Annotated in this window: 64 protein-coding genes and 1 rRNA gene (1 of these 65 running past the window's edge); 42 read left to right on the top strand and 23 right to left on the bottom strand. The window is 40.3% G+C overall.

Translation table 11 applies throughout. The features are described from left to right. The first annotated feature begins 150 nt into the window (after positions 1–150). Positions 151–266, top strand: a 5S ribosomal RNA gene (gene rrf, locus KP78_RS08975). A 452-nt stretch (positions 267–718) separates the two neighbouring features. Here rrf and KP78_RS08980 read toward each other — a convergent pair. Then, positions 719–1,123: a hypothetical protein gene (locus KP78_RS08980; protein WP_041088233.1), complete on the bottom strand. Its 405-nt coding sequence runs from the start codon at positions 1,121–1,123 to the stop codon at positions 719–721. A 413-nt stretch (positions 1,124–1,536) separates the two neighbouring features. Here KP78_RS08980 and KP78_RS08985 point away from each other — a divergent pair, with 413 nt between their 5' ends. Continuing rightward, positions 1,537–2,634 carry a metallophosphoesterase gene (locus tag KP78_RS08985; protein ID WP_041088234.1) on the top strand — a complete coding sequence of 366 codons (1,098 nt, stop codon included), beginning with the start codon at positions 1,537–1,539 and terminating at the stop codon, positions 2,632–2,634. Positions 2,635–3,291: 657 nt separating this feature from the next. Here KP78_RS08985 and KP78_RS08990 read toward each other — a convergent pair. Further along, positions 3,292–3,906: an NAD(P)-dependent oxidoreductase gene (locus KP78_RS08990; protein ID WP_041088236.1), complete on the bottom strand. Its 615-nt coding sequence runs from the start codon at positions 3,904–3,906 to the stop codon at positions 3,292–3,294. 153 nt (positions 3,907–4,059) lie between these two features. Here KP78_RS08990 and fumC point away from each other — a divergent pair, with 153 nt between their 5' ends. After that, positions 4,060–5,448: a class II fumarate hydratase gene (gene fumC / locus KP78_RS08995; protein ID WP_041088238.1), complete on the top strand. Its 1,389-nt coding sequence runs from the start codon at positions 4,060–4,062 to the stop codon at positions 5,446–5,448. 70 nt (positions 5,449–5,518) lie between these two features. Here fumC and KP78_RS09000 read toward each other — a convergent pair whose 3' ends face one another. From KP78_RS09000 to KP78_RS09015, 4 genes are all read right to left on the bottom strand, one after another. After that, positions 5,519–6,616: an ABC transporter ATP-binding protein gene (locus KP78_RS09000; protein ID WP_041088239.1), complete on the bottom strand. Its 1,098-nt coding sequence runs from the start codon at positions 6,614–6,616 to the stop codon at positions 5,519–5,521. A 268-nt stretch (positions 6,617–6,884) separates the two neighbouring features. Next, positions 6,885–7,802 carry a PucR family transcriptional regulator gene (locus KP78_RS09005; protein WP_041088241.1) on the bottom strand — a complete coding sequence of 306 codons (918 nt, stop codon included), beginning with the start codon at positions 7,800–7,802 and terminating at the stop codon, positions 6,885–6,887. Positions 7,803–7,926: 124 nt separating this feature from the next. After that, entirely contained in the window at positions 7,927–8,106 is a 180-nt protein-coding gene (locus tag KP78_RS09010; protein WP_041088243.1) for a hypothetical protein, read from the bottom strand. Between the two features lie 50 nt (positions 8,107–8,156). Next, positions 8,157–8,378: a YheE family protein gene (locus KP78_RS09015; protein WP_041088245.1), complete on the bottom strand. Its 222-nt coding sequence runs from the start codon at positions 8,376–8,378 to the stop codon at positions 8,157–8,159. Positions 8,379–8,484: 106 nt separating this feature from the next. Here KP78_RS09015 and KP78_RS09020 point away from each other — a divergent pair, with 106 nt between their 5' ends. The 3 genes from KP78_RS09020 (at position 8,485) to KP78_RS09030 (ending at position 10,570) form a co-directional block, all read left to right on the top strand. Then, positions 8,485–8,880 (top strand): ferritin-like domain-containing protein, encoded by a 396-nt coding sequence (locus KP78_RS09020; protein WP_041088247.1) that lies wholly within the window; start codon positions 8,485–8,487, stop codon positions 8,878–8,880. A 103-nt stretch (positions 8,881–8,983) separates the two neighbouring features. Then, a complete protein-coding gene (locus KP78_RS09025) occupies positions 8,984–10,120 on the top strand; it encodes a DUF445 domain-containing protein (RefSeq protein ID WP_041088683.1) in 1,137 nt (378 codons plus the stop codon). An 81-nt stretch (positions 10,121–10,201) separates the two neighbouring features. After that, on the top strand, positions 10,202–10,570 hold the full coding sequence (locus tag KP78_RS09030) for a YlbF/YmcA family competence regulator (protein ID WP_041088249.1): 369 nt from the start codon (positions 10,202–10,204) through the stop codon (positions 10,568–10,570). A 657-nt stretch (positions 10,571–11,227) separates the two neighbouring features. Here the strand turns inward: KP78_RS09030 and KP78_RS20300 are convergent. After that, positions 11,228–12,529 carry a globin-coupled sensor protein gene (locus KP78_RS20300; RefSeq protein WP_052474729.1) on the bottom strand — a complete coding sequence of 434 codons (1,302 nt, stop codon included), beginning with the start codon at positions 12,527–12,529 and terminating at the stop codon, positions 11,228–11,230. Positions 12,530–12,736: 207 nt separating this feature from the next. On the opposite strand from KP78_RS20300, the gene KP78_RS09040 reads away from it, so the two are divergent. Beyond that, positions 12,737–14,260: a coproporphyrinogen III oxidase gene (locus KP78_RS09040; protein WP_422723701.1), complete on the top strand. Its 1,524-nt coding sequence runs from the start codon at positions 12,737–12,739 to the stop codon at positions 14,258–14,260. A gap of 115 nt (positions 14,261–14,375) precedes the next feature. Then, positions 14,376–15,170 carry an enoyl-CoA hydratase gene (locus KP78_RS09045; protein WP_041088253.1) on the top strand — a complete coding sequence of 265 codons (795 nt, stop codon included), beginning with the start codon at positions 14,376–14,378 and terminating at the stop codon, positions 15,168–15,170. 45 nt (positions 15,171–15,215) lie between these two features. On the opposite strand, the gene KP78_RS09050 is transcribed toward KP78_RS09045, so the two are convergent. Then, entirely contained in the window at positions 15,216–15,401 is a 186-nt protein-coding gene (locus KP78_RS09050; RefSeq protein ID WP_041088255.1) for a YhzD family protein, read from the bottom strand. 157 nt (positions 15,402–15,558) lie between these two features. Here KP78_RS09050 and KP78_RS09055 point away from each other — a divergent pair, with 157 nt between their 5' ends. From KP78_RS09055 to KP78_RS09075, 5 genes are all read left to right on the top strand, one after another. Continuing rightward, positions 15,559–16,458, top strand: a complete 900-nt coding sequence (locus KP78_RS09055) for an ABC transporter ATP-binding protein (RefSeq protein ID WP_041088258.1) — start codon at positions 15,559–15,561, stop codon at positions 16,456–16,458. Continuing rightward, entirely contained in the window at positions 16,442–17,713 is a 1,272-nt protein-coding gene (locus KP78_RS09060) for an ABC transporter permease (RefSeq protein WP_235420886.1), read from the top strand. Before KP78_RS09055 ends, KP78_RS09060 begins: the two co-directional genes overlap by 17 nt. A gap of 205 nt (positions 17,714–17,918) precedes the next feature. Further along, positions 17,919–19,115: a tetracycline resistance MFS efflux pump gene (locus KP78_RS09065; RefSeq protein ID WP_041088262.1), complete on the top strand. Its 1,197-nt coding sequence runs from the start codon at positions 17,919–17,921 to the stop codon at positions 19,113–19,115. A gap of 66 nt (positions 19,116–19,181) precedes the next feature. After that, positions 19,182–20,138 carry a 3'-5' exoribonuclease YhaM gene (yhaM, locus tag KP78_RS09070; protein ID WP_041088264.1) on the top strand — a complete coding sequence of 319 codons (957 nt, stop codon included), beginning with the start codon at positions 19,182–19,184 and terminating at the stop codon, positions 20,136–20,138. Positions 20,139–20,246: 108 nt separating this feature from the next. Further along, the gene (locus KP78_RS09075; protein ID WP_041088265.1) at positions 20,247–20,429 is read left to right on the top strand and encodes a sporulation YhaL family protein; all 183 of its coding nucleotides are present in this window, start codon (positions 20,247–20,249) and stop codon (positions 20,427–20,429) included. A gap of 184 nt (positions 20,430–20,613) precedes the next feature. Here the strand turns inward: KP78_RS09075 and KP78_RS09080 are convergent, their stop codons facing one another. Continuing rightward, positions 20,614–21,549 (bottom strand): peptidylprolyl isomerase, encoded by a 936-nt coding sequence (locus tag KP78_RS09080; protein ID WP_041088267.1) that lies wholly within the window; start codon positions 21,547–21,549, stop codon positions 20,614–20,616. A 231-nt stretch (positions 21,550–21,780) separates the two neighbouring features. Here KP78_RS09080 and KP78_RS09085 point away from each other — a divergent pair, with 231 nt between their 5' ends. Next, positions 21,781–21,864 carry a YjcZ family sporulation protein gene (locus tag KP78_RS09085; RefSeq protein WP_041088269.1) on the top strand — a complete coding sequence of 28 codons (84 nt, stop codon included), beginning with the start codon at positions 21,781–21,783 and terminating at the stop codon, positions 21,862–21,864. Between the two features lie 30 nt (positions 21,865–21,894). Next, complete coding sequence (locus KP78_RS19135) at positions 21,895–21,984, top strand: YjcZ family sporulation protein (RefSeq protein WP_084219920.1); 90 nt, start codon at positions 21,895–21,897, stop codon at positions 21,982–21,984. Positions 21,985–22,110: 126 nt separating this feature from the next. Here KP78_RS19135 and KP78_RS09090 read toward each other — a convergent pair whose 3' ends face one another. The 4 genes from KP78_RS09090 to KP78_RS09105 form a co-directional block, all read right to left on the bottom strand. Further along, positions 22,111–22,290 carry a hypothetical protein gene (locus tag KP78_RS09090; protein ID WP_041088685.1) on the bottom strand — a complete coding sequence of 60 codons (180 nt, stop codon included), beginning with the start codon at positions 22,288–22,290 and terminating at the stop codon, positions 22,111–22,113. A gap of 155 nt (positions 22,291–22,445) precedes the next feature. Then, the gene (locus KP78_RS20650; RefSeq protein WP_041088271.1) at positions 22,446–23,006 is read right to left on the bottom strand and encodes a DUF3267 domain-containing protein; all 561 of its coding nucleotides are present in this window, start codon (positions 23,004–23,006) and stop codon (positions 22,446–22,448) included. Between the two features lie 182 nt (positions 23,007–23,188). Further along, positions 23,189–23,776 carry an HTH-type transcriptional regulator Hpr gene (locus tag KP78_RS09100; protein WP_041088272.1) on the bottom strand — a complete coding sequence of 196 codons (588 nt, stop codon included), beginning with the start codon at positions 23,774–23,776 and terminating at the stop codon, positions 23,189–23,191. A 202-nt stretch (positions 23,777–23,978) separates the two neighbouring features. Then, positions 23,979–24,368 carry a YtxH domain-containing protein gene (locus KP78_RS09105; RefSeq protein WP_052474730.1) on the bottom strand — a complete coding sequence of 130 codons (390 nt, stop codon included), beginning with the start codon at positions 24,366–24,368 and terminating at the stop codon, positions 23,979–23,981. A 92-nt stretch (positions 24,369–24,460) separates the two neighbouring features. Between KP78_RS09105 and yhzF the strand changes: the two genes are divergently transcribed. Then, on the top strand, positions 24,461–24,643 hold the full coding sequence (yhzF, locus tag KP78_RS21280; protein ID WP_041088276.1) for a membrane protein YhzF: 183 nt from the start codon (positions 24,461–24,463) through the stop codon (positions 24,641–24,643). Positions 24,644–24,692: 49 nt separating this feature from the next. On the opposite strand, the gene KP78_RS09115 is transcribed toward yhzF, so the two are convergent. Together KP78_RS09115 and KP78_RS09120 are read right to left on the bottom strand one after the other, a co-directional pair. Continuing rightward, positions 24,693–25,211: a tryptophan transporter gene (locus KP78_RS09115; protein ID WP_041088278.1), complete on the bottom strand. Its 519-nt coding sequence runs from the start codon at positions 25,209–25,211 to the stop codon at positions 24,693–24,695. Positions 25,212–25,337: 126 nt separating this feature from the next. Next, entirely contained in the window at positions 25,338–25,760 is a 423-nt protein-coding gene (locus KP78_RS09120; protein ID WP_041088280.1) for an HIT family protein, read from the bottom strand. Positions 25,761–25,907: 147 nt separating this feature from the next. Between KP78_RS09120 and KP78_RS09125 the strand changes: the two genes are divergently transcribed. Together KP78_RS09125 and KP78_RS09130 are read left to right on the top strand one after the other, a co-directional pair. After that, positions 25,908–26,654, top strand: coding sequence for an ABC transporter ATP-binding protein (locus KP78_RS09125; protein ID WP_041088282.1), 747 nt, complete (start codon positions 25,908–25,910; stop codon positions 26,652–26,654). Then, positions 26,641–27,855, top strand: coding sequence for an ABC transporter permease (locus KP78_RS09130; protein WP_041088284.1), 1,215 nt, complete (start codon positions 26,641–26,643; stop codon positions 27,853–27,855). The genes KP78_RS09125 and KP78_RS09130 overlap by 14 nt, the downstream gene beginning before the upstream one ends. Positions 27,856–27,938: 83 nt before the next feature. On the opposite strand, the gene KP78_RS09135 is transcribed toward KP78_RS09130, so the two are convergent. Next, positions 27,939–29,111, bottom strand: a complete 1,173-nt coding sequence (locus KP78_RS09135; RefSeq protein WP_041088286.1) for a M20 family metallopeptidase — start codon at positions 29,109–29,111, stop codon at positions 27,939–27,941. 154 nt (positions 29,112–29,265) lie between these two features. On the opposite strand from KP78_RS09135, the gene KP78_RS09140 reads away from it, so the two are divergent. From KP78_RS09140 to KP78_RS09155, 4 genes are all read left to right on the top strand, one after another. Continuing rightward, positions 29,266–29,892 carry a phosphatase PAP2 family protein gene (locus KP78_RS09140; RefSeq protein WP_052474731.1) on the top strand — a complete coding sequence of 209 codons (627 nt, stop codon included), beginning with the start codon at positions 29,266–29,268 and terminating at the stop codon, positions 29,890–29,892. 123 nt (positions 29,893–30,015) lie between these two features. After that, positions 30,016–30,819 (top strand): cell wall-active antibiotics response protein LiaF, encoded by an 804-nt coding sequence (gene liaF, locus KP78_RS09145; RefSeq protein ID WP_041088287.1) that lies wholly within the window; start codon positions 30,016–30,018, stop codon positions 30,817–30,819. A gap of 10 nt (positions 30,820–30,829) precedes the next feature. Then, the gene (locus KP78_RS09150; protein WP_041088290.1) at positions 30,830–31,867 is read left to right on the top strand and encodes a HAMP domain-containing sensor histidine kinase; all 1,038 of its coding nucleotides are present in this window, start codon (positions 30,830–30,832) and stop codon (positions 31,865–31,867) included. An 11-nt stretch (positions 31,868–31,878) separates the two neighbouring features. Continuing rightward, a complete protein-coding gene (locus tag KP78_RS09155) occupies positions 31,879–32,526 on the top strand; it encodes a response regulator (protein WP_041088291.1) in 648 nt (215 codons plus the stop codon). 135 nt (positions 32,527–32,661) lie between these two features. Here KP78_RS09155 and KP78_RS09160 read toward each other — a convergent pair whose 3' ends face one another. Next, on the bottom strand, positions 32,662–33,171 hold the full coding sequence (locus KP78_RS09160; protein WP_041088293.1) for an antibiotic biosynthesis monooxygenase family protein: 510 nt from the start codon (positions 33,169–33,171) through the stop codon (positions 32,662–32,664). A gap of 1,074 nt (positions 33,172–34,245) precedes the next feature. Between KP78_RS09160 and hemE the strand changes: the two genes are divergently transcribed. The 5 genes from hemE to KP78_RS19750 all read left to right on the top strand — a co-directional run bounded on the left by hemE (position 34,246) and on the right by KP78_RS19750 (position 38,620). Continuing rightward, positions 34,246–35,277, top strand: coding sequence for a uroporphyrinogen decarboxylase (gene hemE / locus KP78_RS09165; protein ID WP_041088295.1), 1,032 nt, complete (start codon positions 34,246–34,248; stop codon positions 35,275–35,277). A gap of 92 nt (positions 35,278–35,369) precedes the next feature. Beyond that, positions 35,370–36,302 carry a ferrochelatase gene (gene hemH, locus KP78_RS09170; protein ID WP_041088299.1) on the top strand — a complete coding sequence of 311 codons (933 nt, stop codon included), beginning with the start codon at positions 35,370–35,372 and terminating at the stop codon, positions 36,300–36,302. A 27-nt stretch (positions 36,303–36,329) separates the two neighbouring features. Further along, positions 36,330–37,757, top strand: a complete 1,428-nt coding sequence (gene hemY / locus KP78_RS09175; RefSeq protein WP_041088300.1) for a protoporphyrinogen oxidase — start codon at positions 36,330–36,332, stop codon at positions 37,755–37,757. A gap of 87 nt (positions 37,758–37,844) precedes the next feature. Continuing rightward, the gene (locus tag KP78_RS09180) at positions 37,845–38,336 is read left to right on the top strand and encodes a FixH family protein (RefSeq protein ID WP_052474732.1); all 492 of its coding nucleotides are present in this window, start codon (positions 37,845–37,847) and stop codon (positions 38,334–38,336) included. A 62-nt stretch (positions 38,337–38,398) separates the two neighbouring features. Continuing rightward, a complete protein-coding gene (locus tag KP78_RS19750) occupies positions 38,399–38,620 on the top strand; it encodes a hypothetical protein (protein ID WP_235420888.1) in 222 nt (73 codons plus the stop codon). Positions 38,621–38,723: 103 nt separating this feature from the next. On the opposite strand, the gene yhfH (KP78_RS19140) is transcribed toward KP78_RS19750, so the two are convergent. Beyond that, entirely contained in the window at positions 38,724–38,861 is a 138-nt protein-coding gene (gene yhfH, locus KP78_RS19140) for a protein YhfH (RefSeq protein WP_422723702.1), read from the bottom strand. 61 nt (positions 38,862–38,922) lie between these two features. Continuing rightward, positions 38,923–39,060 (bottom strand): protein YhfH, encoded by a 138-nt coding sequence (gene yhfH / locus KP78_RS19145; protein WP_422723703.1) that lies wholly within the window; start codon positions 39,058–39,060, stop codon positions 38,923–38,925. 173 nt (positions 39,061–39,233) lie between these two features. Here yhfH (KP78_RS19145) and KP78_RS09185 point away from each other — a divergent pair, with 173 nt between their 5' ends. From KP78_RS09185 to KP78_RS09200, 5 genes are all read left to right on the top strand, one after another. Then, positions 39,234–39,971, top strand: coding sequence for an MBL fold metallo-hydrolase (locus KP78_RS09185; RefSeq protein ID WP_041088302.1), 738 nt, complete (start codon positions 39,234–39,236; stop codon positions 39,969–39,971). A 14-nt stretch (positions 39,972–39,985) separates the two neighbouring features. Further along, positions 39,986–40,975, top strand: a complete 990-nt coding sequence (locus tag KP78_RS09190; RefSeq protein WP_041088304.1) for a lipoate--protein ligase — start codon at positions 39,986–39,988, stop codon at positions 40,973–40,975. A 65-nt stretch (positions 40,976–41,040) separates the two neighbouring features. Beyond that, a complete protein-coding gene (locus KP78_RS20055; protein ID WP_157841480.1) occupies positions 41,041–41,190 on the top strand; it encodes a hypothetical protein in 150 nt (49 codons plus the stop codon). 118 nt (positions 41,191–41,308) lie between these two features. Continuing rightward, the gene (locus tag KP78_RS09195) at positions 41,309–42,865 is read left to right on the top strand and encodes a fatty acid--CoA ligase family protein (protein WP_041088306.1); all 1,557 of its coding nucleotides are present in this window, start codon (positions 41,309–41,311) and stop codon (positions 42,863–42,865) included. A 251-nt stretch (positions 42,866–43,116) separates the two neighbouring features. Further along, on the top strand, positions 43,117–43,893 hold the full coding sequence (locus KP78_RS09200; protein WP_041088308.1) for an enoyl-CoA hydratase-related protein: 777 nt from the start codon (positions 43,117–43,119) through the stop codon (positions 43,891–43,893). 82 nt (positions 43,894–43,975) lie between these two features. Here KP78_RS09200 and KP78_RS09205 read toward each other — a convergent pair whose 3' ends face one another. Then, positions 43,976–44,533, bottom strand: coding sequence for a helix-turn-helix domain-containing protein (locus tag KP78_RS09205; protein WP_041088310.1), 558 nt, complete (start codon positions 44,531–44,533; stop codon positions 43,976–43,978). Positions 44,534–44,656: 123 nt separating this feature from the next. Between KP78_RS09205 and KP78_RS09210 the strand changes: the two genes are divergently transcribed. The 4 genes from KP78_RS09210 (at position 44,657) to KP78_RS09225 (ending at position 46,991) form a co-directional block, all read left to right on the top strand. Further along, positions 44,657–45,376 (top strand): AzlC family ABC transporter permease, encoded by a 720-nt coding sequence (locus tag KP78_RS09210; protein WP_041088312.1) that lies wholly within the window; start codon positions 44,657–44,659, stop codon positions 45,374–45,376. A 2-nt stretch (positions 45,377–45,378) separates the two neighbouring features. Continuing rightward, on the top strand, positions 45,379–45,681 hold the full coding sequence (locus KP78_RS09215; protein ID WP_041088314.1) for an AzlD domain-containing protein: 303 nt from the start codon (positions 45,379–45,381) through the stop codon (positions 45,679–45,681). Between the two features lie 81 nt (positions 45,682–45,762). After that, positions 45,763–46,557: a YihY/virulence factor BrkB family protein gene (locus KP78_RS09220; RefSeq protein ID WP_052474733.1), complete on the top strand. Its 795-nt coding sequence runs from the start codon at positions 45,763–45,765 to the stop codon at positions 46,555–46,557. Between the two features lie 41 nt (positions 46,558–46,598). Beyond that, entirely contained in the window at positions 46,599–46,991 is a 393-nt protein-coding gene (locus tag KP78_RS09225) for a thiol-disulfide oxidoreductase DCC family protein (protein ID WP_041088316.1), read from the top strand. Positions 46,992–47,119: 128 nt separating this feature from the next. Here KP78_RS09225 and KP78_RS09230 read toward each other — a convergent pair whose 3' ends face one another. Together KP78_RS09230 and KP78_RS09235 are read right to left on the bottom strand one after the other, a co-directional pair. Next, on the bottom strand, positions 47,120–47,380 hold the full coding sequence (locus KP78_RS09230) for a hypothetical protein (RefSeq protein WP_041088317.1): 261 nt from the start codon (positions 47,378–47,380) through the stop codon (positions 47,120–47,122). A gap of 156 nt (positions 47,381–47,536) precedes the next feature. Beyond that, on the bottom strand, positions 47,537–47,776 hold the full coding sequence (locus KP78_RS09235) for an IDEAL domain-containing protein (protein ID WP_041088319.1): 240 nt from the start codon (positions 47,774–47,776) through the stop codon (positions 47,537–47,539). Between the two features lie 209 nt (positions 47,777–47,985). Between KP78_RS09235 and KP78_RS09240 the strand changes: the two genes are divergently transcribed. Then, the gene (locus KP78_RS09240; protein WP_041088321.1) at positions 47,986–48,591 is read left to right on the top strand and encodes a competence protein ComK; all 606 of its coding nucleotides are present in this window, start codon (positions 47,986–47,988) and stop codon (positions 48,589–48,591) included. Here the strand turns inward: KP78_RS09240 and KP78_RS09245 are convergent. Continuing rightward, a complete protein-coding gene (locus KP78_RS09245) occupies positions 48,578–48,985 on the bottom strand; it encodes a YhjD family protein (RefSeq protein ID WP_041088323.1) in 408 nt (135 codons plus the stop codon). The two genes, KP78_RS09240 and KP78_RS09245, sit on opposite strands and share 14 nt — an antisense overlap. A 196-nt stretch (positions 48,986–49,181) precedes the next feature. On the opposite strand from KP78_RS09245, the gene KP78_RS09250 reads away from it, so the two are divergent. From KP78_RS09250 to addB, 5 genes are all read left to right on the top strand, one after another. After that, positions 49,182–51,170 (top strand): S9 family peptidase, encoded by a 1,989-nt coding sequence (locus KP78_RS09250; protein WP_041088325.1) that lies wholly within the window; start codon positions 49,182–49,184, stop codon positions 51,168–51,170. 167 nt (positions 51,171–51,337) lie between these two features. Next, positions 51,338–52,054, top strand: a complete 717-nt coding sequence (locus KP78_RS09255) for a TVP38/TMEM64 family protein (protein ID WP_084219932.1) — start codon at positions 51,338–51,340, stop codon at positions 52,052–52,054. Further along, positions 52,009–52,566, top strand: coding sequence for a signal peptidase I (lepB, locus tag KP78_RS09260; protein ID WP_041088327.1), 558 nt, complete (start codon positions 52,009–52,011; stop codon positions 52,564–52,566). The genes KP78_RS09255 and lepB overlap by 46 nt, the downstream gene beginning before the upstream one ends. Positions 52,567–52,658: 92 nt before the next feature. Then, entirely contained in the window at positions 52,659–53,204 is a 546-nt protein-coding gene (locus tag KP78_RS09265; RefSeq protein WP_235420889.1) for a GNAT family N-acetyltransferase, read from the top strand. A 79-nt stretch (positions 53,205–53,283) separates the two neighbouring features. Next, positions 53,284–56,564 carry the 5' portion of a helicase-exonuclease AddAB subunit AddB gene (addB, locus tag KP78_RS09270; RefSeq protein WP_041088329.1) on the top strand. The gene runs 208 nt beyond the window's last position, so 3,281 of the gene's 3,489 nt are visible here — the first part of the coding sequence; it begins with the start codon at positions 53,284–53,286; the stop codon falls past the right edge of the window.

Below are 56,564 nucleotides of genomic sequence, written 5' to 3' on the forward strand. Positions count from 1 at the left end.
ATAGGTTCGAGGTGGAAGCATGGCGACATGTGCAGCTGACGAATACTAATCGATCGAGGACTTAACCAAATTTTATACGCGACCTTCGGTTCGCTTTCTTGTGAAATGTCTTATCCAGTTTTGAAGGTGCGAATCTTCAAGTAAATAGCGTCTAGTGATGATCGCGAAGAGGTCACACCCGTTCCCATGCCGAACACGGAAGTTAAGCTCTTCAGCGCCAATGGTAGTTGGGGGTTTCCCCCTGTGAGAGTAGGACGTCGCTAGGCACTGAGAAAGGACCGTTACCAAAAAAGGTAGCGGTCCTTTTGTGTTTGAATTTAAAACGATTTATTTACAATAAAAGCACTGCGAGGGAAGGGAGGAACAAGGAGATCAAGGAAGCGAGGGAGAGAGACCCGGAACGTGTGATACGCGTGAGGACCGAACGTGTGAAGCTGACGCTAAAGATCCGCCGTTCATCCTTTTCCGCAGCGCCGAACATGGAAGTTAAGCTCGTGCGCCGATGGTAGTTAGGGGGTTTCCCCTGTGAGAGTAGGACGTCGCTAGGCACTGAGAAAGGACCGTTACTAAAAAAGGTAGCAGTTTTTTTGTACAAAAAAATTATTTAAAAATAGGCTTTCTTAAATGTCAATGTGGTTATTTTAAAAAGAAAAAGGATGGCTGATGGTTTCTTATTCGTGACTATTATAACTACTCATTTCGTTAGTTAAGTAAAAAATCAATTGATGTTTAAAGAAAATGCATAACTTGATGTTCCTTGTTCCCAGTTTGAAATAACCTTAAAAATTACTTTCCCTTCGTGTTCAGAAAGGTCGATTTCGTCATAAGTACCTGTTATGTTATTTTCTATATCCCATATTCTGACCACATAATTTATTGGAGATTCTTTGAAGTTTAATCGAACATTTGCATTCGAAAATACATTTATTCCATTTTCAATGTTTACTAGGGCTGGTGGTGGTCCAGAATCTGCCACAATGCTAGTCATGGCATCTTCGGTTTCATTGTACCAAGACCAAGAGTAGCTGCCTCGTGTCGTTCTAACATTATGCTCACTGATTAACAAAGTTAAATCAGGTGGTGTTTCAGAAGTTAATTTTTCTTCTGTTAACTCTTCTTTCATCGGATTTTCATTAAAAGTATTTTACCTTGTACATCCTATTAGTAATAAGATAGAAAAGAGTATAACAAAACAAGAAAACAAATTGATTTTCATCCATTTTCACCTCTTTTTTTGACGTTTACTAAAACAAAATGTTCCAACTTTCTTTTTAATAAACTGATAATTTTACCATTAAATATGTTCTGTCCGTAGAGATCAAGCAACTATCGACTATCATGTTGCATGATAATTTGAATAGATCATCATTGTTCTTACTGGATTTTACTAGATGAAAAATTAACAATATTAAATGTGTCGTGACTACGAACTAATCATTAATAGAGTGCAATGTTTAAAAATGTGTTACTATCTATCTGCTTTACAATTTAAAATAAATTAACCATTTTGAATTAGAGAGAGGATATTTATTAAAAATGACATTCTTAAATGTACTTGCTGTGCTGGTCACCATATCCATTTATGGACTTTTATCTTATTACGTTGGTTACACTGGCTGGAATTGGCTCAAGTCAAGCAAATTACCACAACATAAAAAAGGATATGTAACGGTGATGGTATTGTTATCAACAGCTTATTTTCTTGGAAGTTTACTTTCTTTTTTACCGCTTGAAATAATTGGAGCGTATTGGTTTGTTGTGATAGGTTATAGTCTAATTTTATTCCCAGCTGCGAATATCGTAGTATATATATTAAAAAAGAAGAACATAAAGAACGGTACTTTTTGGACGGGGATTGGTGTTATCGGGTTTTTCTTTTTCATCTTAGTATATGGTTCTATTAATGCCTGGAATCCAATTGTAAGAACATATGATATAACAGTGGAAAAATCGGCGGAAGTTAAAGAGTTACAGATTTTGATGGTATCTGATCTCCATTTGGGTCCTATAGTAGGAGAAAAACATATTCAACGTATGGTAGAGATAGCGGATGATGTAAAACCAGACATTATTTTAATAGCAGGAGACATCATCGATGATAATGTAGACCCTTTCATAGAAAAAGAGATGGGAAAACATCTTGAAAAAATGAATGCACCGCTTGGCGTATACGCCATTCCAGGGAATCATGATTATTACGGGGATGACCTGTTAGAAATAGAAAGCGAAATGGAGCAGACTGGCTTAACATTTTTACTGGATGAGACAGAGAGCATTAACAATGATTTTTATATCGTGGGGAGAAAAGATCTCACTGATACAAATAGAGAAACGGCTGAAGAACTTGTAGAAGAATTGGATAAAACAAAACCAATCATCATGCTTGACCATCAGCCAGTTGAATTAGATGAAGCTAGCGCAAGTGGAGTAGATGTAATCTTGTCTGGTCATACTCATCGAGGACAGTTAGCACCAGCAAACATCATTACTAGTATGATCTATGAAAATGATTGGGGATATCTAAAAAAAGAAAATCTGCATTCATTTGTTTCGTCTGGTTTTGGCACATGGGGTCCACCGCTAAGAATCGGAAGTCGTTCTGAGGTTATGGTCATAAATGTTACTTTTAAATAATGGTGTGGGAGTATGCGGAAGAGTCATTGAAATAAATTATGATTATTCTAAGAAATAATGCCAGCGATCAATATCGATACACTTCCGATGATTGCTGGGATTTAGACTATAAAAAAGGACGTAATATAGATTTTTTATAAAACGTCTTATAACTGCGACCGTCTTTGTAAAAGACGTTGAAACAGATCAGCTTTCTCGCTTTCTCCGGATGCTTATTTTGGTAATTTTTTTTATTTGTTCTGCTTGTAGAGATTCTTCCGCAACCACCCATTCTAGGAATGTCTCTAATCGGCTGAAGGATTTAACAGGGGAGAAGTAGAGCGGCCGCCCAACTTATGATCGATATATTCAATGAGGTAAAAAGGTATTGATTTGACGGTCTGCTCTAATTTTTCTCATGTGCTTAGTGTTCACTTGGATTGAACATATACAAAACTCGAATATCCTCGTAGTAAAACCATGCACTTCCTCAAAGCCGTAAAACCCGCAATCGCCGAGATTACGGCAATGGAGGAGGCAGAAAGCCAAGACGACAAATCAATCAGTATACGCCAAGCTGTTCGGTCACGGTACGGGCAAAAAGAATCCTTCAGTGGCTATTTGGTATTTCAAAGAGTGTAATGGTGCCAAAAGATTTAAAGCGAGCAGCTTCTTAGCCTAATAAGTGATTCCCACTCTACAACGCTCATACTCCGTATTTTTCAGCAATGAATAAGCAAAATCCGCCGTATCGTAGATTGATATGCTGGAAGGGTTGTCGGGTAATGTATTTTTTTCCAGTCGGTAGTTTCCAATACGTTCACCATCAGGAAGATAGGTTGGACAGACAATCGTCCATCTCATTTTGGACTGTTTTAACATCAAATACCCTTTACAGTGATCTTCAGCAGCAGTAGTAAGTCGGCGACTGGATTCAGAAGAGTGAAAGCGGAATTTGCCTGGCTCTATTTTTGAATCTACTATCCCAGCGGTTCCAATTGTAATGATCTTTGATACATTTTCCAATCGCATGGCGTTCAGTATATGAACTAGGCTTTTGGAAATGACTTCGTTTTTATCCGTCCCGAGTGCGCTCACAACGGCGTCACATTCCTTAATGGTGTGAAAAACATCCTCTTGCTTCGTGGCATCTCCAATTATTGTATATATACGGCTCTGTGCAGCAGACAGCGGCTTACGAGAGATCACGCTTACTTCATGACCATCGTTAAGCATGGTTTCTAGTAAAATGGAACCGACTCGTCCGCTTCCGCCGAAAAGTGCGATTTTCATAAAAACCCCTCCTATCAAAAGTTAAATCTATCTTTTTCTATTGTATACGTTCGATACAATGATCGAAAGCTTGAATGGGTGTGAAAGGTGAGCTAATAAAGCGATAATGGTACAATAAATATGTGAAAACGTTTGTAAGGAGGAGGAGAACGAGTGGATTTTCGAATCGAAAAGGATACACTAGGTGAAATTCAGGTTCCTGCAAGCAGTTATTGGGGTGCTCAAACACAACGAAGCAAAGAGAACTTTCCAATTGGGATTGAACAAATGCCGTTAGAAATTGTTTATGCATTTGCTGAGTTAAAGAAAGCAGCTGCCATTGTTAATCATGATCTTGAAAAACTCTCTCTTCAAAAGCGTGATGCCATTGTCAGAGCATGCGACGAGATCATTGACAGAGAACTTGATACGCATTTCCCGCTTGTCGTTTGGCAAACTGGAAGCGGCACTCAGTCAAATATGAACGTAAACGAGGTTGTGGCTTACCGTGCAAATCTTTTTCTGAAGGAGCAAGGGAGCGAAGAAAAAGTTCACCCAAATGATGACGTAAATATGTCACAAAGCTCGAATGATACTTTTCCAACAGCTATGCATATTGCAGCCTATCGAAGCGTTTGTCAGTCGCTTTTTCCAAGTCTGAAGCAATTAAAAAATACATTTTATGAGAAAGAACAAGCCTTTAAAGAAATTATTAAAATAGGGAGAACGCATTTGCAAGACGCGACTCCTTTAACGCTTGGCCAGGAAATCAGCGGCTGGCGTGTGATGCTTGAGAGATCCTATACGATGATCCAGGAAGCGAGCAAGCATATACTTTGTCTTGCCATTGGAGGAACAGCAGTTGGTACAGGGATCAATGCTCATCCTCAGTTTGGTAACCGAGTGGCCAAGCAGCTAGTACTCCAGACAGGCTTTCCATTCCATTCATCTGATAATAAATTCCATGCGTTAACAAGCCATGATGATATGGTTCATCTGCATGGAGCATTAAAGGCCCTTGCAGCCGATTTGATGAAAATTGCAAATGATGTGCGCTGGCTTGCAAGCGGACCGAGAAGCGGTATTGGAGAAATCACGATTCCTGTTAATGAACCGGGAAGTTCGATCATGCCAGGCAAAGTAAACCCGACTCAAAGTGAAGCGCTAACGATGATTAGTGTACAGGTCATGGGAAATGATACAACGGTTGGTTTTGCAGCAAGTCAAGGGAATTTTGAACTCAATGTCTTCAAACCAGTTATTATTTACAATGTGCTGCAATCTCTAAGACTGCTGTCTGATGGAATGAAGAGCTTTGATGAAAAATGTGCGATTGGCATTGAGCCAAATCTTTCTGTAATTGAAGAGCATGTGAGCCGATCACTAATGCTTGTGACGGCGCTTAACCCGCATATTGGCTATGAAAAAGCAGCGAAGATCGCAAAGCTGGCTTTTGAAGAGGATACCACCCTGAAGGAAGCGGCCATTAAAACAGGATTCGTTACAGAGGAGCAGTACGATGAATGGATCCAACCAATAAATATGGTGAATTTGAAGGAGTAATAGAAACGAGGCGAACTCATGAAGAGTCCGCCTCGTTTTTTATGGTTATAGGGGGGAACCAACAAAGGAATTAACGAATACGTAATTCACTTTCAGCATCAAAGAAATGACATTTATTCATGTCAAAAGCAAGCTCAACTTTTTGACCAGCTTTTATGTCTGAACGTGAATCTACTCGAGCAACAAAATCCTGTCCGCCAATCTGAGAATAAAGCATGAGCTCTGCTCCTGTTAATTCAGATACTTCGATGTTTGCCAAGAATCTCGATCCAACAGCAGCTTCGAGGAATAAAGGCTCATCATGAATATCTTCAGGACGTACACCTAAGATAATATCTTTTCCAACGTATCCTTGAGCACGCAATGTCTTCATTTTTCCTTCTGGAACAGAAAGTGTTTGATCCTCAACGACAAATCCTTGCTCAGATAGTTTACCGGAGAAGAAGTTCATGGCAGGAGATCCGATAAATCCGCCAACAAACACATTTTCAGGATTGTCATATACTTCTTTTGGTGACCCAACTTGTTGAATGAGACCATCTTTCATAACAACGATCCGTGTTGCCATTGTCATTGCTTCAGTTTGGTCATGTGTTACATAAATCGTTGTTGTCTGTAGACGCTGATGAAGCTTAGCGATTTCTGCACGCATTTGTACACGAAGCTTTGCATCCAAGTTAGACAACGGCTCATCCATTAAGAATACCTTCGCATCACGCACGATGGCACGTCCAAGAGCAACACGCTGACGCTGACCACCAGAAAGTGCTTTAGGTTTACGATCAAGCAGCGCTTCTAGTCCTAAGATTTTTGCAGCATTTTTAACACGCTTCTCAATTTCTTGTTTATCAAATTTACGTAATTTCAAACCAAACGCCATATTATCATATACGCTCATATGAGGATAGAGGGCATAGTTTTGGAATACCATCGCAATATCACGATCTTTAGGGGCCATATCATTTACACGTGCATCATCAATGAAGAAGTCTCCTTTTGAAATTTCCTCAAGACCAGCGATCATACGAAGAGTAGTAGACTTACCGCAACCGGAAGGACCTACAAAGACAATGAATTCTTTGTCTTTAATATGTAAGTTGAAATCAGATACAGCGGTTACATCCTTTTCATATATCTTATAAATATTATTTAACTTTAACTCTGCCATTTGTCATTCCTCCATCAACAATAGTCTTTCTTATCTGATATTTATCTTACAAAAGAATGAAAGCCTTTCCAATGGACAACCTGCACAAAAAAAGAAACGGCAATTCGTCACTTTGACGAGTCGTTTCTTTTACTCAGGTTTATTTGATAAGATCGATTGAGAAATCATTGGAAAATTCAATAAAGGTGGATACGAATGGATAATTTTGTTCAAGAACAGAAGCTAATACACTAGTTTAGATGGAAAGGCCGGTTATGGTTGTCGAATTTTAACGAACATTTTCCGCTTTTTTTATCTCCCATTCCAAACAGGCCAGATAAGCATACATGCTTCCATGAACGGATTTTAAATCGATATTTGTTCGCTCTGAAAATTTATCTAATCGATATTGGAGACTATTGCGGTGCAAGTATAGAATTTTTGCAGTGCTGCTTGCATTTGATAAATTCTCTACATAGGTTCTAATTACATGAGACAATTCGGGATCTGCTTGAAAAGCCTCGAATATTTTTGAAAATAAAAAGCTTTTTTCAATGCTCGATAAATGATTCAGCACGACAATCGGGAAGATCTCTTCGGCTGTGATGACGGTTTGTCGGTTTGTCCAATTTCTGGATTCATTAAACCATTTCAATTCTTGAAGAAGTTCGGCTTTTGTTTGCTGACCAAATGAACGGAAAGCGCCTATAAAGAACTGTATTTTCACATCGATATCTGTCTCAAGCGCCTGAGCAGCAGAAGCTAGCTCTTCCTTAGTCAAAGAGTTTTCCGATTTAAGTTCTATGACATATCCGTTAGTAGCATCTCTAAATACAATGACGGCATCATCAGAAAAAACAAAATGTAAAGGCTCTACAATTTCCTGATAATGATTAGATTGTGACAGCTGGAAGGAAATAAACCGAAATATTGATTGATCAGGTAAAGGCATTTCATTAGAATCACCAAATAAATACTGATCCCATTTCATTGCAGCGTGTGTAGAAGAAGCAACCGGTATTATTTTATTTAGAAATAGTCCAATAAGATTTGCCTCATTCGTTGTTATTTCTGACTTAGGTAATCCAATCATTTCATTGGAAGAAGATTCTTGATACCAAAGGAAGTGTTGAAGCTGGTCTTCTGTTGGCTTTTGAGTGACTATAGCGTTTGGGTATTGTTGAACAAGTTTTTCTAACATGGTCATTTCTCATCATCCTTTTCAATCCTTCTTACATTGTATCGAAGGCATGATGATATGCAAAGTGATTAGAAAGAGTCTTAGATGTAAAAAAGGCGATTGCATTTGCAATCGCCTTTTTTGTTGTGGGTTATGACCCAGCAGGTGGTGCTTCTTGCTCCAGATCCATTGCTTCTTCAATGTTTGCTTTGTGATGACGGCGATGTACACTGCCGCCTGACATCCCTTCATTGATAAAGCGGTCAACGTCAAAGCAGGCTTTATCTCGCCCTTCATGACATGTATCGGGCAAAAACGATGGATTTGTCATCATGACACCCCCCTTGAGAATTACTATATGTAAGGGAGTACGTTTTTATACTATTGCTCGTCGTAGACGTGGTACAGCAAAAGCTCGTGAATTTGTTTTTTTACTGCTTGTTCAGCCTCTTCTGAATGGAAGTGAGGCTCGCTTGTCCACTCAATAGACCCGGTTTTGTGATAAATCCCTGAAATTCGCTGCCCTTCGTATGTAAATGAAATGGTCCATCCCGGTAGTTGTTTATTTTCAAACATCGGCTGAAAATGAAAATGCTGTATCATGAGAATCCTCCTGTGAAAAAATCACTTTTTAACAGTATAGCATGAAGTGATGCATACGTTTTCGGGTTGTGCATAAAGTGATAACAATGTGATGGGAGGGAGAATAATGCCTTTTATAGAAGAGTTGGGAAAAGCGATTGAAGATGAATATAAAGCCTATTATTACTACAAGGATTTACGATCACGAACCAATAACCCTCAGTTTAGAAAATGGATTGAGCATGTGATGAACGACGAAAAAAATCATTATAGCTCTTTTCAAGCATTGTTTTTTTCATTAACCGGCACATATGTTCAAGATCCTGAAAAAGAACCAAGAGCTTCATCTTTTCGTGAAGGCGTATTAAAATCTTTAAATGATGAATGGGAAGCATCAGAGAAGTATCGGGATTTACTTTTTCAAATTCCGGTTCAGCAAGCCTATCAGCCATTATTTGTTGCAATGATGGATGAATCTGAGCACGCGATGAGGTTTTCTACTATATTAACCAGCTTACAGTGAGATAAAACGAGAAATTCCCTTATTGACGAACTCATGTGTGATTTCTGCTATACTTAAAAAGATGCTGCGAAAGCAGTAAAGTTTAGTGGAAGGTGAAGGTCAAATGGGAACAATCGGTACGATAGTAATAATGGTGATAGTTGGAGCTGTGATTGGCGGTTTTACGAATTCACTGGCAATTAAAATGCTTTTTCGACCCTATAATGCGGTCTATATTGGTAAATGGAGATTGCCTTTCACCCCAGGATTAATTCCAAAGAGAAGAGAAGAGCTGGCGCGTCAGCTTGGACTTACTGTTGTTAATTATCTGTTGACACCAGAGAGCTTAAAAGCCCGTTTTTTACATGAGAGGCAAGAAAAAGCGATATCTGCTTGGCTGCAAAAAGAAAGCGATTATATTTTCAACTCTCAAGAATCAGTCAAAACATGGATGGCACGATTTGAAATTGATTCTCCTGTACCTTATGTTGAAAAAACAATGGACTCGTGGATCGAGGAGCAGTATGAAAATATGAAAGAGCGTTATCGATCGCAAACGATTCGTGAAACTCTACCAGAACGATGGTTGATTCGTTTAGATGGAAAGGTTGAAAATGTATCATCCTACATTTTAGAAAAAGGTGTAGAGTATTTTTCTTCACCAGAAGGAAAAGAACGCATACAAATCATGATTGATGATTTCCTGAAAACACGAGGAACACTTGGCAGCATGATTAAAATGTTTATGGGAAATACATCTTTGGCTGACAAGGTGCAGCCAGAAATCATTAAATTTTTGAATCATGAAGGAACAAATGGTATACTCAAACAGGTTTTACACACAGAATGGGAAAAAGTAAAGGATTGGGAATGGGATCGTGCTTTTTCAATCGTGACAGATCGAGATTTAGTCATACGACTGCAAGGTCTTGTCAAAGAAAGAATCAATCTGGATGAATGGCTTGATCGTCCGCTGGGACAAGCGTCAACACCACTAAAAGAAGGCGTACAGCAGCGATTAATACCAAAGGTTGTTGAGACTGTCAGGATTATGCTAAGTGAAAGGCTGGAACAGCTGCTGTTAAAAATGAATCTGCAGGATCTCGTTCGTGAACAGGTGGATTCATTTGAGGTAGCTCGTATTGAAGATCTGATGCTTGGGATTTCTCGGCGTGAATTTAAAATGATTACTTACCTAGGTGCCCTTTTAGGCGGAATAATTGGCTTTTTCCAAGGGATTCTTGTTTTATTCATAGGTTGAAACAAATATCCACAATTTAGTTTGACTCCCCAGGTAGTAGGGAAGAGGCGAAGAGTGGGTTAAAAAAAGGAGGTTTTACGATTGTCAGTTAATCTGTACGATCATGCAAACGAATTAGAGCGTGCCATTCGAAAGAGCGATGAATTTACTCATTTGAAGCAAATGTACGATGCGGTGACCAATGATGAATCAGCACGCCGTATGTTTGAGAATTTCCGTGATATTCAGCTTGTGCTTCAGCAAAAACAACTGACTGGGGAAGAAATTACCCAGGACGAAATTGAACATGCTCAAAAAACGGCTGCACTTGTTCAGCAGCATGCTTTAATTTCGAAACTAATGGATTCAGAGCAACGAATGAGTATGCTTATCCAAGATCTTAATAAGGTCATTATGAAGCCTTTAGAAGAATTATACGGTCCAATGGGTCAAGGTGGTCCAAGCCAATAATCGCTACAGTCAGGTGAGGCGAATCATCGTAATTTTTCTAATAAGGTTATCAACAAAAGAAATCCTCCTTAGCATAAGGAGGATTTCTTTTGTTGAGTATGCTCATAATCGTGGCGTAAGTAAAAACGTTTTGTCTTATGTTTTTCGGGGCTAAGCAAGCCGCCTGCGCTTTTCGTAGTCTATTCGGTAACGGCCTGTAAATTGGGGAGCACGGCCTGTAAATTTATCTAACGGCTTGTAAATGGTCCCTGTATATATAATATAGGGAGATTCCAATTTTCCACTTGCCTAGCTCCGGCTGCTAGCTGCTCGAGGTCATAAGCCACACTGCCCCAGTTGGCAAAGAGCGCCAACTAGTGCAGTGCGTCTTATGCTTGTCGGAACTAAACGGGGCGTTTCCGCTTTTCATGAGATCCAGCTGCAACGCCCAGTCCCTCGAGGTCATAAGCCACACTGCCCCAGTTGGCAAAGAGCGCCAACTAGTGCAGTGCGTCTTATGCTTGTCGGAACTAAACGGGGCGTTTCCGCTTTTCATGAGATCCAGCTGCAACGCCCAGTCCCTCGAGGTCATAAGCCACACTGCCCCAGTTGGCAAAGAGCGCCAACTAGTGCAGTGCGTCTTATGCTTGTCGGGACTAAACGGGGCGTTTCCGCTTTTCATTGTTGGTCTAGTGATGCGGCTGCTTGTGCTACTTCTGATGCTTCTTGTGAGATGGTTCCGAGAGATAGTACTAGGTTTTTGATGTCAATGTCCATTTTTTCGTTTTGAATTTTTAATTCTGTCATTGAATGTAAGATTTCGGTGAAGGAAGCACTTGTGGATAAGATGCTTTCTCTTTCTGCTTCGAACAAAGCTTTTAGCTCAACGATGGATTGTTCAATGCTAGAAGTTGTTCCGTTTGTATCCTTCAACAGTTCATATACTTGGCTAACGGATAGCTTTGTATTTTCGGCAAGCTTTCGGACTTCATCTGCTACGACTGCGAAGCCTTTTCCATGCTCACCGGCTCTTGCGGCTTCAATGGAGGCATTAAGGGCAAGAAGATTGGTTTGATCAGCGATGGATGTGACCATATTGGCAACTTCAGAGATTTGACTATTTAAGTCATTCAGTTCATGAATATTTTTTTCTGTTGTATACATTTTAGATGAAATTTGTTCGCTTTCCGCTTTTGTGTTTTCTAGCTTTATTTGTTCTGAATTTGTTTGAGATTGCAGCTTTTCAGCAATGCTAGAACCACTGTGTGATAAATCAGACAGTTGATCAAGAGACAGCTTCATACTCTCCACACTTTCACTTGTGGATTGACTGCTCGCAGATAATGTCCTTGCACTGTCTTTTAACGTTTGAAGTAAATTGTGAAGATGGTTTTGTTCAGTACGCAATTGGTTTTCATGCTGTTGTTCATAGGCTTCCAAAACAATTTGCATTTCTAAATTCAATACACGTGATACGGATCTGATTAATTGAAATTTGTCTCCTTCTTCATATGGAAGCTCTTCGATCAGTGTAATAAATGAATTTAATAAATCCTGGAATGAAGCGATATACCATTTTGGATCCAGCCCTATATGCAGGTGAACCGCTGCAATGCGCTGACGCTGTGCGAGATAGTTCTCGTCAATTTTGCCATTAAACATTTCTTGAATATGTATGGATAATGTTTGTCTTAACCGCTCGATTGTACTATGATCCTTGATTATCCGCATAAGTGCTGGCTCCTGTTCAAGATTTACATAGAATTGAGCCACAATGTTATCGATATGGTTACTGACAACGGGTTTGAATTGGAGAAGTCTTCTTAGATCATCTTCCTTAAGAGAAATCATATTCATTTGTTTTACTGTTGTGGCTTTGTTGGAAAGATTAATACTTACAGCATTCGAATTCTGTTGTGCAATTTGTTCATTCAAAGATTCTTTCGTTTGTTTGCCATTAGATAATAGAGACCATTTCATAAGCAAAATCCTCCTTCAATGATTACCTTTTTTTGATATCGACTAAATCGATGAAATCTTGAATAATTACCTCTTAAAATCGATGTATATACTAGGTTTATTTCACCAATGGTTAAAGGGATAAGACAGCTGGAGATTTTGAAAAAAAATTCCTTATTGACCCTGCAACTAAAGGTTTGTACACTTAAACAAGCTTAATCGTGAAAGGTGATTACATTGAATATTATAATAAATGGTTTGGAAGATAAACGATATGAACGCCCGTTGCAATTGATCGCAAATTTGTTTTATGAGGAGACAAAGCTGACTGTAACGGAAGAGCCAGTAGCTTCAGGGCAATCACTTGTGCTGAATATAAACATCACTAGACAAGTGAATAAGCTGCATGCCTCTGCTGAGTTGCTTGACCCTCGGCTCATTGCGCACAGAACAAGTGATTTTGTGAAAAAAGAAACTGAAAAAGAAGAGTTTAAGCAATATAAAAATACAGTCTCTCATGTGTTTTTATCCATTCTCCAGGATTACACAGGCATTCGTCAAAAATGGGGAGTGCTGACAGGCATTCGGCCAACTAAGCTGATGCATCGTCATCGTATGAACGGTGTAGCACCAGATATAGCAAGAGCAAATCTTAAAGAGCAGTATTTGATTACGGATGAAAAAATTGATTTAATGGAACGCATTGTAGATCGTCAGCTTACGATGATCCCGGATCTATATAAAATACAGGATGAAGTAAGTATTTACATTGGGATCCCGTTTTGCCCAACAAAATGTGCATATTGTACGTTCCCAGCGTTTGCCATACAAGGGAAGCTGGGTAAAGTTTCGTCATTTTTAGCTGGCTTGCATTATGAGATTCAAGAAACCGGGCGCTGGTTAAAGGAACGTGGTGTGGCGATTACAACCATTTATTTTGGCGGCGGTACTCCAACAGCCATTACTGCAGAAGAAATGGACGAATTGTATAAAGAGATGTATCGATCATTTCCCGATGTCAAAAATGTCCGTGAAGTAACGGTGGAAGCGGGAAGGCCGGATACCATTTCACCTGATAAGCTTGAAATTTTGAAGAAGTGGGATATAGACCGTATCTGTATTAATCCCCAGTCGTATACGGATGAGACATTAAAGGCAATCGGCCGTCATCATTCGGTGCAGGAAACGATCGATAAATTTCACCTAGCACGTGAGCACGGGATGAATAACATCAATATGGATTTAATAATTGGTCTTCCAAACGAAGGTGTAGAGGAGATTAAGCATTCTTTAGCTGAAACAAAAAAATTGATGCCGGAATCTGTGACAGTTCACACATTGTCCTTTAAGCGTGCATCAGAAATGACGCTGAATCGTGAAAAGTATAAGGTAGCAGATCGTGCAGAGGCTGAAGAAATGATGAATTTGGCACAAAAATGGACGGCTGAAAACGGGTATGTTCCCTATTACTTATATCGCCAGAAAAATATCTTAGGGAATCTCGAAAATGTGGGCTATGCGATGCCGGGGGAAGAAAGTCTTTATAATATTATTATTATGGAGGAAGTACAAACGATTATCGGGCTTGGATGCGGAGCAGCAAGTAAGTTCATTGATCATTCATCAGGGAGTATCACGCAATTCGCAAATCCCAAAGATCCCAAGTCTTATAATGAAGGATTTATGGATTATACAAGCAAGAAAATTGCTTTCTTAGAAGGATTATTTCCACCAAAAGTTGAAACCTTGTAGGATTATTTTTTTTAGTTAAATGATGTTTTTATGAAGATTTTCTTTTTGAGCAGGAATTTTTGTTAACCATCCCGAAATAATGAATGGACATTCATTTTATAAAGGGGATGGAAAAATGGGTATTAAAACAGATTATAAAAAAATAAAAGTTAGTGTTGAAGGTACTGTCGGTTGGGTTTCGTTGAACCAGCCTGACCGCTTAAATGCCCTTCAAACAGATCTCATGCTTGAAATGGCGCAGGCGCTGAAGGAATTAAATAGAGAGCCGGATATTAATATTGTCGTGCTAAAAGGAGAAGGTCGGGCATTTTGCTCAGGCGGAGATATTAAATCCATGCTTGAGTCGAATGGAGAAGAGCATTTTCAACGTATGATGGAGGCGGCTTCAGATGTTTCCATGACACTTTATTCAATGGATAAGCTTACTATTTCCGCTATTCATGGTGCTGCTGCAGGACTGGGATATAGCCTTGCCCTAGCAACGGATATTATTGTAGCAGAAGAAGGCAGTAAACTGGCAATGAACTTCATCGGAATTGGCTTGGTTCCGGATGGCGGCGGACATTATTTTTTAAAAGAGCGTATAGGAGCGTCTAAAGCCATGCAGTTGATCTGGGCAGGTGACGTGATGAACGGGCATGAAGCACAGGCAGTTGGACTTATCGATCATGTTGTTGCTGAAGGGAAAGTGATGGCTGAAGTGAAGGCACTTGTCCAAAGCTATCAAGCAAGACCTCTGAAAGCGATGCTGGAAACAAAATCGATTCTAAGACGTGGCCAATGGAGAGAGCTTAAGAAAGTGCTAGAAATGGAACAGGAAGCACAGTGGCGTATGCGTCAGACGGAAGATCATCAAGAAGGAATACGAGCCTTTGTTGGGAAGAGAAAACCGAATTTCAAAGGCCAATAGAAAAACAGGTTACGGCTCATTTGTTTATTAAGCCGTAACCTTCTTTTATGTGTGAAACAATAGTAGTTTACCTGCAGGCGATACTAAACGATGTGTTTGTTCCAGCAGCCCCTCTGCTTCGAGTCTTTTGTGACCAATTTCCTTTGCTGAATCATCATGTTCAGCTTCAAATGTATCCTCTAATAAAAGTTCTCCTTTTTTTTCAAAGGCAGTTATCTTATAAACACCCATTGCTTACACTCTCCTTGTCTTTTATTTCTCCCATCGTTATTATTTTTACATAGAGATGACCACTCAGTAAAGATGAATGGACGAAATAGTATGAAAACTGAACCTTTTTTCTAAATGATTCGTATAAATATGTAAGGAGCTCAAGGGAGGGGAAGTTATGACACTGCGTATTGAAAAAGTAACAAAGCGACTTGGTGAGTCAGTTGCCGTAGATAATCTATCATTAACTATTCCTGAAAAATCGATGTTTGGCTTTTTAGGTGCAAATGGTGCAGGAAAAACAACCACCTTTCGTATGGTGCTAGGTCTCATCAATGCTTCAAGCGGATCGATCACGTGGAATGGAAAACCTATCGGATATCATAACAGCCATGAGGTTGGGTATTTGCCTGAAGAAAGAGGCTTATATCCTAAAATGAAAGTAAAGGATCAGGTTGTTTATTTAGCAAGGTTAAGAGGGATGGAGAAAAAGAAAGCCGAGCAAGAGCTAATCTATTGGCTGGAGCGCTTTAACGTACCTGAGTATGAAAATAAACGAGTGGAAGAGCTGTCAAAAGGAAACCAACAGAAAATACAATTTATAGCAGCAATTTTACATAAACCATCTTTACTTATTTTAGATGAACCATTTAGCGGGCTTGACCCTTTAAATGTAGAGCTGTTAAAGGATGCCGTTCGTGATATTCATAAAAAGGGGACGACAACTGTCTTTTCCAGCCACCGCATGGAGCATGTTGAGGAGCTTTGCGAAAGCGTTTGTATTGTACATAAAGGATCGCCTGTTGTTCATGGGGGAATCAGAGAAATTAAACGATCCTTTGGAAAGAAAAATCTCTTAATTAACGCAGAATTTGATCTTACTTATCTAAAGGGCTTTCCAGGAGTTGTGAAAGTGAAGGAAAGAATGGACGGGGTCACCCTGCAGATTGAGAATGAAGGAGTTTCCCAGGAAATACTTAAAGAGATTAACGCAAAAGGATTTATCCGACAATTTTCCCTTGAGGAACCTTCTCTGAACGATATATTTATTGAGAAAGTAGGTGCTTCATTTGAATAAATTCGGACTAATTCTCGCAAAGACGTATATAGACAAATTTAAATCAAAATCATTTCTACTAACGACAATCCTTTTTATCGCTGCGATCATGGTGGGTGCGAACCTTTCAACCATTATGGATCAATTTGGCCGTGGGGGAGAAGCAGAAGATGAATGGAAAATTGCTGTAAAGGATGAAGAAGGAACAGTCGCAGGGGCTCTTGAGCAGCAAATTCTATTGGTAAATGATCAAATTTCCATTAATCAGGTGACAGGACCATTTGATGAAGTTGAACAGCAAGTGATAGATGGCCAGTATGATGCGCTGCTGACTGTCACATTAAAGGAAAGCGGGAAAATCGAATCCGTATACTTTTCAGAGTCATTAACAAGTTCTGATGTATCGAATGATTTACAGTTAACCTTACAGACTATTCAGTCAAATCTAGCTGCGAATAAACTAAACCTTAGCGCGGATGAACTAGCTACATTAAATATGCCGGTCACCTTTAAGCAAGACTCTTTTTCAGAAACAGCAAAATCAGAAGCTGAGCTGAGTGAAGCGCGTGGGCTTGTGTATATTATGATCTTTGTTATTTATATTTCAGTACTTTTGTACTCAATGATGATTGCGACAGAGGTTGCAGCGGAAAAATCATCGCGTGTAATGGAAATATTGGTCTCAAGTGTTCCTCCCATTCAGCAAATTTTCGCGAAAATCCTTGGGGTAGGCCTTCTTGGATTAACACAGCTGTCCATTTGGGGAATTGTAGGCTATGCTTCTCTGCAATTTAACAGAGATCAAATGCAGGGGGGGATATATGAATTTTTTGGCTTCTCCAGCAGCAGTATAGAGACGTTTGTCTTCGGATTGATCTTTTTCTTACTAGGCTATTTTCTTTTTGCTACGTTAGCTGCATTTCTAGGCTCTCTTGTTAGCCGTACAGAGGACTTGCAGCAGATGCTAATGCCCGTGACATTACTGATTGGTATCGGAACGTTCCTTGCTTTTTATGGTATAGCAGATCCAACTGCCACATTTGTGACGATCGCGTCATTTATCCCATTTTTTAGTCCGCTTGTGATGTTTACTCGTGTAGGAATGCTAAACGTACCAATTTGGGAACCGATTACTGCGATCGTACTCACCTTTATCACGATCGTACTGCTTGGATGGTTCGGAGCGCGTGTCTATCGTGGAGGGGTGCTTATGTATGGAAACGGCTCTTCCTTTAAGGATTTGCGGAAAGCGTTAATGATAACAAAAAAAGAGTAAATGAAACGAGAATCGATCATGAATCGAACTGGCCTTTCTCTTGGGAAAAAGGATCTTTATTTGATAAGATGATAACGAACGATTATGCTAATCTGAAAAGTATAAAGGAATGCTCGCGTTTATCAGATTCTTTCTCGCCACTCTCAGCTGCTTCAGGTATGATGGAAACGGGATCAATAGAGTGAGGATGAAAGGAAATGTAAAGATGCAAACTGAATCGGTTAAAGAAAATAGTAATCGAGCCCCTTTATTTCTGCTTAGCTTTAATTTGTTTATTGTAATGGTGGGGATTGGGCTGGTTATTCCGATCTTGCCCTTTTATGTAGAGAAATTTAATGCCAATGCACAAACACTTGGGTTTCTTGTCGCCGTATTTGCTTTTATGCAATTTTTATTTGCTCCAATCTGGGGGCGTCTATCAGACAAAATAGGGCGTAAGCCGCTCATTACGATTGGTTTGATTGGTTTTGCGATCGCAGAATTTATTTTTGCGTTTGCGACAGGGTTGTGGATGCTGTTTATTTCAAGAATACTGGCTGGGATTTTTGGGTCGGCGTTAATGCCGACAGCTATGGCTTATGTCTCTGATGTAACGGATGATAAGAGTAGAGGGCAGGGAATGGGTATTTTAGGTGCCGCAATGGGGCTTGGTATTGTCGTAGGACCGGGCATAGGCGGATGGCTCGCGGAATTTGATCTTTCATACCCGTTTCTATTTGCAGGAATTGCCGCATCGTTGGCAGCGGTGGTTTCTACTTTTCTTTTACCTGAATCTTTTACAAAAGAACAGCGTGAAGCCTTACCGCTTGAATCTAGAGTGGGACAATTTACTCAAATCAAACAAGCGCTTGTGAGTCCAGTTGGCTTTTTACTGATTCTTGTGTTTATCATGAGCTTTGGATTAGCAAATTTTCAGGCGGTTTTTGGTTATTATGCATTAGAACGCTACGGCTATGGACCTCAGCAAGTCGGTTTTACTATCTTCATTGTTGGAATTGTAGGTACACTTGTCCAAGGCATTGGGGTAGGCAGAATGACCAAGCGGTTTGGAGAAGAAAAGGTCGTTACCATTGCAATGGTAATCAGCGCATTTGGTTTTGTTATCATGACGCTTGCCGCAAATTTTACAATGGTTATTATCACAACAGGAATCTTTTTTATCGGAAATTCTTTATTGCGACCTTCCCTAAATGCGCTTATTTCTAAGCTGGCAGGACCTAGACAGGGAATGGTTATGGGCTTGAATAATTCATTTCTTAGCCTGGGAAATGTGGCGGGACCAATTCTTGCAGGAACCTTATTTCTATGGAATATTCATATTCCATATTTATTTGGAGCGTCGATCATGATAATTGGCTTAATTGCGACAAGAATCTGGATCGCAAAAAAGCCAAGAGATTAGCTGAAATATTATAGCGTCATGAGAACCTTTATTTGTACATAATTAATATTGAGAGGAGTGGGTGGCATGAAAGGGATCACCTTCCAAAATGTTGGAGATAATGTAGAGCAATTCTTGTTAATAAAGCAATCAACAAAAGGGATAACGAATGCGGGGAAGCCGTTTCTTACACTCATTTTGCAGGATCGCAGTGGAGATATCGAAGCAAAGCTTTGGGATGCCGGTGATGAAGACGAAAAACGTTATCATCCTCAGGCAATCGTAAAGGTTACTGGTGATATTCACAACTACCGAGGTAAGAACCAGCTGCGTATTCGTCAAATCCGACCGGCAACAGCTTCAGACGGAGTGTCCATCGGTGAATTTATAGAATCAGCGCCGGTTGCTAAAGAAGATATGCTGGATCAGCTTACACAATATATCTTTGAAATGAAAAATCCTACCATTCAACGATTAACACGTCATCTGGTGAAGAAGCATCAAAAGGATTTTTTGGAATATCCGGCAGCAACAAAAAATCATCATGAATTTGTATCTGGTCTTGCGTACCATGTTCTATCTATGCTTCATATTGCAAAATCTATAACGCAGCTTTATCCTTCATTAAATAAGGATCTGTTGTACGCAGGGATTATTTTGCATGATATGGGAAAGGTAGAAGAGCTTTCTGGACCTGTTTCAACCACGTATACGCTTGAAGGAAATCTTTTGGGTCATATTACCTTAATGATCAACGAAATTGGTCAGGCGGCCAAAGAACTTGATATTCAAGGGGAAGAGGTTTTACTGCTTCAGCATATGGTACTCTCACATCATGGTAAGGCAGAGTGGGGCTCTCCAAAGCCTCCATTAATTCGTGAGGCAGAAATTCTGCATTACATTGACAATTTAGATGCAAAAATGAATATGATGGACCGTGTACTCAAACGAACGCAGCCGGGTGAATTTACTGAGCGTGTCTTTGCTCTAGAAAACCGTTCGCTTTATAAACCCACCATATATGAAGAAAATCAGGAATCGTGAATAAAACAAAAACATGCCATTCTCTTAAAGAGATGGCATGTTTTTGTTTTTCGCTACATAGGCTGTCCATAACCGAAGAAATCATCATTGTTTAAAGGAGGAGAGAATATGTGGCCACTTTGGATTGATTTTACGATTGCTGGTATAGTGCTAAGTGGAATTATGGCCTTGCGGTCTGCCTATCAGGAAAAAAAGATTGAACGTAAATTTATTGAAGAGCATGGAAGTACATACATTAATCGAATGTATGAGGAGAAGAAGAAGCGGCTTAATTTTCGAGATGAGGATTAAAAAAGGAGAAATCTGTATTTATAGGCTTATTTAATACGATAGACTGCGAGCAGGAATGTATTTTTTGCTTAGTGTCGATATTTTTATGCTTGCTGAATAAATATTAAAAGTGATTCCGCCGATAAACTTCTCAGACAAAAAAAGAGCTGACGCAAATGCGTCGGCCCTTTCAATTTATAAGCGATTATTCAGCGCCTTCTTCAGTGCCTTCTTCAGTACCTTCTTCAGTACCTTCTTCAGTGCCTTTTTCAGTTGCTGGGGCATTCAAAAATGAATCAAATGCTCCAGATAAATCCTCGTCTTTCACATCAACATCAGCAGCGCGGAGTTCCTCTTGAATAATAGAAGTAATTTGACTTTGGTCAGCTTTCGCTAGTTTCAAATCATTTTCAATTTGGTCTCTCATATCTTCAAGACTCTCGATGTCTGCTTCGCGTGTTTCGGTTACTTCAATGATATGCCAGCCAAAGCTTGATTGTACAGGTTCGCTAATCGTATTTGGTTCTAGACTAAATGCCGCTTCCTCGAAAGCTGGATCCATTTGTCCCGGGCCGAAGAATCCAAGCTCACCGCCTGTTTCTTGTGCAGCAGGCTCAGTAGAATATTCTCTTGCAAGCTCAGCGAAATCGCCGCCTTCATCAAGAAGTTGCTTCACTTGATTGGCTGTTTCTTCATCTGCCACTAGGATGTGGCGAGCATTTACTTCTTTTTTAAGTTTCTCATATTGTGCTTCAATCTCTTCGTCCGTCACTTCAATATCAGCGGTTAGAGCTTTTTCTTGAAGCAAGTTAAATTGAATAACATCGCGGAACGAGTCTTCTGTTTGTCCTTGCTGTGCGATCATTGCAGCAAATTGATCTTCACCATATTGCTCTTTTAAAGAGGCTAGTTCAGTGTCCACTTCTTCGTCAGTAACAGGGTATTTTTCCTGAAGAACTTGCTCAATCACCATCAATTGGAGGGCTTGTTCACCAACGGAATTTTTCATGTCTTCATAAAGGTCTTCCTTTGTGATATCACCAGCGCTTGATGATACGATTACTTCTCCGGCATCATCACTGCATGCTGCAAGTCCTAAGACCCCAACAGCTAATGTGATCGTTGTGATCCATTTCTTCATGGTATATCTCTCCTTATTGTCAGCGTTTGCTAGCTGTAAAAATCTACAATGAATACTATAACATAATCCCTGAGTGCGTCAAAAGGTTTTAGAGAATTAAGCCAAATAAATGGTAATGATTGTTTGCACGATTCCACGAAATTTTCACAAATCTCCGAGATTATCAAATAAGCCTATTCCAATAGATCATTTGTTGAATAGCATGAATATGAATAGAGAGGAGGGATTGCAATGGGATACGGCTTTGGTGGAGGCTTTGCTCTTATTGTTGTGCTCTTCATTTTGCTGATCATTGTAGGTTCAGCTTGGTTTTAATTTGATTTAATATAGGAGGGGGTTTCAGATATGTCAGATGGGGCTTTTGGATTTGGAGGCTTCGCGCTTGTTGTTGTTTTATTCATCCTGCTGATCATTATTGGCTCTGCATGGTTTTAAATAAAAGGTCATGTTAAAGACCATTGTTGGTTTTGGCACTAGTTGATTGAAGCGGAAATCAACAGGCAAGTTTAACAAAACCAAATAAAAAGGAACTGACCAGTTTTGATCTGGTCAGTTCCTTTATTATGCGTAAAGAACATCTACATATGATGAGATGAGTAGGATCAATATTAGAATATTGATCGTTCTAAATACTTTAGGCTGCCGCTCATCTGGTATTTCTTTTTGAACACATAATTTATTGGTCATACGATTAATTGAATATAAAATAAAGACTGTAAACAAAATAAACACTGTAATAATAGAGACCATTAACTAACCCCTCCTATCCTCTAGTTACTACCATACCAAAAAAAGAGACAAAAAAACAGAGTTAGGTTCTGAGAATGTAAGCTTTTACCTATTAATAGATCCTCTAGTTTTCTCATAAAATAGGTGTCTAGAGGATCATTTGCTTATTATGCGTGCTTCATATTGATTTCTTTTTCGGGTACTAAAATTTCATACCCTTCGTCAAATTCTTCAATCAGTGCATCCTTTGGTGAACGGAACAAGTATTTAGCATACAAGAAATCCACTAAGCAAATACCGCTATGATACGCTGTCAGCATGGTAAAGTAATGGGCGTAATTTGGAAATGATACTGCCCCAGTAAGTAAAATACCATTCACCATCACAAACGGAAAAATAAGTGCAATGATAAATAATATTTTTGGGATCGGCTTTTTCACACGGAGGAACATGATCGGAACAAAGTAAAAGACAAACCGGGTGCGAATCGTGATCTTGTTCATGTAGTAAATTAGCGGCAATACATGAAAAGCTTTATGAATCGGATAGATGAGAAAAAAACCGATTATAAAAAATGAGAAATAATGATCTTGTAACGGATCACCACTAAAAATTCTTGAGAAGATGTGTAAAAATGAAAAAATAGTTAAAACGGATATGGTAGATAACATAAATATTCGATAAAATCCATATTGTTTTTTAACATTAATAGATTTCCAGCAATGCATAAAAATCGCCCTCCAATTTAGACGACAAACCGTATAGTAACCTGCATGGATACTTTACTCCCGTTGAACCAAAAAATCAATAGGCTGTAAAAGAAATTTACAAAAAAAACAAGTCACTACTAGTAGTGACTTGTCCTACTGATTTTTTTGAAAACCAGTGAGATTTCATACGATTGAATGTTTTAAGGTGAAGCAATTTTTTCCATTTTAGGTAAAGGCTTTATCTTTTGGATTTTTCCGTCTTCATCTGTAAATTCTGTCTCGATATTTTGAAACGACTTTTCAAAAATTTGAACAAAGTCGTCACCATAAATATTTTTGACAATAGCCATCATTTCCATCATTTCAGGAAATTTACCGTAGATTTCTCTAAGCGGGCTTGCGCCTTGATACACAGCATGATGCTCAGGTGAATAGTTCTCCATCAGCTCCCAAAGAAGGGAGTCACCAGCTTCTGTTAGCTGAATGTAAGTATTACGTTTATCATTCTCTCTTTTGGAAAATTGAAGATAGCCACGTTCCTCTAATTTTTTTGAGAAATTAAACGCAGTAGATACGTGCATAACCCCAAATTTTGCGACATCAGAAATAGATGCTCCTTTTAGATGATAAGCAATCGATAGGATATGATGTTCATTGATATTGAGGTCGTAGGGCTTAATCCAGTTCTGCCAATCTTTTTCAATGGCTTTCCAAAGTGCCTTACTCAGTTGGGCCATGCGCTGGCTAAATAGCATGGCTTCTTTAATTGAAACAAGTTGATCTTTCAAATGCTTCACCTACTTTTTAATGGATTGGCACAATAATGTTATGAAAGAATTAAGAATAATATCATTTTGATTCTTCTTAATATTATAGCAATAAAGTAAAAATTAATAAAGGTGTGAATTGATTTAATTTTCGAAAAAAAGAAAAGACAGTCATTTACTTGACTGCCTTTTCTTATTATAAAGGAATGTAGTTTCAAAATATTCATTCGTTTGAAGAAGTAGTGGATGATGTTGATTGATTTTGATTGATCGTACGCTCAAGTTCTTCCATTGCAGATTGAATGGCTTCCAGTTCTTCATGCAGATTATTAATATGAGGGTCTGCTTCCTTTTTCCACTGCTGAACAGATTCTTTTAATTCCATCAGGGCGGATTGTATGCTTTCCTTACCTTCTTTGGATACTTGCTGAATCGATTCTTTGATTTGCTGGATATTCATCTGGATCTCCAGCACATGATCGGACCAGTGATCTTTTGTTTCTTTAATTGTTCCACGAAGCTCACGGCCTGATTGAGGAGTTGACAATAACGTGGTGACTGCGCCTGCTGCGAGTCCAACTAGAATACCTGTTGATAATCGTTTTACATTCATCATTAACACATCCTTTATTGGATTTACTCGTCTTATCAAGGAGGGGTTTGACATACGCTGTAATAGCCCCTTATTCGAAGGAGGAGTAGTAAATGGAATTCATAAAATGGATTTTCCTGTTATGTACAATTTTGATGCTTATACTTTCGTTTAAACTTTTGCTAAAAAGCCGTTCTCCCATGATGTATCCGCCCAAACATATACGCATAAAAAGAGCCATTGGCAGTGTAGCTGTTTGTCTCTTATTCTTCTCTTTAACCTTTTTTAGCTGGTGATAAACAGGGGAAAAAAGAACCCGCCAATTAAGACGGGTTCATTGGGGAATTAAGCGGCGGGTTGCGCCAGGCTTGAACGCTTCATGATCGCCTGTACAATCGGATACAACAACACCATTAATATACCATTTACAACCGTCGCTGGAAGTACAGCGGTCACAACAAGTGCCATAATTGGAGCCGGCAAACCGACAATCAATGCAGCTGAACCAAGGAAAAGTGCTCCAGAAATGATTGTGCCGATTGCGGTCAAAATAGCTGCTCCAGCAACTGTGCGACCATATTTAGCTGTTAGCAGCAGTGCTCCATAAAAAATGAACGCTGTAATGGGCTTATCAATTAGGTTTGGCAAAAAACCACCTGGAAATGTGGTAGTCAAGCCTGATAATAACCCGGTTGTTAATCCGAGAAGCAGGACGTTCTTTGCTCCAGGAAACAGCAATATGCCTAAAAACATCATAATCAATGACATATCAGGCTTCATACTTAAGCTGCCTGGGATCAGCAAGTGAAGGGCAGCACCAATTCCCACAAATAAAGATAATGCAACGAGTGTTCTAGTATTCATTCTCATCTCTCCTCAACTAATCAATCTCTTTCTTCTCCTGGCGTGTCCTCGTGACCGTCAGCGAAAAGTGGTTTTATTATATCACATGGTTAGGCTGTGGAACATATTTGAGTTTATAGAATTGTTCTACGAAAGGCGCAATGAGAGCGCTCGTGCCATTTCAAGTAGCTTATCTGGTGAGTATTGTTCAGTATGCGTTTCCCACTTCGCATCAAATCCATCCTGTTCACCATGTCTTGGTAAAATATGCAGATGAAAATGGAAAACGGATTGACCAGCATATGCACCATTATTGTTTAACAGATTTACACCCTTTAAGTCGTATTCTTCTTTCATCGCATTTGTGATCTTTGGAACAACTGAAAAAAGGCGACCTGCGATTTCTGGCGTCAGCTCATGGATATTCTCTTTATGTGTTTTAGGAATAACAAGAGTATGTCCTTCAGTCACCTGGCTAATATCTAAAAACGCAAGGACATGCTCATCTTCATAAACCTTCTTTGACGGTATATCCCCATCAATAATTTTGCAAAAAATACAATCGCTCATTCTTAACACCCCTTCTTAATTTATGTATGTGCTTATTTTAGCACAGGAAGGAAGATTCCTCGAATAGAATAAACGTATCATCATTCATGCTTGAAGCGTGGAAATCTGCTACAATATCGGTAATCCAAAATGGAAAGGGCGAAGACGATGTCATTGCTTAATATAGAGGAATTAGTTGGTGGTTATACCAGAAAGCCAGTGTTAAACCGGATAAGCTTTCAAATGGAAAAGCAGCAAATTATCGGGTTAATTGGTCTTAATGGTGCAGGGAAAAGTACGACAATTAAACATATTATTGGATTAATGGAGCCGCACAGCGGCACGATTAAGATAAACGGGCTTCAGCTTAAGGATGATCCTGATAAATATCGTAAGGAGTTCTCGTATATTCCGGAAGCACCCATTCTGTATGATGAGCTAACATTGGAGGAGCATTTAAAGCTAACAGCGATGGCTTACGGGCTTGAAGAAACAGAATATGAGAAGAGAATTCCTGCTTTGTTAAAAGAATTTAGGATGGAAGGAAAAATGAAATGGTTCCCAGCTCATTTCTCAAAAGGAATGAAGCAAAAGGTTATGATCATGTGTGCTTTTCTAACAAAACCGAGCTTATACATCATAGATGAACCTTTTGTTGGGTTAGACCCGCTTGCGATACAGTCGCTTTTAGATTTGATGGAAGAAATGAAGAAAGATGGATCAAGTATATTAATGTCAACACATATTCTAGCAACAGCTGAACGGTACTGTGATTCATTTATTATTATGCATGAAGGGAAAGTAAGAGCAAAGGGGACACTTCAGGATCTCCGTCAAAAATTTTCAATGTCAGATGCAACATTAGATGACATCTACATTCAGCTTACAAAGGAAGATTCCTATGAAGCAAATTAATGAAATATGGATACAGCGCCTTCAGGATTATAATCGAGAACTTCAAAAATATTTACGCTATATTTTTAATGGTCATTTAATGTTCGTGCTGATCTTTGCCATTGGCGGCGGCGGCTATGCATACAGCGGATGGGTTAATACGCTGACCGCAGGTTTTCCAGCAGCGATTGTCATGGCCATCATCTTAGGAATAATCGTGTCGTTTAGTCCGATTTATACATATTTAAAAGAGCCTGACAAAGTGTATTTAACGCCGCTGGAAGGGAAGATGACCAGGTATTTTCAGAGTGCCGTTGTCAGCAGTTTTCTTTTTCAATCTTACCTGGTATTAGTGGCGCTTGCTGTCTCCATGCCCATGTATGTAAGGGTACAGGGAGCTGCATTTATTGATTTTTTCGGGCTGCTTGCCATTGTCTTGGCGTTAAAAGCTTGGAACCTTGTGATGCGCTGGACCATTTTACGCTATCAAGAAATTTCAACGCACCGTATAGATTATCTATGTCGACTTGTACTCAATAGTATATTCTTATGGACTATTTTTTCTAATGCAGCTCTTTGGCTCCAAATCTTTGTCACTGTTTTACTGCTTGTTTATCTATTGGCATTTCGACGATTAACAGCCCAAAAGACGATAAAATGGGAGCTGTTAATTGATTTAGAACAGGCGAGGCTGCACCAATTTTATCGTTTTGCAAATATGTTTACAGATGTCCCGCATTTAAAAGGACAGGCCAAGAGACGAAAATGGCTGGATCCATTATTGAATCGTTCTCCATATGCTTCTGCCCTTTCGTACCGCTATCTCTTTGTCAGAACTTTTCTTCGTTCAGATGAATATTTTGGTCTTTGGGTGCGATTAACGCTCATCGCATCGGTGATTATGATTGGCTCAGGGTTACTATGGGTAAAAGTTGCGGTGGCATTGTTATTCTTATATTTGACGGGATTTCAACTCATTCCAATGCTGAAAAAGCATCAGCTGAAAATTTGGCCTGATTTATATCCGCTCCCTAAAGCGCTAAAATACTCCTCTTTTAAAGACGTATTATCCAGAATTATTTTAGTACAGGGCGGCATCTTTATCGTTGTCAGTATATGGGGCTTCGCCTGGCTGCATACCGCCGCTGTAATCGTTGCTGTCGCGATATTTTACCTCTTTTTCATGTATTGGTACGTACCGAAACAACTCAAGTCATTGTAAAAATTAAACTAAATATAAAAAAGCTGACGCAACTCTTTTCGCTGTCCTGGATTAAGGAATTGGAAAGTGCGTCAGCTTTTTTTCTATTGTGCGTTAAGAGCTGCTGCCCCTAATGTTTTTGCTGCAATGAGCATTGCTTTTTCGTTGAAATCAAATTTTGGATGATGGTGAGGATATGGCGCTGTAACGCCTTCCGGGCATGCACCTGTAAAGAAAAAGCTGCCTTTTCGTTCCTCTAAATAATAGGCGAAATCTTCCCCGCCCATATGCGGCTCCGTTTCTTCTACGCTTGTTACTTCTGGCACTAGTTTTGCCTGTTCTACCACAAATAGTGTCTCTACTTCGTGGTTTACAACAGCTGGATAGCCTCTGAAATAATCATATTTATAATCGCAGTTTGCTGTCAGACATGTACCTTTGACGATTCGTCCAATCTCTTCTTCGATTAAATCTCTAACCTCAGGATTGAAAGTGCGGACGGTCCCGATAATTTTAGCGGAATCTGCAATTACGTTAAAAGCGTTATCGGCCACAAAAGAGCCAACCGTTACAACAGCAGAATCGATAGGGTTAACGCGGCGGCTGACAATTTGCTGAAGATTTGTCACCAGCTGTGCTCCAACGACGATTGCATCCTTTGTTTTTTGTGGCTGTGCTCCGTGGCCGCCAGCACCTTGAATCACAATTTCAAACCGGTCTGCCGCCGCCATAACAGGGCCGACACGATATTGGATTTTACCCACTGGCTCTGTTGCCCACAAATGAGTGCCAAAAACAACGTCCACACCATCTAAAGCTCCGTCTTCAATCATCGGCTTTGCACCACCTGGAGCATATTCTTCAGCATGCTGGTGAATTAACACGTATGTACCCGCAAGCTCGTCTATCATTTCATGTAGTGTTCTACCCAAATGAAGCAAGGTGGAGGTGTGGCCGTCATGCCCGCATGCATGCATTTTGTTTGGCACGGTCGATTTATATGGTACATCCTTCTCATCCTGGATTGGCAGGGCATCAAAGTCTGCACGTAGAGCAATTGTTTTTCCCGGTTTTGCACCTCGAATTGTCGCAACCACTCCGTTTCCTCCGACGCCGGTGCGAAATTCTACTCCTAGTTCTTTATAGAAGTTAGCAATATAATTTGCTGTTTCTGTTTCTTCAAAAGAAAGCTCAGGGTGCTGATGTAAATAACGTCGTACCTCCACCATATCAGGGTAGGACTGCTCAAGTTTTTCAAAAAGTGTATGTAGGGTCATAATGTTTCTCCTTTCGGCTTTCGAAATATCTAATATGTGAATAGTATATCATTTCTGTTTATTTTGTACACTCAATAGAGATTTTTGCTTATAAACAGGAATAAACATGATACAGTGAAGATACGTGCATGAATGGAAAGTGAGGCAAAAATGTATGAAAATATTATTTTATCCTTTAGCCGCAGTCACGTTTATTGCGGTATTGCTGCTTATGGCTGGAATTCAAACTGATTCTGTAGCTATGATGGATGCATGGGGACGTGATTTATTTGGAGGATTCGCTTTCATTACTGTCTTTGAGTTTTTTGGTTCAGAACTTTTTCTGGGAGCAGCAGGGATCATGACGATTCTTTTTTTATGGTTTAGAAGAAAAAACTATCTCGGTATGGTCATTGTATTAGCAGCTTTAGCAGGAGGAAATGTGCTAAACAAGGGAATAAAACAATGGATCGAACGTGATCGCCCATTATCGTCGGCGGGTGAAGTCAGCTTTAGTTTCCCAAGCGGCCATGCGATGGTAAGTCTAATTGCAGTTGTTGTTATTTTTTCTCTTTTAACAGAAGACATGGAAAAAGGTATGGTTAAAATAGTACTATTCATGGTGGGTGTGTCATTGTCTGTTTTAGCTGGACTGAGCCGTGTGACTGATGAAGCCCATTATTTTTCTGATGTTATAGGAGGCTGGCTATTAGGCTATACCTATGCAATTGTTTGTCTATTGGTTTACGAGCGGCTTTTAAAAAGAAGGCGGACAAAATTTTCTGCATCATCTCCGTCCTAAGGTGGAGACAAAATCCTTCCGGTGAAGCTACAGGCTTAGCCGGATTTTTTTTAAGATAGGAACAAGCAGGAAAGAGAGAACTAAATCTTGAATAGGGCTAAGTTAAGAAAGAGGGCGAAGAGCATGGAGGCAGGCAGTCAGCGTCAATGGGGCTGTGCAAGTGTACTGCTATTAATAGGAGCAGTACTTTTACTATTAAACTTAAACATTGTTGAAATTGAAGGATTATCCTTTTTATCAATTGCTATTCCAGCTCTTATTTTATTATATGGTTTAAGGCTTTTATGGAGGTTTATACGGCATAGAGGTGGATTTAAACTGTTTTTTGGATTGTTTTTCACAGCTTATGGCAGCCTCTTGATTCTGGCCATTTTTAAGATTGTGGACTTTTCATATGGGGACTGGTGGAGACTGTGGCCGCTTCTTTTGATCGCCTTGGCTATTTCTATTTTTACCTCCCGCGGGAAAATTCATATTACAAGTGATGTCGAAGCTCTTAAAAACTTTACTTCGAAACCTCATGATCAATACGAGAAGTCGTATGGGAAAACGTCTAAAAAGATTGAGGTATTCAGTGTGGGAGAGGTGAAATACAATAGCCCCAATTGGTCTTTAGAGTCAATGCGTGTCCATAAGGCAGTTGGTAACTATTATTTCGATCTTAGCAAAGCTTACGTTCCCGAAGGCGAGACTGTTTTGTATGTAACCGGCTGGGTTGGTGATGTGAAAATGCTTATTCCAGAAGATCTAAGTATCAGTGTTGAAGCGGATGTTAATGTAGGAGAAGTACGAATATTCGGAAATCACACGGAAGGTCCAAAGGGGAATTCTCAGACGTATACTTCCAGTGATTATGAAAACGCACATAAAAAAGTGTTAATTAAAATTGATATTCGAATCGGCTCCATCCGAATCGATCGTGTATAGGGAGATGCCTATGAAAAATATTTATAATCTCCATTTTTGGTTTCTAATGCAGTACTTGCAATTTGTGCTTTTTGGAACAATTGTGATTTTTGTGTTTTTGCAAATATATATTTTTGCAGCGGAGAATCCGGTTATCTCTTTGGAGCAATCTCTTTATTTCACTTTATTTGTATTTATCATATTTAGCGGGATGACTTTTTACCTTAGCAGTCGTGCAAGCTATCTGATAAAAAGCAGGCTTGATCGGCTGGCGGCATATGTTACGACACTTAGCGGCGGAAGATATGCAGAAAGAATTGAACGCGTTTCTGTGGATGAGATCGGGCTGATCGAGGAGGAGCTGAATAATCTTGCTGGCACCATGCAGGAACAGCTGAAGTCGCTTCAGCGCATAGCAACGGAACGATCTACATTGGAAAAGCAGGCTCAACAGGCTGCCATTATTGAAGAGCGGCAACGGTTTGCAAGAGACCTCCATGACTCTGTCAGCCAACAGCTTTTTGCTTTAAATATGCTATCCTCTGCTGCTGTAAGGTTAATTGATAAAAAACCAAATGAAGCACGGCCAATTATTTTTCAAGTTTCTGAGATTGCTGAAAAGGCCCAAGGGGAAATGAGAGCATTGCTGCTTCATTTGCGTCCGATCGATCTTAAAGGAGAGTCTTTAAAAGGAGGGCTGTTGAAGCTGATTGAAGAGCTTGAGAAAAAAACACCTATACAGTTTGAATTGAAGCTTCAGGGTATGGAAGAGATTCCAGAAACGACGGATGCACATTTATTTCGAGTTGTGCAGGAGGCGATATCTAATATTTTGAGACATGCTCAAGCCTCGAAGATTCAAATGCGTTCTGAAATAAAAGGGGCAATCTTTCATCTTTTTATTGGAGATGACGGGCAGGGTTTTGATGTTTCAGCAGAAAAATGGACATCCTATGGTCTGCAAACAATGCGCGAGCGATGTGAGGAAATAGGGGGCACATTTGAGGTTCGATCAAAAAAGGGAGAAGGGACTTACATAAATATTCGAATTCATTTACTGGAACAATAGGGGGAGAAAAAATGGCAGCTATACGTGTAATGATTGTTGATGATCACGAGATGGTGAGACTGGGAATTAAATCATACTTAATGACAGAAGAGAATATCGATTTTCTTGGGGAAGCAAGCAATGGAAAAGAGGCAGCAGAGCTTGCAATGAAGGTCCGTCCTGACGTGATTTTAATGGATTTACTGATGGAGGGCGGGACAGGAATAGATGCTACCCGTGATATCTTGTCTTTTTTGCCGGACTGCCGCATTATCATTTTAACAAGTTATTATGATGACGAACAGGTATTTCCTGCACTTGAAGCTGGAGCGCATAGTTATATCTTAAAAACGTCTTCGGCACCGGATATATTATCAGCCATCTATAAAGCTTCAAATGGAGAGGCTGTCATTGAACCACAGGTTGCGAATAAATTAATGACACGATTTCGAACAAAGGAAAGAGTTCTCCATGACGATTTGACTGAACGGGAAATGGATGTGCTTGAGTGTCTTGGAGATGGGCTGACCAATCAGGAGATTGCTGATACGTTGTTTATAGGGATTAAAACGGTAAAAACACATGTCAGTAATATTTTAAGTAAATTGGAAAAAAATGATCGGACGCAGGCTGCTATCTATGCAAATCGAAATGGACTCCTCAGGAAAAAACATACATAGAAAAAAGCTGTCGGGGCGACCTGACAGCTTTTTTGATCCAATCAAAGTGCTTAATATCGAGATATTTTCAGTGATGGGTGGCAACTTTACAATTGCCTTTGATATCCACACACGATCTCAACACATTTCTTGTGATTATTCTTCGGGCTGTGCCACGTATTTTGTAACGAACGATGAACGAGGAAAGATCGTCTTTTGGTGATCGATGCCCTGATCAGTACCTCGTTTAGTGTGAGCCTTATTATAAGCTGTAGATGTTTGCCACTTTTTAAAGGATTCTTCGCTGTCCCATTGCGTAAGCACGACGTACGTATCTGAATTTAGTGGGCGCAAAACGCGAATGGCAATAAAACCTGGTTCTTGTTCAATTAATCCCGCACGATTTTTAAATCGATCCTCAAATATGGGACGTCCTTCATCAGAAACAGGGATGTTATTAAATACAAAGAAACCTGTGTCAGTTAACTGACCTGCTTCATTAAAGGCTTCATATTTTCTTGGTTCTTTAAAGATTGATTTTCCTGTGGTTTCGTGTATAAGAAGTGATGTGTCTTCGCCTGCTAATTGGATCAGTTTTTCATCCGGATACTGTTGAACAAGTTTATGTAAGTAGTCTGCGGTGCCTGAAGTGAAGTAAATATTCATTCTTATTCCTCCTTTTAAGATAGAATTATTCGGAAAGCTGCTTGTCGCAGCCGAACGAGCACCTTCTGCTTTTCTTTGATCCAGCTGCAGGCGCTAGCTGCTCGAGGTCACAAGTCAAGCCGTCTTATTGGCAAAGAGCACCAATATGTCGACTCGCCTTGTGCTTGTCGCAGCTGAACGAGCACCTTCCGCTTTTCTTTGATCCAGCTGCAGGCACTAGCTGCTCGAGGTCACAAGTCACATCGGCTCATTGGCAAAGAACGCCATTACGCCACTGCGCCTTGTGCTTGTCGCAGCTGAACGAGCACCTTCCGCTTTTCTTTGATCCAGCTGCAGGCACTAGCTGCTCGAGGTCACAAGTCACATCGGCTCATTGGCAAAGAACGCCATTACGCCACTGCGCCTTGTGCTTGTCGCAGCTGAACGAGCACCTTCCGCTTTTCTTTGATCCAGCTGCAGGCACTAGCTGCTCGAGGTCACAAGTCACATCGGCTCATTGGCAAAGAACGCCATTACGCCACTGCGCCTTGTGCTTGTCGCAGCTGAACGAGCACCTTCCGCTTTTCTTTGATCCAGCTGCAGGTGCTAGCTGCTCGAGGTCACAAGTCACATCGGCTCATTGGCAAAGAACGCCATTACGCCACTGCGCCTTGTGCTTGTCGCAGCCGAACGAGCACCTTCCGCTTTTCTTTGATCCAGCTGCAGGCGCTAGCTGCTCGAGGTCACAAGTCAAGCCGTCTTATTGGCAAAGAGCACCAATATGTCGACTCGCCTTGTGCTTGTCGCAGCTGAACGAGCACCTTCCGCTTTTCTATAGTATAATTCTTCTCATTGATATTATCATCTAATCTGTGTGGTGAATGTGTTTTTCAGGTAGAGAGTAAGGTAGTAAAAAAGTCGATTTTATGACATTTAAGCCCGTCCCATATACATATACGAAGAAAACCGATATAGTTTTAGACGGTTATTATGAGCGGATCCTCTATGAAAAAGGGATAAAAGGGATTGACACTGACATCTGTCAGTGAATTGATTACAATAGAAGCATGATTGTCGAAAGGTGGATGTTGTTTAATGAATCAATTTAATGACACGATACTGCGCGCAGCACGGGGAGAAGAGGTGTCCCATACACCGGTTTGGTATATGCGGCAAGCTGGACGTTCTCAGCCTGAATACCGCGCAATAAAAGAAAAATATTCGTTGTTTGAAATTACACATCAACCGGAATTATGTGCTTATGTCACACGTCTTCCTGTTGAAAATTATAATGTGGATGCGGCTGTTTTATACAAAGATATTATGACTCCGCTTCCAGCGCTTGGCGTAGATGTTGAGATTAAATCCGGAGTAGGTCCTGTAATTGATAATCCGATTCGCTCTGCTAAAGATGTGGGAAAGCTTGGGATGATTAATCCGGAAGAGGATATTCCATATGTATTAGATACGATTCGCTTACTGACGAAAGAACAGCTTTCCGTTCCATTGATTGGTTTTGGAGGCGCTCCTTTTACGCTAGCAAGTTATATGATTGAAGGGGGTCCTTCCCGCAACTATCATAAAACAAAGGCATTTATGTACGAAGAGCCAGCAGCTTGGTTTGCATTAATGGACAAGCTTGCAGAAATGACAATCCTTTATACAAAAGCACAAATTCAAGCAGGGGCAAAAATAATTCAAATTTTCGATTCTTGGGTTGGTGCATTAAATAAGCTGGATTATCGCACCTATATTAAACCGGCGATGGAGAAAATTTTCACCGAACTGAGAAATGAAGATGTTCCACTCATTTTGCATGGAGTAGGTTCTAGTCATTTAGCAAAGGATTGGAATGATTTCTCAATAGATGTTATTGGACTTGATTGGCGTATGTCTATTAAAGAAGCGAGAGCGATGGGGATAACGAAATCACTTCAAGGTAATCTCGATCCTTCGATCCTGCTTGCTCCTTGGTCCGTTATTGAAGAGCGAGTGAAAACCATTCTAGATGAAGGCATGGTTCAGCCGGGACATATTTTTAATCTTGGTCAAGGTGTTTTCCCTGAGGTTAATCCTGATACGTTAAAGCGTTTAACAGCGTTTATTCATGAATACAGTTCGCGATAATTCCAGCACATCCAACAAGTAAATTCATTTGTATTTCATCTATTAAAATGATTATAATAAAGTAATAATTCTAATTCACGAGGTGGAATAAGATGGAAAAGAAAAAAATGGGTCTGCTTGTAATGGCATATGGAACGCCATACAGCGAAGGAGATATAGAACGATATTACACACATATTAGACATGGCCGTAAGCCGTCTCCTGAGATGCTGGAAGACCTGCGTGGACGCTATGAGGCAATTGGCGGAATTTCTCCATTAGCTCGTATTACTCAAGAACAGGCAGAAGCGTTAACGGCACGTTTGAATGAAGTACAGGACGAGATTGAATTCATTATGTACCTTGGATTAAAGCATATTGAGCCTTTTGTGGAAGATGCAGTTGAACAAATGCACAAGGATGGTATCACAGAAGCTGTATCTATCGTGTTAGCACCGCATTTTTCAACTTTCAGCGTCAAATCATACAATGGCCGTGCTAAGGAAACAGGAGAAAAGCTTGGGGTTGCCATTACATCAATTGAAAGTTGGTATGATGAGCCTAAGTTTATCCAATACTGGGCTGAAAAAGTAAAAGAAACCTTTGATGCATTGACAGCAGAAGAGCGTGATAAAGCAGTATTAATTGTATCTGCTCATAGTCTCCCAGAAAAAATTCTTGCGGCCGGCGACCCATATCCGGATCAGCTAAAAGAAACCGCAAACTTAATTGCACAAGCGGCGGGTGTAAAGAATTACGAGATCGGGTGGCAGAGTGAAGGAAATACTCCGGATCCGTGGCTTGGACCAGACGTTCAGGATTTAACGAAAGCTCTTCATGAAAAGTATGACTACGAATCGTTTGTCTATACACCTGTTGGGTTTGTTTCTGACCATTTAGAGGTGCTGTACGATAACGATTATGAATGTAAGGTCATTACAGATGAAATTGGAGCGAAATACTACCGTCCTGAAATGCCGAATACACAGGCTCTGTTTATCGATGCTATGACTGACAAGGTATTAAAGCATTTGAACGGCAACTAATTCTGTTATAGAAAGCGATGAGTAAATGTGTCAGCAGTCAAACAAAAGATTGTCGTTGTTGGCGGCGGAATAACTGGCCTCGCAGCAGCGTATAGAATTCAAAAAGAACGAAAATTACATGACCTGGACTTTGAAGTGACATTAGTAGAATCAAGTCATAGGCTTGGCGGCAAGATTCAAACCGTAGAAAAAGACGGGTTCATAATTGAAAAGGGACCTGACTCCTATTTGGCGAGAAAAAAAAGTATGTCTCGTCTGGCGGAAGAAATCGGATTCGCAGATCGTTTGGTGAATAATGCAACAGGGCAGTCCTTTGTACTGGTGAATGATACACTTCATCCAATGCCGGGGGGTTCCGTAATGGGAATACCTACTCAGGTTGGTTCATTTCTGAAAACCGATCTCTTTTCTTTGACGGGAAAAGTGAGAGCAGCAGCAGATTTCGTCATGCCCAAATCACAGGGAAAATCAGATCAATCATTAGGTGCTTTTTTTCGCAGAAGACTGGGAAATGAAGTGGTAGAAAATTTAATTGAACCGCTGTTATCAGGCATATATGCAGGGGACATTGATCGTTTAAGTCTAATGGCTACGTTCCCTCAGTTTTATCAGGTAGAACAGGAGCACCGGAGTCTCATTCTTGGGATGAAAAAGAATGCACCTCCTCCAGCAGCAAAAGTAAAGAAAAAGGGACTCTTTTTAACCTTTACTTCAGGATTGCAGTCCTTTGTTGATAAGCTTGAGGAAGAATTAATTAGCACTACTGTTATAAAAGGTGTAAAAGTGGAGACTATTGAAAAGGAAGATTCTTCACCTCATCGTTATAAGCTGTTATTAAATAACGGAGAAACCCTTGATGCAGATAGTATTATTTTTACCGTACCTCACATAGTGGCATCAGGTATTTTTCAAAAAAATAATTTGCTCACTTCGTTCAAATCGATGCCAGCGACGTCGGTTGCAACAGTTGCGATGGCTTTTCCTTCTGAAGCGATTCGAAAAGATATTGAAGGCACAGGCTTTGTTGTTTCCAGAAATAGTGACTATACCATTACAGCATGCACATGGACACATAAAAAGTGGCCTCATTCTACACCAGAAGGTAAAGTCCTTCTGCGGTGTTATGTGGGGCGTGCTGGAGATGAAGCTGTCGTAGATTTAGCTGATAATCAAATCGAATCGATTGTATTGGATGATTTGAAGAAAATTATGGACATTAGTGAAAAACCGGAATTTACAATTGTAACAAGATGGAAGCAAGCAATGCCCCAATATACTGTTGGACATAAGGAACGACTGAAAGAAGAAAAAGAAAAGCTTGAAAACGCCTTTCCAGGTGTATTTATAGCGGGGAGCTCCTTTGAAGGTCTTGGTTTGCCTGACTGTGTTGACCAAGGGGAGAGCGCAGCTCATCAATCGATTGCTTATGTAACGGAAGGACACAAGGGATTCTGATCTCTTTGTGTCCTTTTCATATAGCTATCAAATTCATTGCGTAAGCTAGTAAGATAAATGAAGAGTATACATATTGGAGGAAAAAAGATGAAACGATTACTGCAAGGGTTGGTTCTGGGAAACATTGTTACAGTAATGGTTGCGTGCGGAGGAACAGACGACAATACAGGAGCCGAAGAAACGACGCAATCACTTGTTCCAGTCGAAGTAACGTTCAATATAGATGAACAGGCAGAGCCTGGCGATACACTTACATTTGAAGTAGAAGTCACGCAGGGTGATGAACAAGTTGATGATGCACACGAGGTGACATTTGAAGTTTGGCAGCCAAATCATAAAGAACACTCGGAGATGATTGAAGCAACAAATGAAGAGGAAGGCAAATATATTGCGTCCTATACCTTTGAAGAAGAATCACTTTATTATGTGCAAGCACATGTCACTGCACGTGATACACACGTCATGCCTCGGATGGAGGTCCTCGTTGGAGATCCCGATCTCTCAGCTATTGAAGACGAAGAACTGCAAACTGAAATGGATCATGATAATCAAAATGAAGAAAACGACCACAGCCACTAGAAAAGCGGAAGGCGCTCGTTCAGCTGCGACAAGCACAAGGCGAGTCGGCATATTGGTGCTCGTTGCCAATAAGACGGCTTGACTTGAGACCTCGAGCAGCTAGCGCCTGCAGCTGGATCAAAGAAAAGCGGAAGGCGCTCGTTCAGCTGCGACAAGCACAAGGCGAGTCGGCATATTGGTGCTCGTTGCCAATAAGACGGCTTGACTTGAGACCTCGAGCAGCTAGCGCCTGCAGCTGGATCAAAGAAAAGCGGAAGGTGCTTGTTCAGCTGCGACAAGTATAAGACACGCTGCCCTGTTTGCATAATACCAAAAAACACTTCTACTGTACTAATACAGATATTCTGTATTGTTCAGTAGAAGTGTTTTTTTGTCGCGCTGTTATTCTTATCCATTTGTTTTACAGTTATCACAGACAGTACCATATGCTTCTGCTTGTTCTTCCATTTTATCTCCACAAGATGCACATTGTTTAGGTGGAATGTTTCTGTAAAACTCCATTACGTTTTCAAGCATTGCAATCATCCCTTCTTTTTCGTTAAATTATGATGGAATTCATTTTTTATTGTTGCCATAACAAACGTACTTATATTGAAGAACTGCATTTATCACAAACAGTACTGTATGCTTCTGCTTGTTCTTCCATTTTATCTCCGCAAGACGCACATTGTTTAGGCGGGATATTTCTGTAAAATTCCATTACGTTTTCAAGCATTGTAATCATCCTTTCCTATTATCTGTTATACAACTATGTGTTATTTGATCTTATTGTATTATAACAGATATCGACTAGTCAATGATTTTTTTAAAATATATGCTCTCAGATGAAAAAATAGGTCAAATACAGTATAGTAATACCAGCATGTATCATCGTTTATCATGAAGGAGGAATAGGCTTTGAAGGTTACGGTTGTAGGCTTTTGGGGTGGCTATCCAAAAATGAATGAAGCAAGTACAGGCTATTTAATCGAACAGGATGGCTTTCATCTTCTTCTTGATTGTGGGAGCGGTGTATTAAGTCAGCTTCAGCGATACATACAGCCAGATGAACTGGATGCACTTGTGATTACTCACTACCATGCGGACCACATAGCTGATGTGGGTGTATTACAGCATGCGCTGTTAATTCAGGAGGCACTTAAAGGGGAAACGATTATTCTGCCGGCATACGGTCATCAAGAAGATGAGAGCGGTTTTTCATCACTTCAATATAAAGAATTAATGAGAGCAATTGCTTATCAGCCGGAACAGCCATTAAAGTTGGGACCGTTTACGTTGAGCTTTTTGCGAACGCGCCATTCAGTGCCTTGCTATGCCGTACGCATTGAATCTTCTAATGCAGTCGTTGTTTTTACAGCAGACTCCGCGTACCAAACTTCTTTTATTGAGTTTGCCAAAAATGCTGATCTGCTGATTGCAGAATCGAATTTTTACAGCGGGATGGATGCACAATCAGCAGGACACATGACAAGTGAGGAAGCGGCTTCTATCGCCAGGGATGCCCGGATAAAGCACTTGCTCTTAACGCATCTTCCTCATTTTGGAAACTTGAATCAACTTAAAAAAGAGGCTGAACAAATATATGATGGTAAAGTACAGCTTGCTTCATCGGGATTAACGATCACCTATTCATAAGGGGGACTAATTAAATGTTATTTATAGATAATAAAGGTATAACGGATCCTCGGATCAATCTAGCTATAGAAGAGTATGCACTTAAACAACTTGATATCGAGAAGAGCTACTTGCTTTTCTACATAAATGAACCTTCCATTATTATTGGAAAGAATCAAAATACAATTGAAGAAATAAACACTGATTACGTAGAAAAAAATAAACTTCATGTCGTACGCCGTCTTTCGGGCGGAGGTGCCGTATACCATGATTTGGGGAACTTAAACTTTAGTTTTATTACGAAGGACGACGGTGACAGCTTTCATAATTTCAAAAAATTCACGGAGCCGGTTGTTGAAGCACTTCACCAAATTGGTGTAAAGGCTGAATTAAAGGGCCGCAACGATCTCGTCGTCGGAGAGAGAAAAATCTCAGGAAACGCACAGTTTTCAACAAAAGGAAGAATGTTCAGCCATGGGACACTCATGTTTGATTCTGAAATTGATAACGTTGTTTCATCGTTAAAAGTACGTAAGGATAAAATTGAATCCAAAGGCATTAAATCCATTCGCAGCCGTGTAGCAAACATCTCTGAATTCATGGAAGAGAAAATAACCATTGAAGAGTTTAAGCAATTGATTCTTAGCCATATTTTTGCCGGTGCCGATAAAATTAAAGAATATGTGTTAACAGATAAGGATTGGGACAATATTCATGAACTGTCACGTGAACGCTATCAAAATTGGGATTGGAATTATGGGAAATCACCGAAATTTAACCTGCAGCATTCACACAGATTCCCAGTAGGCGGACTGGATGTGCGTCTGGATGTGGAAAAAGGAAACATTGAAAACTGCAAAATTTACGGAGATTTCTTTGGCGTTGGTGATGTACAGGAAATTGAAAATAAGCTTGTCGGATTACGTTACGAGCGTGCTGTTATAGAAAAAGCACTTGAAGACGTAGACATTAAACATTATTTTGGCAACATTGAGAAAGAAGAGTTTATTGATTTGCTCTATTGATCATTCCAAACGGCTGGCTACTGTAGCTGGCCGTTTTTACATATATATTTTAAAGGGGAAAAGTAATGCAAATAAAACGGATTTTGCTTTGTCTTGTATTGACGGGTCCGGTTTTCAATTTATTTGGATGGATGACCTTATGGGGCTATGGCATAAGTGCAGTAAGTGTTGCAGCTTTAATCGTGATGGATTTAAGTCTCAAGAAGAAAGGATGAAATCGCTCTCTTGAAATGAGTAGGGGATTTGGATATAATTAGTTTGAAAATTTTTATTTTTGATAAATAGTAAAATGAATGATTATTCATTCATAAAATCGTCAAGGGGGATGATGAAATGAATTTATCAGATCGATTAAATGAAACAGCTAAGCAGCATGACAGTAAAACAGCCTATCATTTTATGGACCAATCGGCGTCATATGCAGAATTGAATGGAGCTGTGAACAAAATGGCAAATAGCTTAACGGCTATGGGGATTCAAAAAGGGGACCATGTAGCGCTGCTTTTAGGTAACTCTCCACATTTTGTGATCTCTCTTTATGCAACATTACGTGTAGGTGCAACAGCGATTCCGATTAATCCAATCTATACACCTGATGAGATTGCGTATATTTTACGTGATGGTGATGTTAAAGTGGTGATCGCGTTGGATTTATTATTGCCGTTGGTAGAAAAAGCTCATCATGCACTTCCGAGCATTCAGCAGTTTATCCTTTGTGAAACAAGTTCAGATACACATGAGAAGCTTTCTGCACTAGGGGAGGACGTGAAAGAAAAAGTGAAAGCGTTCTCTCGACTACTGGCAGAAGAGACTCCTCAATACAAAGGGCCGGAGCTTGATGATGATGATGTTGCCGTTATTTTATATACCTCTGGAACAACCGGAAAGCCTAAAGGGGCTATGCTTACGCACCGCAATCTATTTTCTAATGCGAGTGATACAGCCAATTATTTATCGATTACAGGGGAGGATCGGGTAATCACCGCTCTTCCTATGTTTCATGTGTTCGCATTAACGGTCGTGTTAAATGCACCATTGATTAATGGAGGCACTATTTTAATTGTTCCTCGTTTTAGCCCAAAGGATGTTTTTGCAATTGCTAAAAAATACGAGGCAACGGTTTTTGCCGGTGTTCCGACGATGTATAATTTCCTTTATCAATATCCGGATGGCGATCCGAAAGATTTTGCTTCCCTTCGTTTAAGTATTTCGGGCGGAGCTTCTCTTCCTGTTGCGCTGCTTCACAACTTTGAAGAAAAGTTTAACGTGCGAGTATCGGAGGGGTATGGGCTATCAGAAGCCTCACCTGTTACAAGCTTTAATCCATTAGACCGTGATCGCAAGCCAGGGTCTATCGGTACATCCATTACAAATGTTCAAAATAAAATTGTGGACGAGCTTGGAGAAGAAGTGCCGATTGGACAGGTTGGCGAACTGATTGTAAAAGGCCCAAATGTGATGAAGGGTTATTATAAAATGCCGGAAGAAACAGAGGCAGCAATTAAGGATGAGTGGCTTTATACCGGAGATTTAGCAAGAATGGATGATGAGGGCTATATTTATATTGTGGATCGTAAAAAGGACATGATCATCGTGGGCGGGTATAACGTCTACCCTAGAGAGATTGAAGAGGTTTTATACACTCATGAAGCGGTTGTCGAAACAGCTGTTGTTGGGGTGCCTGATCCAGATTACGGTGAAGCAGTACAGTGCTTTGTCGTGAAGAAGAATCCAGCTCTCACAAAAGAGGAGCTCATTGAATATTGCGGGAAGCAGCTAGCTAAATATAAGTTACCTACCGTTATTGAGTTTATTGAGGAGCTTCCAAAAAATACAACTGGTAAGATATTAAGACGCGCGTTGCGTGATCAGATTAAGACAGGGTCGTAGGAAAAAGGCTGACTCGATTGAGCCAGCCTTTTCCTGTTAAATTCTTTTTCTATCTTCGTTCGATCGTTCATCTCAGTTCTTCCTCGCACTGTTTTACTATTTGTCAAGAAATCGACTGATCGTGTTTACCGCTTAATAGCGGAAAGAAGATTCTTTTAATCACAGCGGGTGCAAGTCTAAAAAGTCAATGATACAATAATGGAAAGGGTTTCAATCTATCTATTATGAAAAGGAAGGATTGAGGAGAAGCAATGGAGTTTATTGTTTTGGAGCAAAAAAAACATTTGGCTATTGTAACCTTGAATCGCCCTGATTCTATGAATGCATTTAACTATGATCTATTAACAGAGCTGGGGCAGGTGGTGGAGGCCTTACGTATTAATCCGGATATCCGTGTTGTCGTATTTCAAGGTGCTGGTGAAAAGGCATTTAGTGTGGGAGCGGATTTAAAGGAGCGTAAGACATTAAATGAGCAGCAGGTGAAACGGAATATATATAAAATAGGCGAGGTGTTTAACGCAATCGCAGCACTTCCTCAGCCAACCGTTGCCGCCATTAATGGCTATGCTTTCGGTGGAGGAATGGAGCTTGCACTTGCATGTGATTTTCGAGTGGCTGTGGAGGATGCCATAATGGGTCTGACAGAGACAAGTCTTGCGATCATTCCTGGAGCAGGAGGCACGCAGCGTCTTCCAAGGCTGATCGGTGAAGCAAAGGCGCTTGAGCTTATTTTGACGGCAAGACGTCTTAACGCTCATGAAGCAAAAGAGTATGGAATGGTAACAGTGGTCGCTTCAAGACCATCCTTTTTAGAAGAAGTACATAGCCTGACAGATGCTTTGCTTGCAAATGGTCCCATCGCTCTTCAGCAGGCAAAATTTGCTGTAAAAACAGGAATGAATACAGATCTGTATTCAGGTTTACAAATCGAGCGTAAATCCTATGAAACAATCATTCCCACAGAAGATCGAGTGGAGGCATTGCTGGCATTTAGTGAAAAACGTCCGCCGGTTTTCAAAGGAAAATAATATTGTGCTGACTTATGCATAGCCCTCACACATTTCATTAAGAGAAAGTAAAAGGGGGATGGTTATAAGTCAGCTTTTTTCGTTATGCATTCTGATAGTGAATGATCATTTGACAGATAGCTATCGAATCTGTTGTATTTTTATATACATGTGTATTTGCTGCCTTAAATCGTATGGCCTCTCCAGCAGAGAGCGTGTATTGCTTATTGTTCAGAGTAAGATGAAGAACGCCTTCTGTCACCACGATATATTCTTCTACCTCTTCTCCGTGTGCCTCGCTAACGTAGCGGCAGCCAGGGTCCAGCTCGATTTTATAATATTCCCATTGTCTGACAGGATCAAAGGTGAAAATGGGATATACACGATATTTCCCGTTGTCTTCTTTTACGGGTTCAATTGTTGCTGAATGAATAAGACTTACCTTTTGTGCAGGCTGGGTGAGCAGGGAAGAGAAAGATAGTTTTAGTCCGTTTGCAATCTTCCATATCGTGCCGACTGTTGGATTTGATTCTCCACGTTCTATTTGTCCTAGCATCGCCTTGCTGACAGCAGTGTATTCTGCTACTTGGTCCAGCGTCAAGCCTCTCTTTTTGCGAAACAGACGCAAGTTCACACCTAATTGCTTCTTTACCTCTTCCACTTTTTTCACATCCCGGGTTGTTATTTAAAACGCACATTTGTATACTTTGGTATATAAATAACTTATAACGCATTTTTATCTATTATAGTATATTTTGCAGTGAGAAAAAAGGGGGAACCATGTATGCAGATGATTGCTACGGCATCTTCTGGTATTGAATTTAAGCGAGGTCTTCAAGCGGGGACGAGCATTGCTGTTGGTTATATGCCAATTGCGTTAACATTTGGCTTGCTTGCAAAGACAACAGGGTTAACAATTGCAGAAACGCTGCTTATGAGTCTGCTTGTTTTTGCTGGTGCAGCACAATACATATCGCTTTCACTGATTGCAAGTGGAATTGGCATTGGTATCATTATTTTTAATACATTTATTGTGAATATCCGCCATTTTCTAATGTCCGCCTCATTAAACGAAAAAATGGAGGAGGACCGGCTGTGGAAGAAAGCAATCTATGCTTTTGGGCTAACAGATGAGACCTTTACGGTTATTGCGACAAGAGAAGGAAAGTCTACGACTTCATTTGCGCTGGGAGTCATGTTTATTGCTTATGGAAGCTGGGTCATCTTTTCGGGAGTCGGCCATTTTATTGGTGCAAGCCTCCCGGCGTTTTTACAGGCAGCCATGTCGATTGCTCTTTATGCCATGTTTGTTGGTCTTCTCATGCCTTCACTTAAGAAAAGCATAAAGGTATTTTATCTGGCGGGAGTAGCGGCCGCTTTAAATTGTCTTTTTACTTTCACAGGATTGCTCGAAACAGGATGGGCCATTGTGGCTGCGACCCTGTTGTCTTCAGTCATCGTTGAGCTGGTTGTATTGTTCAGGGGAAGGGTGGGGTTAACGTGAGTATGACGATGGTATTGTTAATTGTTGGAATGGCCATTGTGACGTATATTCCGCGTGTCCTGCCGTTGACACTCTTGGAAGGTAAAGAGCTCCCGCCGTTTCTTCAATCCGTTCTGCGGAATATTCCATTTGCTGTACTTGGTGCACTTATTTTCCCGGGTATTCTTTTGATTCAAGAGGGGAATCTGTTGTTTGGGGTCGTTGGAGCGCTTGCTGCTATTATTCTCGCACTAATTGGAGCGAATGTGATGATCGTGGTACTCGGTTCCATCGCTGTTTTATCTTTATACATCTTTTTTATATGAAGATGTTGAGCGGCTCAAGGAGTAGTTTTTAGGAGAAAAGGGAATAAGCTAATAGCGTAATAAGGAAGGGAGTTAAAATGAGTGGCTGAAAGATTTGTGTATGCCGTTTCTCGTTTTTTTAAGGAGCGCTTTTATGATCAGTCTGCACAAACTGCTTATTATTTTATGTTGTCGATTTTTCCTTTTTTATTTATGGCGTTTTCCATTGCAAGCTTCCTTCCGATTAACTCAGGTGATTTACTCACTGTTATTGAACCTTATGCACCAGCAAACTCCTATGATCTCATCCAGTATAATCTTTCGGCTATTTTAGATTCTGGACAAGGGCGAGTTCTTTCCATCAGTGTCATTGCAACCTTTTGGCTTTCTTCTATGTCTATACAATCGCTGGTCCGTTCGATGAACGACGTTTATAATGTGAAGAGGGAGCAAGGCTTTATACGTGGTCTTTTCGGTGACTTTTTTCTGACCATGGGTCTTGTGGTTGTATTGCCTTTATCCATTTTAATTCCCATACTGGAGAAGCTGCTTTATAGATGGGTTGAACAAACGCTATGGTTTTCGCTCGATTGGTTTCATTTGTGGGCATATGTAAGATGGGGAATTGGGACACTCACCCTGTTTTTGTTTTTCTGGCTGCTGTATCGTTATTTACCGAGCTGCCGGCTATCATGGAGATCTGTCATACCAGGTGCAATCTTTGCGACGATCGGCTGGCAAGCAATCTCTGAAGGATTTTCCTTGTATGTAAGCCATGGTGATTATACAAGATTATACGGACAGTTGGGTTCTGTCATTATTCTTATGATTTGGTTCTACTTAACAGCTGTTATTTTGTTATTTGGCGGGCTGTTAAATGTGTACAGAAAAAAATAGTCTTTATAAATAAAAATGAATGTTTAGCAGGGGGCTGCGTGATGGCGTCAATTGTGTTATATGATGGTGATTGTAATGTCTGCAGTTGGAGTGTGCAATTCATTATGAACAGGGATCGGGATGGGCATTTTCATTTTGCATCTTTGCAAGGAGAGCTGGGGCAAAAATTGCGAAGAACATACGAGGTGAATCCGCTTGATGACTCCGTACTGCTTGTGGATCGGGATCAGATTTATACAAAATCGACTGCTGCCCTTCGGATTTGTAGAAATTTAAAAGGCGGCGTTCAGCTGCTGTCCCTTTTTCTTTTTGTACCGAAATCTATTCGTGATGCGGCTTATGATGTCGTCGCACGTAATCGTTTTCGGTGGTTTGGTCATCCCAAGCATTGTAAGCTCCCAACAAAAGAAGAGCGAAGGAGACTATTGGATTAGTCTTCTTCGCTCTTCTCTTGCTGGCATTTACTTTTCTTGCAAGCTGGATTTTTTCACTGTGAACAGGTCTTTCATTACTTGAATGCCAATGACGAAGCACAGCATTCCCATAAGCCAAAGAAGTGCGGCTACCCCATTAAAAATTGCACCTGATCTACTAGGCTGTCAATTGGGGTAGTGGATGCGGATTGATCACGTATCCCCATCCAAAAGAGGAAATTTGCACCGATCATAAATAAAAGGTGTGCACCTCTCCATAAAAAGGCTCCCTTCATTTTGGGAGCGTATTTAATAGACCAAATGGAGAAAATGAAAACAGCAGTTGCAACAACTACAAATCCCCATTCTAAAATAGTTATAAAGGTTTCATTTAACGGCAGTCCATTCATTTCTATAAGCTCCTTGCAGCCAATAGATTTACTATATCCATTATTCCTGATGTTTTTTTTTCCACCATGAATCTGCTTAAATTGTTAAGATTTTATAAACAGACTGAACCCCCTGCTTATTATACTGAGTATGCCTCAAAGCAGGGGGTTCACATTTTACACACCGTGTGTGACCTCTAATGTATTAAGTTCTTTTGAAAGCTCCATGAATGCGACTTGATCTTTCTGATCTAGTGCTTCATCGAGGGCTGTTAAAATCTGTTGTTTGCGCTGCTTCAATAGAATTTCGTTGATTACCATATCAACGTAAATTTCCATCATTGTCATTTCACTGGATTGTTTTTGAGGGACGGTTGACTCATTCATAAACTCTGCGAACGATTTGTTATTTTCCATCTTCATCACCCCTGTTGCTTTTTTTCATTATAGGGAATAAAAGAAATAATATCAACAGAAAATTTATAATTTTTTGATAAATGGTATTAGAAAGATTATCAGAAGATTTATGAATAGAGAAAATTTACAAAAAAACATATCTTTTGATCTATACAAAAATATATTTTATAGTGTATGATGGTTCCATATTCATATAAAGGAGTGATTTTGTGGAAAAAACCAAGAAAAATAATTATTTGGATAATATCTATGTTGTGAACTCTCAGACGATGCTTTTAGAGCCGATTATTGAAAATGGCAAGAGAAAAACGACCGTTTATGAAAAAGACAAGGCATCTTTCGTCGTTCCACATGACCCGCAAGAGATTATCCAACATTCCTGCCATTATTTTCTATCTTCTTATGAAGGCCGCAAGCATTCAACGAAAGTATTAACAAATATTCGGCATAAACCACCCATTGTGATTGACCCCGTAACTTCCGTGTATTTCTTTTCTACTCATTCAGACACCAATGACAGCAATCGATGGCTTTCTCTTCAACATTTACAAGCATACGCATCCGATCAAAAAGACATAACCCGTGTTACATTATCAGGAGGCGAGGAAGTGAATCTTCCAGTTTCTGTACCATCATTTGTTCAACAATTTTTAAAGGCATCGCATCTTTACAGCCGTGCCCAGTTTAACTTCGATGAAATTCGTGAGCAGACTGAATCATCCTATTCAATCGAACAACGGGCAAATCGTCTGCTATTTCTCGAATACTTTGATCGTCTGGAGCGCAGTGATCAATCAAAAACTAAGAGAAAGTAACGCCTGTCTTCGGCTTTGAGCTAAGAACATTACGGGCAGAATAGCGCTCATATAAATAAAACTTCAGCAGCGCTTCTACATGATTTCGAAGCCGAGGGTTAAAATAGTTATGCTGCTCTTCGTATCCTTTATAGACAAAAAGATAAAGCGTAAAAGCGTCATCGGAGGTCAGCTTGACAACCTTCATCTGGTTCTCACGCAAATGTCGTTTAGCCACAGCCAAGTCTCTTTGCACGGCCTTCATTGTATCTTCAATAAGCTCTAAATAAGGGTTCTTTAGTTTGAATGGACTGTTCTCGACAACACGTCGATCCCGTTCTAGCACGGTTAAAAGCATAGGTAAATAAAATGCCTCCTCTAATTTGTCTCGATCCTCCGCTGGAATCTTCGTCATGTCCAGGCCTCCTTAAAAAGAACGTATGTTCGTATTAATTATTTTACACAGATTTTATTAACTTACAATAGGAAATTTATTCCGAACACATGATTTTTATTTGCATTATTCTCGCAAAAATCTGATAATGTAATGTGTTGGTTATCTCGATATCCGAAATAAATAAATACGTTTTGAAGAAAAGGGAGGGGTATTTGTGGCAGGGAAACGCAAAGTTACAGCGGAGGATCTTTATTTAATTCAGTCTGTAACAGATCCAAGATGGTCACCGAATGGAGAAGAGGTTGTTTATGTTAAGACACATATTCATAAAGACAACCATACATACGTATCAAATTTGTATCACCTGGATGTAACAAGTGGAACAACTGAGCAATGGACATTTGGAGAGGGAAGAACATCGTCGCCAAGATGGTCACCAAACGGAGAAAAAATTGCTTTTGTTTCAAATCGAAGCGGTAAAAACCAGATTTATGTATTATCTAAGCGCGGTGGTGAAGCAAAGCAAGTAACGGAAGCACTGCATGGAGCCGGCAATCCAGTATGGTCTCCTTGCAGCGGAAAGCTTGCATTTACAGCTTCCCTTAAAGCGGAAGAAACACTTGCACCTGGAGAAGAAAAGAAAGAGTCCGATGAGAAGGAAGAACTGAAGCCTTTTGTTACAACTTCCATGAAATATAAGGCTGATGGTTCAGGATTGCTGGATGGAAAAGAGCAGCACATAGGTATTGTTGATCTAGAAACGGATGAAGTGACACAGCTCACAGAAGGAGAGCATAGCTATACGTTATTTGACTGGTCGCCGAATGGGGAACAGCTTGCTTATGCAGCCAATGATCAAGTTGAGCAAAAGGACTTCTCTTTTAATAACGAACTTTATTTGTACAACTTGACTGAAAAAACACGTCAGCATATTGAGACGAAAGAGGGATATGCGGGGGGAGCAAAATGGTCTCCAGATGGTAAGTATCTTGCCTTTCTAGCAAGTGAGCGTAGGTTTGAGAATGCAACTCATGCAAAACTCTGGGTGTATGAAGCATCAACTCAAACGAAGCAATGTATAACAGAAGGAATTGACGCACCAGTGGGGGACTATGTGGTTGCCGATATTCAACAGGGAGCTAGTGTGCAAAGCGTAGTATGGAACAATGAGGAAAGCTTTTATTTCGTCATAAGTGATCAGGGGAATGTGAAATTGTACTATGGGTCAGTTGCAGGAGAGGTATATCCAGCATTAGATGGAGACCATCACGTCTATGGGTTTGATGTGCATGGATCTTCTCAGCAAGTCATTGCAGCGGTAAGTACACACACAAATCCTGGAGATCTGCATCTATTGCATATTCCAACGGGAAAGAATCAACAGCTAACGGAAGTAAACAATGAATGGCTGCAGGAGGTAGAAGTTGTTCATCCTGAATCAATTGTTTACAAAGGTGCAAATGACTGGGAGGTGCACGGCTGGTTTATGAAGCCTGCTGGTTTTGCAGAAGGGGAAAAATACCCCCTCGTACTAGAAATTCACGGTGGTCCTCATGCGATGTACGCCAATACGTTTTTTCATGAAATGCAGCTGTTAGCGGCCCAAGGATATGCGGTGCTTTATGTGAATCCACGCGGAAGCCATGGATATGGGCAAACCTTTGTCGATGCTGTAAGAGGAGATTATGGAGGAAACGATTACCAGGACCTTATGGCGGCTGTAGACTACGCACTTGAGCAATACGATTTCATTGATCAAGATCGATTGGGCGTAACAGGCGGCAGCTATGGAGGGTTTATGACAAACTGGATTGTAGGTCATACTGATCGCTTTAAGGCTGCAGTTACCCAGCGGTCGATTAGTAATTGGATCAGCTTTTATGGAGTCAGTGATATTGGCTACTACTTTAGTGAATGGCAAATCCAAGCGGATTTAAATGATTTTGATACATTATGGAAGCACTCGCCGCTAGCCTATGCAGCTGACATCAAAACACCTTTATTAATTTTGCATAGTGAAAAGGATTACCGCTGTCCAATTGAACAGGCAGAACAGCTGTATATTGCTTTAAAGAGACAGGAAAAAACGACTACATTTGTCCGTTTTCCTGAATCAGACCATAACTTATCGCGCACGGGTAAACCAAAGCTTCGAATTGAACGTCTTCATCACATAACAGGGTGGTTTAAAGAATACCTATAAGATTGTTTGGTGCTCAAAGAGCTACACCTTTATCAGGTGTAGCTCTTTGTTTAATTGTAAGAAATTTAGGGGAATATTAAGGTACACCAATCGTGAGAATGACTTGAAATATGCTATACTTAAAAAACAGTATTGTCGATGGTGATGTCAAAAGAAGGAGCATCTAAATGGCGTTAGAAAGTCTTGAAGCATGGCTGACGATAGAGAAAATCAGAGAAATGATCGGTGAATATCGATCATTTGGACCGTTAATAGGCTTGTTATTGCCGGTCTTAGAGGCATTCCTCCCATTTTTGCCGCTTGTTGTGTTTGTTGTTGCAAATGCTAATGCTTATGGATTGTTAGCAGGGATATTAATCTCTTGGGCGGGTGCATCAATTGGAGCACTATTGGTGTTCTTACTTATAAGGAGATATGGAGATAGACGATTTCTTACTTTTATTCGAAATCAAAAGCAGGTGCAAAAATTAACAAATTGGGTTGAGCGCCATGGTTTCGGTCCGCTATTTCTTCTTCTTTGCTTCCCATTTACTCCCTCCGCCCTGGTCAATGTAGTAGCAGGGCTTTCAAGAATAAGCGTATTACAATATATGCTCGCCGTTGTCACAGGCAAGCTTGTCATGATCGCGACTATTAGCTTTATTGGTGCAGATATTGTTTCATTGATAAGGGAACCGTTAAAAACCGCTATGGTACTAATCGCAATCTTTGTTTTATGGATTGTTGGAAAGCAAATTGAGAAGCGCATTAATTTAAAAATGGAACGAGATATACAAATAGAAAAGGAACAGAAAAAGAGTGGCGGCAAATCCGTGGCGCTTGAAAGGTTGGAGAGCAAATGGAATCGTGGAAAAAGGAAGGCTTCGAATGGCTCAAAGCATTAGCGGTTGGTCTAGTCATCGTTCTAGTTGTAAGGATCTTTCTATTTTCAAATTATGTGGTAGAAGGAGTATCTATGCAGCCTACGCTGGAAGATGGAAACAAACTTGTTGTAAATAAAATCGGCTATCAAATTGGTGAACTCAATCATTTTGATGTCATCGTTTTTCATGCAAACGAAAATGAAGATTATGTAAAACGAGTAATCGGTCTTCCAGGAGATAAAATTGAATTTATTGATGATCAATTATATATAAATGGTGAACAGCATCCTGAACCCTATCTAGACGCCTTTCGACAGGGAAATGGTGATGAGCGGCTAACAGGGGACTTTACGCTGGAAGAGTTGACAGGTCAACCTGTTGTTCCTGAAGGAATGGTATTTGTCCTTGGGGATAATCGAAAACAAAGCTTGGATAGCCGCATCTTTGGCTTTGTTGATCAAGATACGGTTGTTGGGAAGGTAAATCTCCGCTACTGGCCGTTAAATGAAATGGAAGTTAAGTTCTATGAATAAAGCATATTGACTGGTCCTTTATGACTGGTCTTTTTTTGCGGGAAAAGGATTGTATAAATTAGTCGCGAATGCTGAATAAGAGGTGATGACAAGTGTTGTTGACAAATGATCATATAACGCTTGGACCAGTACATGAGAATGAATTTGAACAAATGGCTTCATGGTATGTTCATGAATCGTTCGGTCGACGGTTAGATGCCCGTCCACTTCAGTTTAAAACAGCTGATGAAATGAAAAAGTGGTGGACAGGCAGTAGTCAACAGGAGTATCGATTCGGCATTCGATTAAAAGAAACGAATCAGCTGATCGGATTTGTAGAAATGGACGGAATTCTTTGGAATCATGGAACGGCCTGGGTCTCCATTGCAATTGGCGAGTCATCACAATGGGGCAAAGGGTATGGCAAAGAAGCGATGGAGTGCTGTATCCGCTTTGCTTTTATGGAACTGAATCTGCATCGTCTTCAGCTAACAGTATTCTCCTATAACGAACCTGCCATCCGTTTATATGCTGCACTAGGATTTACAAGAGAAGGTGTTTATCGAGAATTTATTGAACGCAATGGAAAGCGGTATGACATGATTTTATATGGCTTGCTGCGGTCGGAATGGGCTTCTGAAAAGACATTTAGTCTATAAAAGTTATTCAAAACAAGGGAACGTGCGTTCTTTTTTATAGTATAATATGGTTATTACATTTGGTTAAAGGAGGGCCATAATGGCACTAATAATTAAACTTGGAAGAGCCGGATCTGGTAAAACGGCTGCAATCATGAAAAATATTCAGAACAAGCTAAAAGAAGAGCCGAATGGGCACCCTATTGTGCTGCTTGTACCAGAGCAAATGACCTTTCAATCTGAGTATCGTTTGGCGACTGCACCCGGTGTGCATGGAATGATCCGAGCGCAAGTATACAGTTTTAAACGGCTGGCTTGGCGAGTATTACAGGACACAGGTGGTGCGTCAAGACAGCATATAAACAGCACCGGGGTAAACATGCTTATTCGTAAAATCATGAATGAACAGCAGGATCAGCTTTCACTATTTGGACGCGCAGCAAAGAAGCATGGATTTATACAGCATGTGGAAAATATGCTGACTGAATTCAGGAGATACTGCATAAAACCCGATGATTTATTACAGCAAACAGCGGATTTAAGTACGATGAATGCACCTAAATCACTTGTAGATAAACTGCATGATCTTGAGCGTATTTATCGTGCGTTTGATGATCAGCTGACTGGGAAGTATATTGACGCTGAGGATTATTTTCGTCTTCTTGCAGAAAAAGTATCTCATTCTAGATGGATACAGGAAGCGGAAATTTATATAGATGGATTTCATAGTTTTACCCCACAGGAATATCTCGTGCTTGGTGAGCTGATGCGTACAAGCAAAGAGGTGACTATTGCACTGACGCTTGATCAGCCGGGAGCAGATGAGACAAGTCTTTTTAGGCAAACATCTGAAACGTATGAGCGGATCAGAGAGCTTTCAAAAGAACATGGGATATCTGTAACGGTGGAAAAAATCAATGATGAGGGACAGCAGCGTTTTACAGAAGGCAGCCTTGCTTGCCTGGAAAAAGAATTTGACCGGCGGCCGGGTATTGCGTTTCAGGAAGATTCACGACTTGTTCTGCTTGAAGCATCAAACAGAAGAGCAGAGGTAGAAGGGATTGCACGCGAAATCCGACGACTGGCACGAGAAGAAGGGTATCGCTATAAGGACATGGCGATGCTGATCCGGAATGGACAAGCGTATCATGATTTAATTGAACCCGTTTTTCATGATTATGAAATCCCGTATTTTATCGATCAAAAACGGACGATGTTAAACCATCCACTCGTAGAGCTAATTCGTTCATCTCTTGAAATTATTACGAAAAACTGGCGCTATGAACCCGTTTTTCGAGCGGTTAAAACAGAGCTTCTTTTTTCTGATATGACGAGCGTATCAAATGTAAGACAGCAAATGGACCGTTTGGAAAACTATGTATTAGCTCTAGGGGTTCAAGGCGATCGGTGGATAAAACAAGACCGCTTCCGTTATCGTCGCTTTAAAGGGCTTGATTTTGTTGATTCACCGCAAACGGATGAAGAATTGCGTATAGAAGAAGATTTAAATGAAGCCCGAGCCATCATTATAGAGCCCATTCAACGGCTATCGAAAAGAATGGATAGAAGTGTTACAGTGCGTGAAAAAAGCAGGACGTTATACCAATTCCTTGATGAGCTATATATTCCTGAAAAGCTTGAACAATTGGTGATGGCAGCGGAAGAAAAAGGAGATCTTATTCGGGCAAGAGAGCACGATCAAGTATGGGATGCCATAATGGATCTTCTGAATCAGCTGGTTGAAATGCTCGGAGAAGAAGAAATGGATACGAAAAACTTCGCTGATCTGCTTGATGCAGGGCTTGAAGTATTAAATTTTTCACTCGTGCCGCCTGCAATTGATCAAGTGATTGTTGCGGATATGGATCTGTCGAGATTGCCGGATATTCGGGCGGCTTTCATTATGGGGGTAAATGATGGAGTCATGCCGCAGAGAATTCAAGATGATGGAGTGCTAGCCGAGGATGACAGAGAATGGCTTGAGCGCTCAGGATTGAACCTTGCGCCAAGCGCACGAAAAAAGCTTTTAGATGAGGACTTTTTAGCGTACCGGGCATTTACATCGGCGGCCGATTGGCTATTTGTATCATTTCCAATAGCGGATGAAGAAGGAAAAGCGATGTTGGCATCGCCATATATAAAAAAACTTCAGCAATTATTGCCTATGCATACACGAAAACTGCTTTTGAATGATCCTGTTGAGCTGCCTATAGAGGATCAGCTCGATTACATTTGTCATCCAACCCCAACAGCCTCCTATTTAACGACACAGCTTCAGCAGATGAAGCGGCATTACAAAATGTCGGAACGATGGTGGGATGTGTACAATTTTTATGTACAGGATGATCTTTGGCATGAATCAAGCAAGAGAATTCTTTCGAGCTTATTCTATCAAAATCGAACGCAGCCGCTGTCACCATCTACCACGAAGGAGCTTTATGGTGAGTCAATTTTAGCGAGCGTATCAAGGATGGAACGTTTGAACAGCTGTGCATTCTCTCATTTTTCAAGTCATGGCTTAAAGCTTCAGGAGCGCAGTGTGTACCGGTTGGAGGCGCCGAATATAGGAGAGCTGTTTCATGCCGCGCTGAAATGGATATCAGAGCAGCTGCTCAAAAGAGGGATTGCCTGGCCAAGCCTATCAAAACAGCAGTGTATGCAGCTTGCAAAGGAAGCAGTTGCTTATTTAGCACCAAAATTACAGCATGAAATTTTGTTGAGCTCGAATCGGTACCATTACATTGCACGTAAATTAGAAAGTGTCATTGGACAAGCTTCCTTTATTTTAAGTGAACATGCTCGCTCAAGCGGATTTGTTCCGATAAGAGTAGAGGTTGGTTTTGGTCCTAGACAGGAACTGCCGCCGCTCAGCTTTACACTATCAAACGGAACGAAAATGCAGCTGCAGGGAAGAATTGATCGGGTGGATACAGCAAGTCTTGATGATAAAGTGTATTTACGCGTCATCGATTATAAATCAAGCGCCAGGGATCTAGATTTTACTGAAATCTACTATGGCTTATCACTTCAAATGCTTACGTATTTAGATATCGTTCTTGCCAACTCCAAGCAGTTAGTAAAAACAGAAGCGGATCCTGCAGGCATTTTATATTTTCATTTGCATAACCCTATGATTAAAAGTAAAAAGAGATTAACAATGGAAGAAATTGAACAAGAGCTGTTTAAGCAGTACAAAATGAAGGGGCTTGTATTAGGTGATGCCGAAGCTGTTAAACTAATGGATCAAACGCTTGAACAAGGCCAATCCTCCATCGTGTCCGCAGGGCTTAAAAAAGATGGCACACTACGCTCGGATTCGAAGACAGCAAGCAAGCAGGAGTTTCAAGCTATGAGAAATCATACGAGAAATCTTTTCCAGTC

Source organism: Jeotgalibacillus soli (assembly GCF_000829435.1).
Taxonomy (GTDB): Bacteria; Bacillota; Bacilli; order Bacillales; family Jeotgalibacillaceae; genus Jeotgalibacillus; species Jeotgalibacillus soli.

Excerpts from the sequence above, each read along its gene's own strand:
- KP78_RS09050 (WP_041088255.1), bottom strand. The coding sequence starts at position 15,401 with ATGGGTGTTTATAAGATAACTGCCTTTGAAAAAAAAGGAGAACTTTTA.
- liaF (WP_041088287.1), top strand. The coding sequence starts at position 30,016 with ATGGAGGCAGGCAGTCAGCGTCAATGGGGCTGTGCAAGTGTACTGCTA.
- KP78_RS09135 (WP_041088286.1), bottom strand. The coding sequence starts at position 29,111 with ATGACCCTACATACACTTTTTGAAAAACTTGAGCAGTCCTACCCTGAT.
- KP78_RS09115 (WP_041088278.1), bottom strand. The coding sequence starts at position 25,211 with ATGAATACTAGAACACTCGTTGCATTATCTTTATTTGTGGGAATTGGT.
- KP78_RS20055 (WP_157841480.1), top strand. The coding sequence starts at position 41,041 with ATGCAAATAAAACGGATTTTGCTTTGTCTTGTATTGACGGGTCCGGTT.
- KP78_RS09105 (WP_052474730.1), bottom strand. The coding sequence starts at position 24,368 with ATGAATGTAAAACGATTATCAACAGGTATTCTAGTTGGACTCGCAGCA.
- KP78_RS09150 (WP_041088290.1), top strand. The coding sequence starts at position 30,830 with ATGAAAAATATTTATAATCTCCATTTTTGGTTTCTAATGCAGTACTTG.
- KP78_RS09065 (WP_041088262.1), top strand. The coding sequence starts at position 17,919 with ATGCAAACTGAATCGGTTAAAGAAAATAGTAATCGAGCCCCTTTATTT.
- KP78_RS09210 (WP_041088312.1), top strand. The coding sequence starts at position 44,657 with ATGCAGATGATTGCTACGGCATCTTCTGGTATTGAATTTAAGCGAGGT.
- KP78_RS09255 (WP_084219932.1), top strand. The coding sequence starts at position 51,338 with ATGGCGTTAGAAAGTCTTGAAGCATGGCTGACGATAGAGAAAATCAGA.
- KP78_RS09015 (WP_041088245.1), bottom strand. The coding sequence starts at position 8,378 with ATGATACAGCATTTTCATTTTCAGCCGATGTTTGAAAATAAACAACTA.
- KP78_RS09245 (WP_041088323.1), bottom strand. The coding sequence starts at position 48,985 with ATGACGAAGATTCCAGCGGAGGATCGAGACAAATTAGAGGAGGCATTT.
- hemE (WP_041088295.1), top strand. The coding sequence starts at position 34,246 with ATGAATCAATTTAATGACACGATACTGCGCGCAGCACGGGGAGAAGAG.
- KP78_RS09010 (WP_041088243.1), bottom strand. The coding sequence starts at position 8,106 with ATGACAAATCCATCGTTTTTGCCCGATACATGTCATGAAGGGCGAGAT.
- KP78_RS09005 (WP_041088241.1), bottom strand. The coding sequence starts at position 7,802 with ATGACCATGTTAGAAAAACTTGTTCAACAATACCCAAACGCTATAGTC.
- KP78_RS08985 (WP_041088234.1), top strand. The coding sequence starts at position 1,537 with ATGACATTCTTAAATGTACTTGCTGTGCTGGTCACCATATCCATTTAT.
- yhaM (WP_041088264.1), top strand. The coding sequence starts at position 19,182 with ATGAAAGGGATCACCTTCCAAAATGTTGGAGATAATGTAGAGCAATTC.
- KP78_RS09125 (WP_041088282.1), top strand. The coding sequence starts at position 25,908 with ATGTCATTGCTTAATATAGAGGAATTAGTTGGTGGTTATACCAGAAAG.
- KP78_RS09225 (WP_041088316.1), top strand. The coding sequence starts at position 46,599 with ATGGCGTCAATTGTGTTATATGATGGTGATTGTAATGTCTGCAGTTGG.
- KP78_RS09020 (WP_041088247.1), top strand. The coding sequence starts at position 8,485 with ATGCCTTTTATAGAAGAGTTGGGAAAAGCGATTGAAGATGAATATAAA.
- KP78_RS09085 (WP_041088269.1), top strand. The coding sequence starts at position 21,781 with ATGGGATACGGCTTTGGTGGAGGCTTTGCTCTTATTGTTGTGCTCTTC.
- KP78_RS09215 (WP_041088314.1), top strand. The coding sequence starts at position 45,379 with ATGACGATGGTATTGTTAATTGTTGGAATGGCCATTGTGACGTATATT.
- KP78_RS20650 (WP_041088271.1), bottom strand. The coding sequence starts at position 23,006 with ATGCATTGCTGGAAATCTATTAATGTTAAAAAACAATATGGATTTTAT.
- KP78_RS08990 (WP_041088236.1), bottom strand. The coding sequence starts at position 3,906 with ATGAAAATCGCACTTTTCGGCGGAAGCGGACGAGTCGGTTCCATTTTA.
- hemH (WP_041088299.1), top strand. The coding sequence starts at position 35,370 with ATGGAAAAGAAAAAAATGGGTCTGCTTGTAATGGCATATGGAACGCCA.
- KP78_RS09080 (WP_041088267.1), bottom strand. The coding sequence starts at position 21,549 with ATGAAGAAATGGATCACAACGATCACATTAGCTGTTGGGGTCTTAGGA.
- KP78_RS09120 (WP_041088280.1), bottom strand. The coding sequence starts at position 25,760 with ATGAGCGATTGTATTTTTTGCAAAATTATTGATGGGGATATACCGTCA.
- KP78_RS09155 (WP_041088291.1), top strand. The coding sequence starts at position 31,879 with ATGGCAGCTATACGTGTAATGATTGTTGATGATCACGAGATGGTGAGA.
- KP78_RS09160 (WP_041088293.1), bottom strand. The coding sequence starts at position 33,171 with ATGAATATTTACTTCACTTCAGGCACCGCAGACTACTTACATAAACTT.
- yhfH (WP_422723702.1), bottom strand. The coding sequence starts at position 38,861 with ATGATTGCAATGCTTGAAAACGTAATGGAGTTTTACAGAAACATTCCA.
- KP78_RS09025 (WP_041088683.1), top strand. The coding sequence starts at position 8,984 with ATGGGAACAATCGGTACGATAGTAATAATGGTGATAGTTGGAGCTGTG.
- yhzF (WP_041088276.1), top strand. The coding sequence starts at position 24,461 with ATGGAATTCATAAAATGGATTTTCCTGTTATGTACAATTTTGATGCTT.
- KP78_RS09200 (WP_041088308.1), top strand. The coding sequence starts at position 43,117 with ATGGAGTTTATTGTTTTGGAGCAAAAAAAACATTTGGCTATTGTAACC.
- KP78_RS09130 (WP_041088284.1), top strand. The coding sequence starts at position 26,641 with ATGAAGCAAATTAATGAAATATGGATACAGCGCCTTCAGGATTATAAT.
- KP78_RS09180 (WP_052474732.1), top strand. The coding sequence starts at position 37,845 with ATGAAACGATTACTGCAAGGGTTGGTTCTGGGAAACATTGTTACAGTA.
- KP78_RS09230 (WP_041088317.1), bottom strand. The coding sequence starts at position 47,380 with ATGAATGGACTGCCGTTAAATGAAACCTTTATAACTATTTTAGAATGG.
- KP78_RS09055 (WP_041088258.1), top strand. The coding sequence starts at position 15,559 with ATGACACTGCGTATTGAAAAAGTAACAAAGCGACTTGGTGAGTCAGTT.
- KP78_RS08980 (WP_041088233.1), bottom strand. The coding sequence starts at position 1,123 with ATGAAAGAAGAGTTAACAGAAGAAAAATTAACTTCTGAAACACCACCT.
- KP78_RS09195 (WP_041088306.1), top strand. The coding sequence starts at position 41,309 with ATGAATTTATCAGATCGATTAAATGAAACAGCTAAGCAGCATGACAGT.
- KP78_RS09140 (WP_052474731.1), top strand. The coding sequence starts at position 29,266 with ATGAAAATATTATTTTATCCTTTAGCCGCAGTCACGTTTATTGCGGTA.
- KP78_RS19135 (WP_084219920.1), top strand. The coding sequence starts at position 21,895 with ATGTCAGATGGGGCTTTTGGATTTGGAGGCTTCGCGCTTGTTGTTGTT.
- KP78_RS09235 (WP_041088319.1), bottom strand. The coding sequence starts at position 47,776 with ATGGAAAATAACAAATCGTTCGCAGAGTTTATGAATGAGTCAACCGTC.
- yhfH (WP_422723703.1), bottom strand. The coding sequence starts at position 39,060 with ATGATTACAATGCTTGAAAACGTAATGGAATTTTACAGAAATATCCCG.
- KP78_RS09000 (WP_041088239.1), bottom strand. The coding sequence starts at position 6,616 with ATGGCAGAGTTAAAGTTAAATAATATTTATAAGATATATGAAAAGGAT.
- KP78_RS20300 (WP_052474729.1), bottom strand. The coding sequence starts at position 12,529 with ATGAAATGGTCTCTATTATCTAATGGCAAACAAACGAAAGAATCTTTG.
- KP78_RS09190 (WP_041088304.1), top strand. The coding sequence starts at position 39,986 with ATGTTATTTATAGATAATAAAGGTATAACGGATCCTCGGATCAATCTA.
- KP78_RS09045 (WP_041088253.1), top strand. The coding sequence starts at position 14,376 with ATGGGTATTAAAACAGATTATAAAAAAATAAAAGTTAGTGTTGAAGGT.
- KP78_RS09075 (WP_041088265.1), top strand. The coding sequence starts at position 20,247 with ATGTGGCCACTTTGGATTGATTTTACGATTGCTGGTATAGTGCTAAGT.
- lepB (WP_041088327.1), top strand. The coding sequence starts at position 52,009 with ATGGAATCGTGGAAAAAGGAAGGCTTCGAATGGCTCAAAGCATTAGCG.